Raw genomic sequence first — 57,671 nt, 5'->3', positions numbered from 1 at the left:
AGAATAATTTCCCCGGATAACAATGATTCTGTTTATGGACGCTGAACCACTCCTTTATCAGATTGCACTCACCCTGATTCCGGGCATAGGTGATGTCAATGCACGCAAGCTGGTTTCCTACACCGGCAGCCCCGAAGCGGTTTTCAAAGAAAGCCGTCTGGCTTTGCGGAAGATTCCGGGGATAGGCGAAGCTACAGTGGATGTGATTTTCAGCCATCGCGATGTATTGAGAAGAGCTAGCGAAGAGGTAGAATTTGTGCAGAAATACAGCATCCGCACGAGCTTTTTTACTGAGAAGGGTTACCCTGAGCGCCTGAAGCATTGTGCCGACAGCCCGGTGCTGGTCTATTCGCTTGGAAATGCTGACCTGAATGCACCCAGAATTTTGAGTGTGGTGGGGACCCGGCGCGCCACGGAATACGGGCGCGAAATGTGCCGCAGACTCATTGCCGGACTGAAGGAACTGGATGTATTGGTCGTCAGCGGTCTGGCATACGGGATTGATACCTGCGCCCATAAATCGGCCCTGGATGAAGGGTTAAGGACAGTCGGCGTGCTTGCCCACGGATTCGACAGGATTTATCCTTCGCAGAATAATATCCTGGCCCAGCGTATGCAGGAGCATGGCGGGCTGATTACAGAGTTTCTGAGTGGAACCAATCCCGACAGGGAGAATTTTCCCAGGCGCAACCGGGTGATTGCCGGATTGGCTGATGCCACCATTGTGATTGAGGCTGGCGGAAAGGGAGGAGCACTGATCACGGCGGATATAGCGAATTCATACAACCGTGATGTGTTTGCGGTTCCCGGAAGAATAGGTGACCCGATGTCGGAAGGCTGTAACAACCTGATCAAGACTAACCGCGCTGCCCTGCTGCAATCGGCCGCTGATGTCATGTACATCATGGGGTGGGACAAACCGGTGGATAAGCCTCCGGCTGCACAACGCAAACTGTTTGTTCAGCTAAAGCCCGACGAAGAGGCGGTAGTGGCAATACTGCAGGAAAAGGGAGAATGCAGCCTCGACAGGATATGTATCAACTCGGGAATGCAAACCAGCAAGGTAGCCGCTGCATTGCTTAACCTCGAATTTGAGGGAATCGTGAAAAGCCTTCCGGGAAAGATTTATCGTTTACTTTGAATCCGGTTTGACGTATCTGCTGCGTTGGATCAGGATGAATGCGATCAGCAGCGTTCCGGCCGCAAAGGCAGTAAAGAAAAGAATATCATTGCTCAGCAGGGTGAAGCGGAATATTCCGTGAAAGAAAGTTGCTGCCCCGAGGCCTGTCATGGAATCGATAAAACGGTTTTTGCGCATTTTGCCCATTCCGGTGAAAAATCCCAGAATCACGGCAAAAAGAGCGTTCATTGGCCCTATGGTGATCAGGTAAAGCCAGTCTCCCTCGGCGTGATTGCCAAAAAATGAATAATAAACTGCAAAGACAGTGGTCAATCCCAGGGCAACAGCCATGGCATAAACAATTCCATCCGCCGCACCTCCGAATATCTTCCTGCGTGTAATGTCATAATGCAGGGGCAGGAATTTCGATAACTCATGGGCAAAGCCAATGAAAACAAAAGAGTATATAATCATCCTGCGTAAACTCATGGCGCCGTCTATCCTGAGATAATGTGCGGCCTGATCCAGCGCAACCAGCGGTAAAGCCATGACAAGTCCGTATAACAATGCCCTGAAAAGCAATCCGAATTCTCCTTTGGGATACCTGTATTTAAGGTATAAATACAGACAGACAAACAATAATGGCGAAATCAGCAAAGTAAAGTATCTTTCCATAATTTCAGGATTTGGTCAAAAAAGTTTATTTGAAAGGACTTTGGATTGAATTGCTCTGGGAAATGGCTGGCAGATAGAATCGTTGAAAAATAAGGGTTAGCGGCAGGGAGTAGGTTCAGAACATTCCCGAATAGAGACAAATATATAAAGAAATTTAGCTTCCTGCAATGTTTATGCTTTATTTTGCAGTAAAATCTTTAAGAAACAGTTGAAATTAAAGGCTTACCGCAGGCGATCAATGAAACGCGGAATTATGGGCAGGCCGGAGTTGAAAAGAGAAAGGCCGGGGTTTCCGAGGGTTTTTGATACAAGGAATTACTGTTTTTTAAAGAATGTGTACTGACTTCATTTGCAGGAGAGGCTGATTTGAGCGCCTGTCAGGTGGCTTTTTTTCCCGGGCGAAATGTAGTTCTGCCAAAGTGATTTCAGGGCGCAAGTTTCAAGGTATAATAATATCTGTTGCTATGGATCTGCATGAAGGCGTTGTGGTTCGTTCAACCGGGAGCTGGTGCACCGTTATGTCGCCCGGTGGCATTGTAACAGAATGCAAGCTGAAGGGAAATTTCAGGATCAGGGGAATTCGTTCAACCAATCCTCTGGCAGTTGGGGATAAAGTGAAGTTTATTCTGCAGCCGGATCAGGAGGTTGGGCTGATACAAAGCATCAGCGACCGACAGAACTTTATAATCCGGAAAGCCACCCGCTTGTCGAAGCAGTCGCACATCATTGCAGCCAATGTTGATCAGGCGGTGGTGATGGTAACCTTATCAAAGCCAAGAACATCTACCGGTTTTATCGACCGCTTTCTGGTTACTGCCGAAGCGTATCACATCCCGGCCGCAATCCTTTTCAATAAATGTGATCTGATAACCGGCCATGAACTGGACCGCCTTGATGAACTGTTTAGCCTCTATTCATCTTTGGGATACAGTTGTATCCGAACATCAGCCCTGACCGGAGCCGGGAAAGCAGAAACAATTGCCCTCCTCAAAGATAAAATCAGCCTGATCAGCGGCCATTCCGGAGTGGGTAAAACAGCGCTGATCAATTCGATTGAACCCGGTCTGATGCGTAAGGTAGGTGAAATCTCCGACTATCATAATAAAGGAAAGCATACCACCACTTTTGCCGAAATGCTGCCCCTGAGTTTTGGCGGCTTTGTTATTGATACGCCCGGAATCAAGGAATTTGGCCTTGTACATTTCGACAGGCAGGAAGTTGCAGAACGTTTCCCTGAAATGCGTAATCTGATGCACCAATGTCAGTTCAACGATTGTACACATCTTCATGAACCGGGCTGTGCCGTAAAGAAAGCACTTGCTGAAGGACGTATTCATCCGGACCGGTACAACAATTATATCAGTATCGTCAATGATGAATATTTTGAAGAGAGTGAGTGGGATTAGTTCCTGGTTACAGAAAAAAATGCATTCTGATTTATGAGAGTAGTTATTCAACGTGTCAGCAGGGTAGTAGTAAGCAGCAACCAATATGGAACCAGCCGGATAGGTGAGGGGTTGCTTGTTTTGCTGGGTATTGAGGAGACTGATAGTGAGTCTGATGTAGCATGGCTGGTCGGGAAAATTTCAAGATTAAGGATTTTCTCCGATGCTGATGGCGTGATGAATCTTTCAGTCATGGATGTCAATGGCAGTATTATGGTTGTCAGCCAGTTTACACTGCATGCAAGCACCAGGAAAGGGAACCGCCCTTCCTACATACGTGCGGCCCGGCCCGAAACGGCCATTCCGATGTATGAGATGTTTGTGGAGCAACTGAAGCAATCCACGGGGCTTGAAGTTCAGACAGGCTGGTTTGGCGCCATGATGCAGATAGAACTGATCAATGATGGCCCGGTTACCATTATCATTGATTCAAAAGACAAAGAATAACCACCTAACACTCCAGATGCAGAGCTGCTATACTTCGGGTCAGAAGCTCATGGTCATGCCGAAACTTGGCATAACAGGTAACTGGTAAACCTTATCTCCTGTAATCCGGTTTACGTAGAAGATATTGTCGCGGTTGTATATGTTGGTAACACTCAGGTTAAATTCCAGCATCCCTTTTTCTCCGATTCTGAACCTGCGCATAAGGCTGAAGTCGAGCCTGTGGTAGTAGGGCAGGCGGGCTTTGTTATATTCGGCGTAAATAATGCCAAGCTGACCGTTTGAGGTCAGGTAATCGGTTCCGGCTCCCTGCTGGAAAGTGAGCTTTTCATAGAATCCCTGAGTCTGTGTAAAGGGGAAGCCTGAACCCAGGTTCCAGCGGGCGTTGAATTCCCAGTTAAGTTCCTTTCCGAAGCGGTATGAACTTACAAGATTCACATTGTGCCTTCTGTCGTAATGGGGAACATAGTTAATCAACCCGTCGAAACGGTTGACGTAAGCCAGCGAATACACGGCCCAGAAGTAGATTTTGCGTGAATCATATTTGACAGATACATCAAAACCATTGGCATCGCCGTTTTCAATGATAAAATCCTTGCGCAGGTATTCCGGTTTAAAACTATTACTGGTGGGATCATTGTAATCCCCGTTGTCTTCAAATACCTTGTTACGGTTGATATTGGTAAGTTGCGAGAAATCCTTGTAGTAGACCTCTAAATTTACACTGACATTCGGCAGGGGATCTATTTCAGCACCAAGGATAATATGCCCTGCTTTCTGCAACTTATGCTTTACCTGTTTCCCATCGAAGGTCTCCTGCAGGTTGTCAGGTCCGGAGAGGAAACCATAGAACAGGTTAACCACGTCCCTGTCGGAGTTGGCACTGATCAGGTTTTGTGAGTATAGGCCGGCGGCCATTTTCATCCTGAAATTATCTGAAAAGTTATATTTCATGGCCAGCCTGGGCTCAGGCGAAAAATTCCCGAGGGATGCATAATACTGAAGCCGGAAGCCCGGTTCGAAAAGCAGTTTTCCGCGGGTCATCTTGTATTTGACAAAACCGGCAATTTCAGTGGTGTTCTCTGTTTGTGAAATCTGCCGGCCAACGGTATTGTAAAAATCGAATTCGGTCTTGAATCCGAGCATTTCCAATCCGTATTTGATTTCATCTTTACCAAGGAAATAAGTAAATCCGAGCCCCAGGTTAAAACCGTTGATTTCGCTTGATCGCGCCGGAAGCGATCCTTCCTCCATGGTAATGTTATAGGATGAATAAGCAAAGTTACCTTCCATCAGTACCGGGTTGTTTCCGGGTATCACCACCCAGTTGGTCCCCCCGCCGGTTGAATTCCATTTATAAGTGGCCAGGTCAGTGTAGTCAACCTTATCGTTGAAGTTAAAGCCGTAGAAATTTACTTTGGATCCGTTTGCAGCATTTACCGATACCTTTCCGTAAACATCGGTGTAGTTGAAAGGAAGTCCGGCAGAGTCAATATAGTTATAGATCAGTTCAGAGGTTTGTTTCAGATATGAGTTTTTTGCCGAGAGCAGGAAGGAGATGCTGCTGGGGCTATCGTCGGTCTGTTTTTTCAATGGCCCTTCGAGCATAAGCTTTGCGCCGAAAGTGCTGGCGCCGGCTTTTCCTGCCAGGTGTTTTTTGTTTCCGTCGCGGGTGGTAAGGTCCATCACCGATGAAATCCGGCCGCCATGCTGGGCGTTGAACCCACCAGTATAAATGTCAGCATTACGGAGAATATCGGTGTCAAAAACCGAAAAAAGTCCTATGGAATGGAAAGGATTGTAGATAATCATTCCGTCGAGCAGCACTTTGTTCTGAATCGGTGAGCCTCCGCGGATATATAACTGACCGCCCTGGTCGCCGGTAAAAATAACACCGGGGAGCACCTGAAGGTACTGTGCCAGGTCAGGTTGACCGCCAATGGTCGGGATACGGCTGATTTGTTTGGGCGTCAGTTTGATCACCGAGGTACGGGTGTCACTCCTGGCTTCTTCCCTGTCTGCGGTTATCTGCACCGCATCCAGGTTAAAGGCCGATTTGGTCAGATACAGTTTCTTCGTCAGTACCGTATTGCCTTTTATCGTCACCTGTTCACGCAGGGTGTCATAACCAAGATAAGTTACCATCAGCGTGTACTGCCCGTCGGGAATTTTAGAAATGGTGAAGTATCCGTTCACATCGGTGGATGAACCGTAAGTGGTTTTGTAAAAATAGACATTCGTGAAAATAACCGGTTCCCCGGTCTCCTGCTCATATACAAATCCGCGAACGGTTCCGTTCTGGGCGAAAACCCCTGATGTGCTGATTGCCAGTAGGATGGCAGTAATAATCGTAATTCTGGAAAAGTTTTGCATATTGGAGTCAGTGAGCTGGGTGAGTCATATCTTGCAGGAAGCCTGCTGTTTGTTATTATTGATTGTGCCGGGTAATGGCCCCCGTTTTGGAGAAACCGGACAAAATTAATTAAATTTTATTTTCTTTTTCAATCTCATTTAAGATAAGTACCCTGTCCGTCTGAAGGGTACCGGGCATATAACAAACGCTTCGTTTCCCGAACCACTGATACCGGTAACGGGCAATATAGCGGTATATGAAATCGCTCCATTGCCGGGGAACTATCCTGAAAAGTGCGAAAACCTTCCAGCCTCCTCCGAGCGTGATGAGGATTTCAATAACTGCCCGTGAAGCTGAAAACACATTACCATCCCTGATAAAAATAATACTTTCTCCTCTCAGGGTTTCCGCCTGCGATGCCGCTGATGGCAAAACGGCCGGCCGGCCCGGATCAGCGATGAAAAATAATTTCCGCTTTCTGTCTGCCCGGAGTAAAAAGTTAGTTGCTCTGCTGCAAAGAATGCAAAATCCATCGAAAATGACCAGGCTCTTTTCAGAAGGAATGACTTTATCAGAAATGCTTTTGTTCATTCGAAAACCTATGAAAGTGTATATTATTTACGAACGTATGTTCATTTATTGTTGCCGGGAAACGTTTTTTAACCTGTATTTTCAAACAAATCAGGGGGCGGTTTGTTAGATTCAGCGGGATTTTGAAAGTTTTCACTACTTTATTATCTTTGCCATCATTGAAAACATTTCATCAATAAACATAAATACCTAATTAAATACGAATAATGGACGAAAATAGGATCACCATTGCCGGCGGCAAGCTGATGGTGCCTGACAGGCCGGTTATCCCTTTTATTGAAGGCGATGGCACCGGCCCGGATATCTGGTCTGCAGCGGTAAGGGTTATGGATGCAGCGGTTGCGAAAGCATACGGCGGAAAAAGAAAGATTGAATGGCTTGAAGTACTGGCGGGTGAAAAGGCGTTCAATCTTACGGGTAACTGGTTGCCCGAAGAAACACTTGAAGCTTTCAGGGATTATAAAGTTGGGATAAAAGGGCCGCTCACCACCCCGGTAGGGGGCGGAATCCGCTCCCTGAATGTGGCATTGCGTCAGCAGCTCGATCTGTATGTTTGTCTGAGACCGGTCAGATGGTTTTCCGGGGTTCCCAGTCCGGTAAAGGATCCCTCAAAAGTTGATATGCATATTTTCAGGGAAAACACCGAAGATATTTATGCCGGGATTGAATTTATGAGCGGTACGCCGGAGGCCCGGAAGATGCGTGATTTTCTCCAGCAGGAAATGGGGGTGAAAAAAATCCGGTTTCCTGAAACCAGCTCCTTCGGGATTAAGCCGGTATCGAAGGAAGGGACAGAGCGCCTGGTCAGGGCAGCCCTTGAATATACCATCAGCCGGGGATTGCCCTCATTAACCCTGGTGCACAAAGGGAACATCATGAAGTTTACCGAAGGCGCCTTCAAGTTATGGGGATATGATCTTGCACGCCGGGAATTCGGAAAGTATACCTTTACCTGGGCGGAGTATGATGAAATTGTTGAAGCATCCGGCAAGGAAGCCGCAGACAAGGCGCAGCAGGATGCAGTATCGGCAGGTAAAATCATTGTTAAGGATGTGATCGCGGATGCTTTTCTGCAGCAGATACTTCTGCGTCCGGCCGAATATTCAGTTATTGCCACCCTGAACCTGAACGGTGATTACATTTCCGACGCCCTGGCTGCCATTGTCGGAGGAATCGGCATTGCCCCCGGAGCAAATATCAATTATGTAACCGGACATGCTATTTTCGAGGCCACCCATGGCACCGCCCCCAAATATGCCGGGCTGGATATGGTGAATCCCGGATCCGTGATTCTTTCGGGCGCCATGATGCTGGAATACATGGGCTGGATTGAAGCAGCCAGACTGATCTATGATGGCATTGAAAAAACAATTCTTCAGGGCAGGGTGACTTATGATTTTCACCGCCTGATGCAGCATGCCACCAAATTAAAGACTTCTGAATTCGGTACGGCCATAACAGAGGCAATCCACAATTCATAAGCAGGAAGAACCAATTAACACAATATCCAAATCATTATGGCAAAGAGACTGAAAGATACACTGTACGAAAAGATCATGGACTGGCGTCCCCGTACTGAGCGACTGATGAAAGAATACGGCAATGTGGTGGTCGATCAGGTTACCATTGGTCAGATCCTTGGCGGGATGAGGGGAATTAAATCCCTGGTCTCAGATATTTCTTACCTCGACCCGCAGGAAGGTATCCGTTACAGAGGATATACACTTCCTGAGGTTTTTGAAAAACTTCCGAAAGCAAAAGGAGGAAATATGCCCCTGGTGGAGGGCCTTTTTTATCTGCTGCTTACCGGCGATATGCCCACAGAAGAACAGGCTGCTGAGGTGGCGGACGAGTTTAACAAACGCAGGATACTTCCCCGGTTCATCTATGAGCTGATCGATGCCATGCCATGCTGCAGCCATCCAATGACTATTTTCTCCACTGCTATCCTTACCCTGCATCGTGAGTCGTTTTTTACCAAGAAATACCATGCCGGGATCAGTAAACTTGATTACTGGGATCCTACCTATGAGGATTCGCTTAACCTGCTTGCCAAGCTGCCGGAGATTGCCACTTATACATATGCGAAACTCTATCGTGACGGTAAAAGAATTCAATCGAATCCCAATCTTGACTTCGGAGGGAATTTTGCCCACATGATGGGTATAGGAAAGCCTTATGATGATGTTTCCAGGATGCACTTTATCGTGCATGCCGATCATGAAGCCGGTAACGTAAGTGCACATACCGGTCATCTGGTTGCCAGTTCGCTTTCGGATGTTTACCTTTCGATTTCTGCAATGGTAAACGGACTGGCAGGTCCGCTGCATGGTCTTGCCAACCAGGAAGTGCTGCGCTGGCTGCAGGATCTGATGGATAAAATGAACGGGGAAGTTCCCACCGAAGATGAACTCAAACAATTTGTCTGGAATACCCTGAATTCAGGGCAGGTTATACCGGGCTTCGGTCATGCCGTGCTGCGTAAAACCGATCCGCGCTATATGCTTCAGCGGGAGTTCAGCCTGAAAAATATGCCTGAAGATCCGCTTTTCAAAGTTGTGGATATGTTATACAATGTGGTGCCGCCCATTCTTCTCGAACAGGGCAAGGCTAAAAACCCATGGCCCAATGTGGATGCACAGTCCGGAGTTATCCAATGGCACTATGGCATCAAGGAGTACGACTTTTATACCGTACTGTTCGGGATAGGCAGGTCGATCGGAATCTGTGCGAATATCATCTGGGACCGAGCCCTGGGGTATCCGCTCGAAAGGCCCAAGTCGCTGACTACAGCCATCCTTGAAGACTTTGCAGCCGGCAAGGATGTGGTGATCGAAGATTAGTTCAGTTCAGCCAGCCCGTTAAAACGAACTTTACCTGTGAAACCTGTATATCAGGTGTGATAATTCATCCGGTGGACTTTTGCAGGTTATCTTATCCGATACCCTTTTATATTGAATATGGTAAATCAGAAGGAAATTGTGCTTCCGGCCTTCCCCCGCGGATTTCACCTTATCACAGAGCTGGTATTGTCCCAGCTGCCTCCTTTGCCGGAGACCGGATTGCTGCATCTCTTTATCAGGCATACATCGGCAGGAATCTGCATCAACGAAAATGCAGATCCCACCGTATTGATTGATTTCGAAACCGTTTTTAACAGAATGGTTCCCGAGGGGCAGCCTTTTTACCGCCATACTATTGAGGGGAATGACGATATGCCCGCACACATCAAATCGGTGCTGGCCGGCGCAGAAGTGAATATTCCTGTAACCAACGGAAAACTGAATCTTGGAACCTGGCAGGGAATTTATCTGTGCGAATTCCGCAACCGTGGCGGGCAGCGCAGACTGATGGCTACGCTGATCAGCTGATCAGCAAATTATTTAAGATTTTCGTAATACCAGTTTATTGCCTGCTTCAGACCTTCCGGGAGGCTGTACTTCGGGTTATACCCGAGCAACTTCCTTGCCTTTTCGATGGAAGCAAGAGAGTGCTGCACATCCCCGGCCCTTGGTGGTCCGTACACCGGTCTGATCTCTCCGGCAGGAAGCCCCAATCCCTGCAACAACATGGTTAACAGGACAAACAATTCGTTCAGCGTGGTGCTTTCGCCGTAGGCTACGTTATATACTGTATTGAGGGCGGCGGGATTGTCGGTGAGGAGCGCCAGCAGATTGATCTGCACTACATTGTCGATATAGGTAAAATCGCGTGACTGACTTCCGTCTCCGTTGATTACCGGGGATTCGCCCCGTACCAGTTGTTTGATGAACTTCGGTATCACCGCAGCATAGGCCCCGTCAGGGTCCTGGCGTTTGCCGAACACGTTGAAATACCTCAGCCCGATGGTCTGCATACCGTAAAGATCAGCAAAAACCCCGGCATAGAGTTCATTCACATACTTGGTAATCGCATAAGGGGAGAGCGGTTTGCCGATTACATCTTCCTTTTTGGGAAGGGCAGGGTGGTCGCCGTAAGTGGAGGAGCTTGCCGCGTAAACGAATCGTTTGACGCCTGCATCGCGCGCAGCGACCAGCATATTCACGAAACCACCGATATTTACATCATTTGAAGTTGCAGGATCCTTGATGGACCTCGGGACGGATCCCAGGGCAGCCTGGTGAAGCACATAGTCTGTCCCTTCACAGGCATTCCGGCAATCATCCGCATTGCGGATATCCCCGGTAATCATCGAAAAATCCGGGTGGGTGAGAAAGTCTTTGATATTCTCCTGCTTCCCGGTACTGAAATTATCAAGGCAAACAACCCGGCTTCCCTTTCCGAGCAATGCCTCAACCAGGTTGGAGCCAATAAAGCCGGCCCCGCCGGTTACCAGTATTTTTGATGATCCCAATTGTTGCATAGCCTGCATCCTGTTTAATCAGTCGGCCTGAAATCTATTCATTTCGTCCACGGGTGAAGAATGACAAAGGTCGGAGAATTTTGTCAAAAACAAAGTATTGTATCAGCACAAAGTCTTCATCATCATTGATCAGGGCATACATGCGGTCGCGGTCGAAGGTGACCGTTGATCCGTCAAATACATCAATTTCAGGCTCGGGGAGCATCCTCGGGTATGTTTTGACATTCTGTCTGGATCCGTCCTTCGCAAACAGTGTGATCACGTGCATGGGAACCGGGCTGGTGATGGAATCCCTGCGTTCCGGTTCCATATCATTGAACAAAGCCTCGTACCGGATATTCCGGAAGGCGTTTACAAAGGCCATCAGCTGAAGGCTATCGTAGGCAGCCAGCGTTTTGTTGTCAGTTAAACGGACCAGTTCCAGTCTGGTATTTTCGCGGTTTACGACTTTATATGATTCTTCAGGATGACTGGGGAATTCAACGAGAATATGGTCTATCTCAGGGAGCTTTTTATTAAATACGGTATGTTCCCTCCAGTCGTTTTCAAGCGTGGAGTATCGGGTGGCGACATACCCGCGCAGGCCGGGCATGTAAATTACCACTGGTGCATCGGCGCCTTCGAGCAGGGCGTATGTGCCGTTGTTGTCCATGGTTGCATCCCCGACATAGTAAGTTTTTGTAAGTTTTTCAACGGGAAACCACCTGTATTTCCCGAGTTTAATACGGTGGGTATTCTGGTAAATTTCAACTTTTACCGATTTGGCTGAAAGAAGGGTCAGGATGTTGTTATGGGCTGCACGGGCTACAGGTTCCCTTACGGTGATGTTCGAAAGGGTAAGCAGGAAAGTGTTGATATTCTCGGGATGAGCGGCATATTTTTCATTCAGCTGCCAGGTACCGTCGGCTTGCCGGGTGAGCAGGATGGAACGGTCTGATTTGTCGGACATAAAAACCTTGGTTATTGCAGCCGTATCGGCAATGGCAAAATCGCTGATCCCGGAGTGCAGGGTTGTGCTGGACCGGTTCATGATAAGGTAGCCTGCCAGGATGGCAAGCAGCAGCGTGATGATCAGTGTGAGCCTGTTTTTTCGCATTTCGGAGTCTGTAAATAAGTTTTTATTTTTCGTGTTTCAGTTCCCGGCTATCCGGAAACGGGTCATTATTCTGTGCCGGTATTATCTTGCGTAGCGGTATTTCCTGATCATGGACTGTATGAATCCGAAGAGGATAACCAGCAGTACCGGACCGGCAGTGTTGATCAGCTGCCACATCAGCAGGTCTTTTCTTGCACGGGTTACATCGAGCGATCTTAGCCTGAGTTCGCGGGAGCGTACCGCCATCAGTCCGGTATCGTCGCAAAGGTAATTCACTGCATTGAGCATCAGCTCCCTGTTCCCGAAGGTCTGACCTGTAAAACGGTCGTAGCCCAGTGGGTAAGGGTTGAAGGTGCCTGCGCTGAACTGAACCTGGTTTTTAATCAGGTCTCCGTCGGCCATCACAATCATCCTGTTCTCAGGGCTCCTGCCGGTAAAACCGATTTCCGGAGCCTGTGCAATTTCAGCAGGAATCCGGTTGTTGTAAAGTGATTCAAATTCTCCTTCGAGCAGCACCGCTACAGCCTGAGGCGGTTGGTTGTAGTCTGCCGGATCGGGCTCCCTTCGAAGGATGTCAAGGCTGATCATGACGGGCGTATTTGCCACACGCGTATACTTTGATGTTTGTAAAAGCACTGTTTTGCTGATCGCCGGATTACCTACGGTATCGATACTGCTGATAAACTCGGTCCGTACCGCATTCAGGTTGTTGACAACCGGGTGTGAGGAGGCAGAGGTGAGCACCGGGAAGTAGTACCATGGGAAGAAGCTGAATTGCGGCTGATTCCCGATCTGACCGGTATAAAGAGGAATCGGCAGTGCATTCAGGTCCATCAGCAGGTTGCTGTTAAGCCTGACTCCATAGCGGAAAAGCATATCGTTCAGGTTAATATCCCGGGTGATGCCCATAGTACGGTCAGCCGATTGAATGCTGTCCATACTGGCAAAAACCGGATCGATCAGCCAAAGCACTTTACCGCCTTTCATAATGTACTGGTCGATGATAAATTTGTCCTTCTCGCTGAAAACTGAATCGGGTTTGGCGATGATAATTGCCTTGTATTTGTTCAATACGGTGTAAGTTCCGTCTTCATTTTCCTTTCTTTCAGTAAGTGCATTCACCCTGCCGTTGATGTTTACACTTTCAACGATATAGTAATCGGAAAGTGCCCGGGAGATATCAGCGATTTCGGCACCTTTGAGTTCGCCATGACCCTGCGTAAAGGCGATTTTTGGTTTCCCCGTATTGCTGAGCTTCCTGATGGCGTTCGAAATATTGTATTCCAGCGCCTGTATTGAATTGTTTATGATTACATCAGGAGGGGCGCCAATTTGCTCTGATATCAGGCTCAGGGGAATTTCGCGGCCTTTATGCGAAACAATGGCTCCAGGAAATATCCGTTGCTGCTGCATGCCCTCTTTTTTCCTGACATTGATGTCGGTTGGCTGAAGGCCCTGTTGTATCAGCCTTTCAAAAACTTCATTCCTGGTTTTGGCATCCGGCGCTTCGGAAGGATTGATGAATTCATACTGAATATTATCATTGAAAGCCCTGAACTCATCCAGCATTTCCCGGGTGGAACGGCTGAGCATTTTGAAGCCGGCCGGGAATTCACCTTCCAGAAATACTTTGAAATAGAAAATATCATCCGTTTCCCTAAGCAACTTTTTGGTGGAAGGGGAGAGGGAATATCTCTTTTCGGTAGTCAGGTCGAAGCGGGTAAAAATGTAAGAACCGATGATGTTAAGCAACAAAATAATCACAAGCCCCAGCACAAGCTGAAGAATGTTGTTTCGGCGGATATCTTTGTTTGTTTGTCTGGCTGAACTCATTTTCTTAACTCCGGTATTAGAATTGAACTGGCTCCGGTTATTCGGCTTCGGTCATTGATTTTTCCTGCTTCTCCCATTTTCTGCTTTCGAGAGATGTTTTTGTCAGCAGTAGAAATATGCCGATGACACTCAGAAAATAGATTACATCGCGGGTATCGACAACGCCACGGCTCATGGAAGCATAGTGCGCTTCAATTCCCAGCGACATTATGAGCAGGTCGGCTTTTCCGAAAAGGGAGAGAGAAGCGACAAACCCGAATCCAATGTAGGCAAAGCCACTGATAATCAGGGCAAGCATAAATGCAACAATCTGGTTGTCGGTGATGGAAGAGACGAAAATGCCGATGGCAACAAATGCTGAAGCCAGAAACAACAGGCCGATATATGAGCCCCACATCCCGCCCATATCCATATTTCCTTTGGGCAGGCCAAGCAGGTAAACTGAAACGGCATAGATAAACGTAGGCAACAGGGAGAAAATCACCAGCGAAACACCTGCCAGGTACTTCGACATAATTATCTGCATATCCGTCAGCGGTTTGGTAAGCAGCATCTCAATGGTGCCCCCTCTCTTTTCATCGGCGAACGACCGCATGGTGATGGCAGGTATCAGGAAAAGGAATACAAACGGGGAAATCATGAAGAGATTATCCAGGCTGGCATAACCGTAATCGATGATGTTGAAACCCATCGGGAAAATCCATAGAAACAACCCGTTAATCAGCAGAAATACCACAATGGCAATATAACCGATCAGTGAATTGAGAAAAGCAAATATCTCTTTCTTGTAAAGTGTATACATATCGTGTCTGAGGGTTCCCGTTAAGAGGGGGCTAAATTACTCAAAATTGCCGTTTTGGGACTTGTTTTTGGATTTTTTGGCAAATCTTCAGCCTCCCGGTTGTCTCATTATGCTTCTTACACAGGATAGTCAGAATGGAAACTCTGTTTATACAAATGATTCCGATATAAGAAGAATGAGTACCTGAAAGGTGGTTTTATGGTCAGCGGGCAAATTCGATCAATACGACATCGTCATTCCTTAATCCGAGCAGACTGGATGCATTCCCTTTATTGATCGCTATTTCCAGGTATCCGGTGGTACTGAACAGCACGGCAATCTCTCCTTCCGGAACATCGCTGTAAGCATTTCTCACGACATTCACCGGATGGGTTTTGCCCTTGATGTTGAGAGAAAATCTACGTCTCATTCCTGTTTCAAGAAATTCCTTTTCTGTAATATTCAGGAATACGTTCTCGTAGTTGTCAATATAGATAACCCGGCCGCTGATGATATTTCCGTTGATCTGAGGTTGCATGGAAATCAGTGCCTTTAATTCATTCCTGACATCTCCCAATTCTTCAACCGGTTTACCGGTAGCCAGATGAACCGCAGCTTTTACAAATCTGTCGCGGGTTGAAAAGATAAAATGACCGGAATCCTGGGGAATGGTCAGTTCAACGATCTTATCAGGCAGCCCGTCAAACATCAGGGTGAAGATGCCGTTGTCGGCGCCGATAAAATAATGATTGCGGTATAGCAGTGCAATGTGCGGTGTAAGTTCCGACTCTTCAGTATTAACGCCCACAATATGCACAGTACCGTCCGGAAAATGCGGAAATGAGTTCCGCAGGATAAAAGAAGCCTGTTTCACATTGAACGGCGGAATCTGGTGCGTTATATCCACAATCCGGGCCTCCGGAAGCTTGCTGAGTATGGCGCCTTTCACCACACCGGCATAGTGGTCCCTCGGGCCCCAGTCGGTAGTTAGTGTAATAATGTTTACCTGTGCCATATTAATTTCATTAACTTCCTGCAGCAACTTAGCTTCCTTAACCCTGAACAACAATCATTTTTATAAAATTCAAATGATTTTTGCACAGGGATGTCTGAGTAAAGGCTTCAACCGCATTTTTTTTCAGCGTAATGAAGAATGCGCTATCCTCCCTCGGGCCGGATTTCTTATAAGAATGAACCATTGCAAAATTACATTATCTCTTTATTAAACCAAGGGGATTGGCCATGAATTCTGAATGCGGGTTTTCACAGGCCCGGGGACCCGGATTTTGGGGTGCTTGCATAACTTTATTTAATTCGTTTTACTATTGTCCGGAAAAACTGTTTATCAAACATAGAGATTCTTCGCTCCACGTTGTTACGCTCAGAAAGACAATGTTTTAGGGTTTTAGAGAGGGGGCTTGGTGGCGGCGAAGCCGCCACCAAGCCCCCTCTCCTTATAAACCTACGTAAGTTAAAGTCATTCTGAGCGTTAGCGAAGAATCTCCCCCTCTCCTTATAAACCTACGTAAGTTAAAGTCATTCTGAGCGTTAGCGAAGAATCTCACAATTTTCTCCGGACAACAATGAATTCTTTTAATAACTTTGTATCAAAACCGGTATGATAAAACACATTGTATTCTTCAGGTTATTGCCCGGATTACGGGAGGCTGGTGCCGCGGATTTGCTGGAGGAGGTCAGCTACCAGCTTGGATTGCTTCCGGCGCTTGTTCCCGGCATTCTGAATTTTGAAATTTGCAGGAATATCGCTGTTGATCCGAAAGCTGCCGATATTGTGCTGGTAAGTGAATTTACCGATACGGATGCCCTGAAAGCTTATCAGATTCACCCGGCTCACCTTGCATTCGTGGAATGGAACCGGAATAAATGTCCCAAAATGGCCGTTGCCGATTATGAATTCTGACAAGTTCCTGAATTTGTCCCTGTTGTGTATCATAATCCGGCAGTTATCTTATTTTTGTATCAGCAATTCTTCCTGATCTCTTTGCAACCATGAAAAAACTACCCCTTATGCTGTTTTTGTTTCCGCTTGCATTTGTCTCGTGCGACCTTGGCGGTGAACATTATTCACGGTATTATGATTATGTTGATATAGATGAGTTGTCAATCCCCGACAGCGCAATGACTGGGGATACGGTGCCGGTTTATGCACGTGCGGGCGCCCCGAATGGCTGCTGGTCTGAACTTGAATTATATTGTTATCCGTATAATGATACGCTTTACCTGGTAAATGCTTCAGGCTTGTACGAATCTTATGACGGTGTTTGTCCGGAAATCTATGTGACAAAAGACAGTACTTTCAGGTTTATTCCAGATACAGCCGGCATTTATATTTTTGCCGCCCAGTCGAGATCGAAGCCGGTTATGTTTGATACACTGGTTGTTATGCCTGAGCGTTGATTACTGATATAAAAGTGAAACCCGCAAACCGGATGATTTTCTTGTGAAGGTTTCTGTTTCAGGCAGGGCTTCGGCCTTGCTTTTCTAAATGTTTAAAAATGTCGGAGCAATACATATGAAAAACCTGACTACACCTTTGCCGGCTTCCGAAAGGATCATCCTTTTGGATATTTTGCGGGGTTTCGCGATCTTCGGCATCCTGATGGTGAATATGAAGATTTTTATCCATCCTGTCAATGTGATGATGTTGAGGCCATCTGTGGATCAGCCGTTGTTTTTGCTTATACCTGACCTGCTTATAAAATTTCTTTTCGAAGGAAAGTTTTATACCCTGTTCTCGCTGCTCTTTGGCTATGGTTTCTGGATCTTCATGAATAAAAAGATGGAGACCGGTTCAATTATACCGGTCTTCAGGAGGAGACTCGCTGTTCTGCTTCTGGTTGGAGTGCTTCATATTGTATTACTGTGGGCCGGAGATATCCTGTTTTTTTATGCCATCTTCGGATTTTTTCTTTTACTTTTCAGGAAGTCTTCCGACAGAAAAGCCGTTATCTGGGGAGCGGCACTGATATTGCTGCCGGCAATCGTTACCGCACTCACCTGGGGAATGATGGCCCTGGGTTCATCGTTTCCTGAAGGGAAAGCGGCTATTGATGCCGCTGCCGCTGAAAGCTCCCGGTCGATAAGTGAGATGATTGAACGTTCACGGCAGGCATATGGTTATGGGAGTTTCAGCGAAATTGTCAATGCAAGGATAAAAGAATGGACTGCCTTGTTGCCAGGGTTGTTGTTTTTTTATCCGGCCGTGCTTGGTACATTCTTGTTCGGAATGCTTGCTGCCCGGAAAAATCTGGCCGTTTCAAATGCTGCAAACACCTCCTTTTTCAGAAGGTGCCTGCCGCTGAGCCTGCCTATCGGGATAGCGGGAGAGGCTGTATATACATACGCTTCCTTACATGCTGACATGGCAATGCCCAACGGGATGAGCGTGCTGGCATCTTTTTCGCACGCCGTCGGGGCACCTGCACTTACCCTCTCCTACATAGGTTTGATCATGGTTCTTTTCGAAAAAGGACGACTCTCCTGGCTGTGGAATGCCCTGGTTCCTGTAGGCAGAATGGCACTTACCAACTACCTGATGCAGTCTTTGATTTGTACCTCGATATTCCTTTCATATGGACTCGGAATGTCCGGGAAACTGAATATCCTTCACGGCATTGCCCTTGTTATGCTAATATATTTCCTGCAGGTCATTTACAGTCGTTACTGGATTTCAGAATTCCGGTTCGGTCCGGCTGAATGGGTCTGGCGAAGGCTCACTTACCTCAGTCCGGTAAGTTTCCGGAAGAAATGCGGATAGTATGTGAATAGTTGTTTTTCATCATGAGCCATCCGCTGAATGATTATCTGGTTTTATTTTTTAAGAAACACTTAAAGCATTGAAAATGAAAACTAATTACCGCTACTACCCTGTTATTTTTTCTCTATTTCTCCTTCTCGGAGGAGGTGTCTGGCTATATTTACAGGCGCCCCGTCAGGAAAAGGAGGGTCATCACATGCTTGCACGCACGGGTTTGAAAAAGGAACCAGGATACCTTCCCAACGATTGGTTGTCAAGGCAGCGGACCTATCCGCAGGGGCGGATAAAAACAGAACATTATCTTAAGGCTGTGAGGGATGCTCATCAGATGCACCGGAGCCTGTCGCGCGGATCTTACAGCTGGGAGCCTGCAGGGCCGACAAACATCGGCGGACGGATCACGGACATAGAAATGCCAGCCGGTTCATTCTCTACAATTTATGTTGGTACAGCTTCCGGTGGAATATTTAAGACAGATAATTCCGGAGCAGACTGGACAAATATTTTCGATCAGGCAGCTACCATCTCCATCGGCGATCTTGCGGTCGGCCGTCAGAATACGGATCTGTTATATGCCGGAACCGGTGAAGCCAACGCCTCAAGCCAGAGTTTCAGGGGAGACGGAATTTATAAATCGACCGACGGCGGTGCCACCTGGACACATACAGGGTTGGATGAATCGGCCTATATCGGGCGTATTGTCATAGACTATCAGAACGAGGAAAGGGTTTTTGCGGCTGCCTGTGGCAATCTTTTTACCCCTGACGGTCATCGCGGAATATACCGTACCATTGATGGAGGCGCCAACTGGGAACAGGTGCTTTTTATCAGTGATTCCACTTCCGGAATTGATCTGGTTCAGCATCCGACAAATCCCGACATTCTTTATGCCGCCATGTGGGAACGTATGCGCGGACTTAATTACCGGCGTTCATTCGGGCCTTCCTCCGGTATCTGGATGACTGTCAACGGGGGCGATACCTGGACGAAACTGCAGGGCGGATTGCCCCAGGGAAATCAGGTAGGGCGGATCGGTCTGGCCATTTCGCCTTCTGATCCGGAAAGGCTGTACGCATTTTTCGACACCAGTTCGGGCGAGGCGGTCTACCGCACTGATAACGGGGGCCAGAACTGGATACGTACCAATGACAATGCCATTCAAGGCATGAACAGTTCTTTCGGATGGTATTTCGGGCAGATCCGGGTGAGCCCGGTGAATCCGGATGTGATTTACCTGCTTGGCGTTGATCTTCATTATTCCACCAACGGAGGCGACAGTTACATCCAGTTGGCGGGGTATTACAATTCTGATGAAATTCATGTTGATCACCACGCCCTTTACATTCATCCATCAACCGGAAGGGTATATGAAGGCAACGACGGGGGATTCTATTTCAGCGATGATATGGGGTTAAACTGGACCTGGATTAACAATCTGCCCATTACCCAGTTCTATGATATCGAGATTGATTATCTGAATCCGGCCCGGCTGATCGGAGGGACGCAGGATAACAACACCATCAGGACTTCCGCGGGAAGCGCGGACGGATGGGATGCCATTCTTGGGGGTGATGGTTTTTATTCGCTGGTCGATTATACCCGTTCAAATATGGTTTATGCTGAATATCAGTGGGGGATGCTGCATAAGTCTGCCAATTTCGGCAATTCAATGTCATACATCGGGGACGCCTGGTCAAACGACAGGGTAAACTGGTCGGCTCCTGTGGTGATGCATCCACAGAATCCGAATATTCTTTATTTCGGTACTTACCGGGTATGGAGAACTTCAAACGGGGGCAATAGCTGGAGTGCGGTAAGTCAGGATCTGACCAAAGGAGATGACGGCAGTACCTATCATACCATCACCACCCTTGCCGTGTCGGGCATTGATCCTGATATCGTGCTTGCAGGTACTGACGACGGCAAGGTACATATCAGTGTGAATGGAGGAGCATTGTGGACAGATATCAGCGCGGGTCTTCCTGACCGCTGGATTACCCGGGTGGCAGCAGATCCTTTCGATGTAAATACCATCTATGCAACCTGTTCGGGTTTCCGTTGGGATGAGCCATTGGCGCACGTTTATCGTTCGACCGACCTTGGTAACTCCTGGGAACCCATCAGCAATAACCTGCCCGAACTTCCGGTGAATGCTTTTGTGGCCGATCCGACCAGGCCCGGCAGGTATTTTGTCGGAACGGATGCCGGAGTGTTTATGAGCAGAGATTACGGACAAAGCTGGGAAAGTATGAACCTGGGATTGGGCAATGTACCCGTAACTACCATGAAAATTCATGATGCCGAAGAGATGCTGGTAATTGGTACTTACGGACTTTCCGCTTACCGGCTCCACCTGGCGGAACTGAGCGTGGATTTGCCACAGTTGCCGGAACCATCATCATCTCTGGCCCTGGTTTCAGTGTATCCTCTGCCATGTAACGCTGAACCGGCAGGCGGCTGCTGGGCAAAGATCAGTTCGCCTGCCGGACAGAATGCTGATATCCGTTTATATGATCTGAAAGGGCGGCTGGTTGCTCCGGTGCAGAACATCAGCCTGAAACCAGGCGTAAATACCATCCCGCTGAATATCCTGACCCACAGTGACCATGCCCCCGGATATTACCTGGTTACGGTTACTTCGGGTAAACAGTCGGTTTCGAAGAAGATCATGATCCTATGATTGTTTGACAAAATCGGGCTGAAGAAATGGCCGTTGTTAAATCATCCGCTCCGGGCCATCAGAGGAACAGCTGTCTGTAACTTCTGGTATTGGGAGAAGAGCATGTCTGACAAAAGTCATGGTGTTAATCAGTTGTTTATCAAATGCAAAATGCTTCCGGAAATCAAAAACCGGAAGCATTTTGTATTTACAGTTTAGTATCTGTGAAAAACAGGTATTTATTAAGGATTTTTGCTTGCGGTACGGGAAGAGAGTTCAAAATCCCGGCTTGATTTCAGCAGATTAAGTGTGTAAAGCGTGAGGTTCTTTATTTCAGCCAGTATATTAAGGTAGAGGATACTGTTCCGGGTCCCGGTTTCCGAGTTCTTGATCCGCTTTACCTGTTTTTTCCGGGTCTCTTCGATAATCCGTTGTATATTTTGCTGTCTGGCAACGATCATGTCAAAATCATCATAATTCTGTTTCTTCAGCATATTCATCACTTCGCCGAAGAGCAGGGATATTTCACCGTTCAGCCTTGACAGTTCTTCTATCTGAACCGGTATCATCGGCCTGTGATTGTTTTCAACATGTTCAAAACTTGGCATCGTGATGAATGAGATGCAATGGTTTATCTCGCGCAGGTAGTCGATGGCCTGTACATAAAAATGCCCTGATTCAACCGAATCTTCGCGCAGGTGTGACAATGTTTTGCTGATCTGGTTTTTAAGCCGTTTTGTAGAAACATTCAGGGCTTCAGAGCCGCTTTTGGCATTTTTCAGAACCTTTCTGTCTTCATCCATCAGGCCTATAAGGGTCTCTTTGAAGATGGCAAGGCTTTGCTCAAGCACCTGCTGTATGGTGAGGGAACATCTTACGATAATGGTTTCTGTGCTGAGTTCATCGGGTAGCGCATCAATGGCTTCGTCGGCTTTACGCTCATTAGTTCTCCTGAGGTGAATGCGGTGGGTGCGGTAAATCAGGAAACCGACCAGGAACAGCAGTATAAAAGTAGCAACCAATCCTCCGTAATACAATATTGAAGCAGCGACAAGGGCAACGGTAAAAGCAGCCAGCGCAGTGAAAAACCATCCGCCGATCACCGAAAGCACGCCCGTTATGCGGTAAACTGCACTTTCACGGCCCCAGGCCCGGTCGGCCAGTGAGGTTCCCATTGCAACCATAAAAGTTACGTAGGTTGTTGACAGCGGAAGTTTAAGTGAAGTTCCCAGTGCAATCAGCATACTTGCCACCACCAGGTTAACACTGGCCCTGAGCATATCGAAGGCTGCGCCTTCGGGCATTTGTGCCACGGTAGTTTCGTCAGGAGGATTAAATCGATTTTCAATCCATAGGTTAACTTTGTCGGGCATAAACCGGCTGATAGCGGAAGATACATTCAAGGCACCCCTGACCAGATTTCTGGAAAGAATGGAGGAATTGAACCTTTCTGCACCTTCGCCCTGACGGCTCAGGTCAACCGATGTTTCAATAACTGAACGGGCTTTTTTTGAAGTCCATAAAGTGATTGCCATCACCATACCGGCAATGAGCAGCATCCAGGTTTCCGTTTTTACATCTTCTGCCAGGCCGGTCATCAGAAATGTATTGGGGTCGGCACCGGGGGCTGCATTGAATAATTGCAGGGCTTTCAGACCTGCAAGCGGAACCCCTATGAAGTTTACCAGGTCATTTCCGGCAAAAGCCATTGCCAGGGCGAATGTGCCGGCCAATACAATGACTTTCAGAACATTCAATCTGAAAAGTAAGATTAAAATCTGCAAAAGCAACGTCCATCCGGCTAAACTGACCAGCAGGATCATGCCTGTATTTGCATTGATGTAATTTAAAGTTTCGGGGGTAATAAATGAAGCTCCTTTCGCACCTTTGATCAGCATAAAATAGGTGATACCTGTGATGGCAAGTCCTCCCCATAAGGCACCGAAATATTTCAGGTTAAACCTCAGGTTGAAGGTAAATATTATCCTGGTGATATATTGCACCAGGGACCCCACGCTGAATGCAATGGCTACGGATACCAATATACCGGTGATAATGGCCAGGGCTTTGGCAGAATTGATGTACTGCCCGATGTCCTGCATCGTCTGTTCCGAACCTGTGATCTTAATAACGGCAACCGCTACAGACGCACCGAGCAATTCGAAGACAATGGATACCGTGGTGGATGTTGGCAAGCCAAAAGTGTTGAACATGTCAAGCAGGATGACATCCGTGATCATGACGGCAAGAAAAATGATGATCACTTCATTAAAGCTGAACTGCCCCGGGAAAAAGAGCCCTTTTCTGGCGATTTCCATCAGTCCGCTCGAAAAGGTCGCTCCGATCAGTACTCCGACACTGGCTACAACCAGCACGGTTTTGAAGGAAGCGGCTTTGGCGCCGACGGCGGAGTTCAGAAAGTTAACAGCATCATTGGCAACACCTACCATCAGGTCGGAAAATGCCAGGAGAAAAAGGACTGCGACGAAGATCAGATAAATACCTTCCATTCAGGGATATGATTATATGTGCGCAAAATTAAGGAGGCTGGCCTGAATTACCCTGATTCCAATGTTAAGTTAATGTTAATTCGGCCGGCTTATTTAATATTACTTGCAATGGCCTGATTGATATTGATGATGTGGTCGGCAAGCTTTTCGCACTGATTCAGAAGCTCTGCATAATAGGCTGCATTTTTGTAGGTGTGCTCCCCTTCATCGATCCTTTGCCTGTTTAAATCGATAAGCTTGTCGCGCAATTCATTGATCAGCAATTCTTTTTCGGTAGCTTTGGCCAGAATGCCCGGCCTGTAATCCCGTGAAAGGTTTTCATTCATTGTGTCGAGCGCCTGTTTAACCAGTTCAAAGAGGGCAAACAGATCATCACGCATTTCCTGGGTGAACCATGCTTTTGCTTCATTTTTCTTCCTGATGGTCCGTTCCATCTGCATACACTGGTCAGCAATGCTTTCCATGTCATCCGTGATCTTCAGCATTGCCCTTATTTTTCTTGAATTGGCTTCGGTAAGGTCGTTTTCGGCTATGCGTGTGATATAGTCAGTGATTTCACGTTCCAGAATATCCGACTGCTCCTCGCATTTATAGATTTTTTTCTGGATTTTTTCATATTTGCCTTCCCTTTTTTCTGTCAGGTATTCAGGTATAAGACTGAACATATAGGCGACATGTCTGCCGAAGCTGTATATCTCTTCACGCGCCTGCAGAATATCCACCTCGATCATTGCCATGAACCTGGACTTAAAATAACGGAGCCGGTAGCTTTTCTTTTCGCCGGGTTTGTATGGGATAATGATTTCGAGAAATTTCCTGAACACAGGGATAAAACCTGTGAAAATGATTGTATTGATAAGATTAAAACCGGTGTGAAAAACCGATAGCCCGAGCGGATTGATAGCCTCAGCGGGAATGGGTGAGTGCCCGGTAATATAATCTGCTGCATTATAAGACAGCTGAACAAAAAAGCTGAAAAATGCAAAAGCCCATATGAGACCGGTTAAGTTGAAAAGTGTATGTCCCAGTGCCAGGCGTTTGGCAGCGCGGTTGGCCATTAGTGCAGCAATGTTCGCTGTGATGGTGGTGCCGAGGTTTTCACCGAGTACCATGGCCGCGGCTGCACTGTAATCAATATAACCGGCGTTACACAGTACGAAAGTGAGCGCTATGGTTGCACTTGAAGATTGGATTAACAGGGTGATCAGCAAACCGGCCCCGGCAAACAGCAAATGCCTGAAGAATCCGTTGCCGGATATGGAAGCAATTGCTTCGATCAACGGCGAATGTTCGTCGATACCGGGCATGGCATCTTTCATAAACTGAAGCCCCAGAAACAGGATGGCAAAACCCAGTATAAACTCCCCGAAAGAGCGGGTACGGACTCCCGGGAAGAAAAGCAGGGGGAGGCTCAAACCCAGGACCGGCAGCAGTATGGAAGTAAATTCAAATTTGAAGCCAAAAATGGTAATCAGCCAGGCAGTAACGGTGGTACCGATGTTCGCTCCCAACATAATTCCCAACGCCTGGGTAAGCGAGAAAAGTCCTGCGTTCACAAAGCTTACAAGCATTACGGTAACGGCAGATGAAGACTGTATAATGCCTGTAACCAGCAGACCGGCGACGATCGCTTTTACCCTGTTGGATGCAATGTTGGTGAATATATTCCTCAGCCGCCTGCCTGAAATCCGTTGAAGGCTTTCGCTCATCATTTTCATACCGAAAAGGAAAAGTGTAAGGGCTCCAAGAATGGTCAGCATATCCAGTAACAGGTTAGCATTGCTCATATAAATCTCCTCCGGGCGGTTAAATATTTTATTAAATGCAAATTTAATCAGATTACCTGACCTTTGGTTTTCATTGTATACGATTTATTCTGATCAGCCCCCATTATATAACTGTTTAAAGGTAGTTATTTTGATAAATAGCTGTCAATTAGAAATATACGTTGACCATTGATCTTCTGGATTCTGAAATTCCATTGTTGATTTGCAGTCATGGAATCTGGAATTGCTGATTATAAATGACCAGGGCTGCATAGTTCCGGCAGCGGATAAGCTGATCATATCGTTATGCTCATGCAGATAAATGTCCTGATATAAAAATTTGTGCTACTGCAGGTATATTATAGTCCCAGAGCATCTTCCGGATTATCATGGACAATGGTTTACCTGCTATTAATTACCTTTGCAGCATGTTGACATCTTTTATAGAACGCCTTGGCATTCAGGAGCTGAATGAACTGCAGCTGAAGTCTCTTGAATTTATCAGGCCGGGTACCGACCTGATACTCATCTCCAAAACCGGTTCAGGCAAAACCCTGGCATTTCTTCTTCCCATACTCCGCATGCTTGTTCCGGAGCTTTCCGGACCTCAGGCCATGATTATAACCCCTTCGCGTGAACTGGCCCTTCAGATTGAAAGTGTTTTCCGGAAGATGCAGACCGGTCATAGAATTTCAGCCCTTTACGGTGGACATGCGGTCAGGACTGAGCGAAATAACCTGATTGAGCCTGCTGCCTTGTTGGTTGGCACTCCCGGTCGTATTGCCGACCATTTGAGAAGGGAACATTTCGACCCTGCAGGCATAAAAAGCCTTGTTCTTGATGAATTTGATAAATCCCTGGAACTTGGGTTCGAAAAAGAAATGACTTTTATCATTGCAAAGCTGGCCGGTTTACAAACCAGAATACTGACTTCTGCAACAAGGATGGAGGATATTCCCGCATTCACCGGGGTCACAAATCCGGTCTCACTTGATTTTACCATTGCTGATGATCATATCAACCTGGCTGTGAACATAGTGAGAGCAGAAGGAAACGATAAGCTGGAAGCTTTATTCCGGCTTATCTGCCATCTGGGTAATGACCCCGCGCTGATATTCTGCAATCACCGCGAAGCTGTTGAGCGAATCAGCACCTTACTCAGGATGCGGGGTGTGGTTCACGGCATTTATCATGGCGGTATGGAGCAGGATGCCCGTGAGCTGGCCCTGATCCGTTTCCGTAACGGGACACATCATACCTTGATTACCACCGATCTGGCTGCGCGCGGTCTTGACATCCCGGAGATCAGACATGTAATACATTACCAACAGCCCGCCAATGAAACTGTCTGGGTACATCGTAACGGCCGGACTGCCCGCATGCACGCTTCGGGAGATGCCTGGATGGTGCTTGCAGCTGAAGAGAATGCACCGGTTTTTGTGACCGGAGCCTCCGGGCCGGTATTGCTGCCGGAAGAAACTGATTTGCCGGGTTTTCCGGAATACGAGACGCTGTATTTCAGCCTCGGGAAGAAAGATAAGATCAGTCGGGGCGATATTGCCGGTTTCCTGATGCATCAGGGCGGATTAAATGCGGATGATCTTGGTCAGATAAGTATTGCTGACCATGCGTCCTATGCAGCTGTAAAGCGACCGTTGTGCAGAAAACTTCTTGCTGATCTGAAAGGCAGACCTTTGAAAAGGAGACAAATAAAAATAGAAATCGCAAGATAAAAGGCCAGCTGTTTAGTCCGGAATCCGGTAAACCATGGCATTCACATGCATGCCGGCACCGACTGAGGCAAATACAAAATGGTCTCCCGGAATTAAGCGGTGATTATCCACTTTCTTGTTCACAATCAGATCGTACAGAATAGGCAGGGTTGCAACGGAATTGTTACCAAGCCAGGAGATGGTCATCGGCATCGAAAATTCAGGACGTTCTGAGATGCCGTAAAGTTCATAAAGCCGGTTTACAATGGCATCGTCCATCTTTTCATTGGCTTGATGAATCAGTATCCGCTCAATATGGGTTATTGGCAAACCGCTTTTATCTATGGCCATTTTTATGGCAGCGGGCACTGTCTTCAATGCATATTCATAGAGCTTACGGCCATTCATTTTCAGGTAAACATTGCTCTTGTCTTCCGTATTGTAAGAGCCGGCCATGCGCAACAGATAAGCGTGCTCCAGGGCGTCGGTCCTTGAAACATGTGACAGGATGCCAACCGGTGTTTTACTTTCAACTGCACTCAGCACAACAGCACCGGCTCCATCGGAATAAATCATGCTGTCACGGTCGTGGGGGTCGCTGATGCGGGAAAGCGTTTCAGAACCAATAACAAGGATATGTTTGGCATCTCCCGATTTTATAAAGTAATTTGCCTGAATCAGGGCCTGAAGCCATCCCGGGCAGCCAAAAGGCAGGTCATAGGCAACGGTAAACGGGTTTTCGATGGCCAGTTTGTGCTTTACCCTTGAAGCAAGGGCCGGCACAAAATCAGAGTGGGTTTCCCCGAACTTCACATCACCGAAATTATGGGCTACAATGATGTAATCAAGCGTCTCTTTGTCAATTCCCGCTGATGCAATTGCCTTTTCCGCTGCAAAGAATGCAATATCGGAGCAGACAAGATTTTCTTCTACATATCGCCGTTCATCAATCCCGGTGATCTGTTGGAATTTTGAAATGATTTCTTCATTGGGCCGGTTGATCGGCTGACCGTTTGATTCGAGAAATTCGCTTTTCAGGAATTCCGAATTGGGTATTTGCCGGGTAGGCAGATAGCTGCCTGAACCGGTGATTACAGCGTAAATATTGTTTGACATTTTTTCTGGTGCTAGTTAAAAAATAAGGTTTACCTGCTGATGATACGCGCCGGTAAACCAAAGATAATCCCTGACGGGATATAAAGTCTAACAGTGAAAATTCATATTGCAAAGATAGTTGCAAAATTAACAGTATCATCGAAGTTTCTGAAAAGATTGATTTACGGTTAACCACAGGCAGAATTTCAACAGGCTGGTACAAGCATTCAGCCTGTGAAGCCAATAATCAGGATTGAAAACAGCTCGTAATAATCGACCGGGATTTTCAGTTTAATTGCGGCAATTCAGCTACTTGTGCTGCCATCCTTTAAATTGATGGCCATTTTAAGAATGGTATCAAAGTCTGCAACCGGGTTATTGAACGTTTGGAAATAGAGCGATCTTGCATGTTCAATCATCAGATGGGTCTCAGGAATACGCAGGTATTCCGGGTTCAGGTCGTTTTCACCGAGCCTTATGCGGTCCAGGGCATCCGCATCCTTCAGCAGTGCCACTGTCAGCCAGTCGGGGTCGTTTTTGCCGAGCTCCTTGCCGAGTGAATGATAGGTCACGGCTTTTCCTATGACCATGATGTCGGCAGCCGATGCGCCGTTTTCAGCAAACAGGCCGATGTACTCCGGCAGTTTATAATTAGCGGCATCTGAGCCATGTTGCGTACAATAACCGTCATGTTTACGGGCCATATCATGGATGTATGCCGCGAAAAATGCATTTCTGGCTTCTGACAGGGCTCCGGTCTGCATCCCCAAAAGTATCACATGGCTCATCACCCTGTATGTATGCATGATTCCATGCAGATTGCTGGCATGGTCAAATTGCCCCTCTTTAAGGTTAAACTGCCGGAATGATATGTTGAAGCTAGTTTTCAGTGTTTTAGATTTTCATTGCTGAGCCGCTATGTTCCTGCTCCAAGAGTAGGAACATAGCCAATCGTATTAGTTTTAAAAGATTGATCAGGAAACAGGGGTAATCTGAAATATAGACTGCAGAATGGGTTTAAGCCCGGCAAAGAAAAACTCCACTGCAATTACCATCATAATCAGCCCCATCAGCTTCATGGTGATTTTATTTCCGGTTTCGCCCAGCAACTTTCCGATTTTCCCGGCGCCCAGCAATACAACGTAAGTCAGGCCAAGGGTGAAGATAATGGTCAGGATAAGAATAAACTTGAGGGACAGGTGGGCGCTGTCTTCCATCAGAACAATAGCGTTCGTAATTGCCCCGGGCCCCGCAATGATGGGAATTCCCAACGGTGTAACTGAGATGTCATCCACATATTTTTTAACCATTTCCTCATCCATTTTTATCTTGCTGATTCTGGCCTGTAACAGGTCAAAGCCCATGATAAAAAAGATGATCCCGCCGACAACCCTGAACCCGTCAACCGATATGCCAAAAAACCTGAACATCAGTTGGCCGCTGAAAGCAAAAAGCAGCAAGGTGATAAATGCAGTGAATACCGCTTTGAGGGCAGTTTTTCTTCTTTGCTTATCCGTCAGGTCGGCAGTCATGGTCATAAATACCGGCATCACACCCAGCGGATTGATGATGGCGAAGAAGGAGGTGAAGTAAAGGACTGCGATGGTAAAGAGTTCGTGGTTCATGGTGTTGGAAAATTGAATAAGCCGCCGCACCTGAACAGGTGCAGCGGCTTATTGTTTTTCTCAGGCGTTGATTTTCTGATTGACAATCTCCAGGATCTGTTCTTCCATCAGCTTTGCATTGCGTTCAATTTCAGTGCCTTCTGCAATCACGGAAGCGACAAATGCTTTATCATTCAGTCCGGCAGCATTGATTTTAACATTAAGAAATGCGCCCATAACTGCCGAACGGGCTGCCAGTGCGCCAACTCCGGCATCGGATACTGAATTCGGATTCCCGGTTTCGGCCATGGCTTTGAGGATTTCCATGGTTTCAAAGGATTTCTTCATCACCCTGAAAGGGATTTCAATGGCATAACGGGTCGCCTCCTGAATGGCTTCAGTCCGGGCCGATTTTTCCTGTTCGCTTCCTTTGGGAAGTCCGAAGGCGTCCATAATCCTGTTAAAGGCATTGGTATCCTCATCAACAAGCCTGATCAGTTCATCTTTGAGCGCCTGTCCTTTTTCGGCCCAGTCTGAAAATTCCTCCCAGCGATCGTCCCAGCCTGGTTTGTGCGAGGAGAGGTTGGCGACCATGGTCCCGAGTGAAACGCCCAGGGCACCCATGTATGCAGAGATTGATCCTCCGCCGGGGGCGGGTGATTCGGAAGCGGTTTCATCGGCAAAAGCCGAGCAGGTCATATCCATCAGCAATCTGCCGGACTTTTCCTGAAGTACGTACTCTATGATCTTTTCTTCCGGATTGAACTGTTTGAGATCATCAAGGCCCATGGATTTTACGGCAATTTTGATCAACTCGGCCTCTGAAACGCCAACCGAGCGGTTTTGTTTTTTGAGGAAGTACTTGCCGGCATCGGTGAATACTTTGAGCGGCGCCAACCCGACAATTTCAGATCCTGTGACGCGCATTCCGCGTTCCTGCGCTTTTTTACAGGCTTCTTCAAAAGCAACATGCACCGGGGTAATGCTGATGTTGGTGAGGTTGATCGAAACCTGGGCGATACCATATTCTTCGATATACCAGCCTATGGCTTTGCAGGCCTTGAGCGAGCCCGGGATATTAACCGGGTTGCCTTTCTCATCCTTGACAATTTTTCCGGTCACCGGGTTCCCTTCGCGCATGGGGCGTCCTTTTTCACGGATATCGAAAGCCACGGCATTGGCACGCCTTGTTGAGGTGGTATTCAGGTTTACATTGTAGGCCACCAGGAAATCGCGCGCTCCAACGGCGATGGCGCCGGTTTTGGGCAGGAACTGTGCCGGGCCGAAGTCTGGCTTTGATGATGGGTCACTGAGCTTTTGAGAAAGCCCTTCATATTCGCCTGAACGGCAATAGGCAAGGTTGCGTCGTTCGGGAATTCTTGCAGCTTCTTCATAGCAATATACAGGAATCCCAAGTTCTTTACCGATGCGTTCGCCCAGTCTGTGTGCATATTTTACCGTTTCTTCCATCGTGATATTGGCAATGGGCACCAGCGGACACACGTCGGTGGCTCCGAACCTCGGATGAGCACCCGAGTGTTTGCTCATATCAATCACTTCCATTGCTTTCTTAACAGCCCTGAATGCAGCTTCAATCACCTGCTCCGGCTCTCCGGCTATGGTGACTACCGTTCGGTTGGTAGCCGCGCCGGGATCAACATCCAGTAACCTGACGCCTTCCACGGTTTTGATCTGATCGGTGATTTGCTGTATCACAGCCATGTCGCGCCCCTCGCTGAAATTCGGAACGCATTCAATAATCTGTTTCATTGAGTTGATTTTTAGCTATTGGTTATTTTTTACTTTCCGGTAAAGAAATGCATTTATGCTGCCGGATGACCGGATTCAGCGATTGCCCCCGGCCTGACGCAGGCAGGAGGCTTAAAAATTGATGATTTCCCCGTTCAGCACCGTGGTTTCTGCCTTGTTGCTGCCGTAAGCATAGGGCATAAATTCAATGGTCGGTATGGGTTTGGTGATGAAAAAATTAGCCTTTTTGCCCCTGGCAATGCTGCCGTACTGGTCGCTGATACCCATGGCATAAGCGCCGTTGATGGTGCAGGCATTGAATGATTCTTCGGGAGTCATCCGGAACATGATGCAGCCCATGGAAAGAATCAGCTGCATATTGCCGGAAGGGGAGGAGCCGGGATTGAAATCACTCGCCAGTGCAATGGGAAGCCCGGCTTCAATCATTTTTCGGGCCGGAGCATGTACCATATTTAAAAAGAAAGCAGCGCCCGGAAGCAGGGTGGGCATGGTTTCTGAATCCATCAGTGCGGAAATCTCCTCATCACCGGTATATTCAAGGTGATCCACAGAAAGCGCATCGTATTTTACGCCTACCTGTATGCCACCCGAATAATCAAGCTCATTGGCATGGATTTTCGGCCGCAGGCCGTATTTGATGCCGGCCATCAGAATGCGTTCAGTCTCATCGGGGGTGAAAAATCCCCTGTCGCAGAATACATCTATGTAATCAGCAAGATTGGCCGCAGAAACCTGTGGAATCATTTCGTTGATGATCAGATCGACATATTCGCCCTGTTTGCCTTTATATTCTGCAGGTACTGCATGAGCCCCGAGGAAGGTTGATTTGATGGTGAGCGGGCTGAGCATTCTCAGGCGTTGAATTACCCGCAGCATTTTAAGTTCGTCGGCGGTGTTCAGCCCGTATCCGCTCTTGATTTCCACGGCGCCGGTTCCGTATGAAATAATTTCATTCAGTCGTTCAAGCGCCTGTTCCGTCAACTCTTCTTCCGATGCTTCGTGCAGCCGTTTGGCAGAATTGAGTATTCCGCCGCCCCTTTTGGCAATTTCTTCATAAGAAAGGCCTCTGATCTTATCCACATATTCAATTTCCCGGCTGCCGGCATAGACCAGGTGGGTGTGCGAATCGCAGAACGAAGGAAATACCATCCGGCCTCTGGCATCAATAATCCTTACCCCTGGCTCTTCGTACAATATTTGATCGAGTTGGCTCATCTGCCCGAAATCCCTGATAATGCTTCCTTCGGTCAGAAGCCAGGCATCCTCAAGCTTTTCGAAAGTGGACATTTCTTTCCCGGCTTTGAAAAGCACTTCGCCGTTGTCAATCCCCGCCAGGGATTTGATATTGATAATCAGTAATTTATTCGTCTCCGGCATGATTAATTCCCTTTCTTGACTTAATTCTGGATCTCGTGCAAAGGTATAAATTTAGGTTGATTGCAACCGCCACAACAGGCAGCCTCCGTTTTTTATGGTAATGGCCTTCTTTTGAGTTATACAAAGCTGAGCATCCGCATTATTTTCGCAGAATTCTGTCATCTGAACGGAGTTTTTTTCTATTTTTGGCCAACTGATCTGAACCGGGTGTGGCTTAGGACAATAACCTTAAATACCGGTATGCCATACCGAAACAAAACCTGTAGCTTAATGGTTTAATGCAGGGATAATTCAGTGCGGCCACCAGGCCTTTTAAATCCTGAAATTCCAAAATGCAATCAATAACCCATTTTCTGTTTATGAAAACAAAACCCTACACTGCCTCTTTTGCCGCTAAAAGCGTGCGGATGCTTTTTGTTCTGGTACTTTTTGCCGGAATGAATCTTTTTGGTCAAACCTTCGATAAGAATTACCAGGACGGAAGGATTTATTTCAAATTCAAAGATGATATTAACCTGAATATCGCAGTCAGAAGTGACAATTCTGTTGATTTCAATCAGATACCTTTTGTTGCTGCGCTGCAGTCACAATACAGGTTAAAGGAAATGACCCGCCCATTTTACCTGAATAATGATCATAAACTGCTCAGAACTTTCATGCTGGAAATTGAAGACTTCGATAAGGTCAATGAAGTGATTCAAAAGCTTGGAATAGAGCAGGCCCTTGAATACGTCGAGAAAGTACCAATGGATTATATTCATTATGTGCCCAATGATTCGCTCTATAATCTCTTCAACGGTCCCAACAACTGGAACTGGCACCTGGATGTGATTCAGGCTGAAAAGGCCTGGGACATTTCCAAAGGTTCATCCGATATCAAAGTTGCCATTGTCGACAATGCCGTTTGGGTTGATCATCCGGACCTTGCAGATAAAATTGTCCTCCAGCGTGACACATATTACAATACCAATAATGCCAATCCGCCTGCTTCAGGTGATCCGTTTGACTGGTCGCACGGAACACACTGTGCCGGTCTTACTGCAGCAATTTCTGACAATGGCATAGGTGTAGCTTCCATCGGTTACAATGTCAGCATCATTGCAGTAAAAGCAGCCAACAATACCAACGCCAACGGAATATATGGTTATCCGGGTATACAGTGGGCTGCCAACAACGGGGCCGATGTAATCAGCATGTCGTGGGGAGGGCCCGGCTATTCAGCCACCAATCAGAACCTGATCAATTCCATTTACAATATGGGTATTGTATTGCTGGCTTCAGCCGGAAACGATAATGTTTCAACTGCGCACTACCCTTCAGGATACAACAATGTGATCTCCATAGCTTCGACCAACAGCGATGATGAGAAGACGGATTTTTCAAATTACGGAACCACCGTTGACTTGTGTGCTCCGGGAGGATATGCCAGCCCGGGGCCCAGCGGATTGCTCAGTACAACATACAACACTGGTACTTATGGCAACTATGACCTGATGGCCGGAACATCCATGTCAACTCCCGTTGCAGCCGGGCTTGCAGGACTGATTCTTTCAATCAATCCCGCATTGACTCCGGCTCAGGTTGAAACCATCATGAAAAATACATCCGATGACGTTTATGCCGTCAATCCTGATTATACCGGTCAGTTAGGTACTGGCAGGATTAATGCCTTCCGCGCTGCGGCCAGCACACCTTATGAACCTACGGCAAATTTCAGCACTCCGGTAACTACCATTCTACCCGGCGGAGGTATTGATTTCACAGATCTTTCTACCGGAGTGCCCTCCACCTGGCAATGGACCTTCCAGGGTGGAACTCCTTCTTCCTCAACGGAACAACATCCTTCAAATATCAAGTTCAATTCTCCCGGTGTATACGACGTAACCCTTACAGTCACCAATGCCTTTGGCACAAACACGCTGCTGCTTGAAGATTATATAACTGCCACCAATACCCCTTCTCCTTATGTATTTATCGGTATTTCCGATTCTATGCCCTGTATTTTTGAAGAAATAACCCTGAGCGACAGTTCATTGTACAACCCGAATTCCTGGGAATGGACAATTACTCCGGAAACATACGAATTTGTGAATGGGACAAGCAGTGCTTCGCAAAATCCTCAGCTTAGTTTCTCGATGCCGGGCGCCTACTCAGTCAGCTTAACTGCTGCCAACCTGCATGGCTCTGCTTCGATGAATTATGAAAACCTGATATTTGTCAACGGTGCCATCCCGACATTCAGTGTTGATATGGAAGATGGAACCCCGGGAGTATTTATGGTTTGGGATACCATTAAGTCCCAGTCAAAAATCGATGTACGGTCTGCCAACCAGAGTAATTTTGGTATCCACTTCCACGGTGATCCGGTTCCGACCGGATGGTCGGGAAGCCCCACATCCGGAACGGCAACGCAGGCCTGGGAGAGCAATCTTGCTTTCCATGGTAAAGCTTATATCTGTGGTGTGGATGCTACAGGCATGGAAAATGTGGCCCTGCAGCTCGATCTTCGGCAGACCTATAGCCTGGGCCCGAAATTCTCCTGGTTCAGGGTTGTAGTAAACGGTGAACAGTTAGCAGATCTGGATGGCAATACGGATTTTAATCCCACAACGGCAGCCGCCGATGAGTGGAGAACCCTGATTTTTGATTTGTCAGCCTATGCAGGTCAGGTATTCGACATTGTATTGCAGAGCGCTACCCGTTTCTCGGATAAAACCCAGGGAGAAGGTGATAATGTATTTATTGACAATATCAGCATCACCAATACCACCCCGGTTAAACCTGACAGCCGGCCATCGTCTTCACTCAGGGTGTACCCCAATCCCTCCGACGGATTATTTACACTGAGTTCTTCGAAACTCACCGGTGCCGAAGTCAGCATCAGGGTGACATCACTGCTTGGTAATGTAGTTTATACTGAAAATATCAGTGGCAGCAATGCTGGTTTACTGAGAACCATCGACCTCTCACACCTGCCGGCCGGAATTTATCTGGTTAGCCTCTCCGACGGACTTCAGCAACTTAACCAGCGCATCATCATCCGATAAGGTTATTTAGATTCATTCTAAATGCTCCTGTATTAAATTAATGCAGGGGCATTTTTTATACTTTTGGCGGCATTCAAATTAATATTTTACTGACGATGAAGTCTAAATTACTGTTTCTCTTTTTGTTACTGACCGTTACATTGAGCCGGACAATGGCTGATGTGGTCACCCCGCAGACCGCAGCCCTGGTTGCCCGGAATTTCTGTTATGAGCAGCTTGTGCAGGATGGCATAAGCATTAACCTGAATGAGATTGAGCTGATTCCGGTTACAACCCGTGAAGTGAACGGTTTGCCCGTTTATTATGTGTTTAATCTGAGCACCGGTGGTTTTATCATTATATCAGGAGAAGATGCTTATACTCCGGTGATAGGTTACAATGATCAGGGTGCATTTCCCGCCGGGGAACTGGCTCCGCACTACAGCAGTTTCCTGGCTGAATTTGATGATCAGATCAGCTTTATCAGGAGTAACGGGGTTTTTCAAAACAACGATATTAAATCATCCTGGGAATATTATCAGTCCATGATAAATACCAGGTATATCCCCGGGGGCAACAGGGATATGGAACCCTTGCTGCCGATGACCTGGAATCAGGATTTTCCATACAATGCCTATTGTCCTGTGGATGCAGGCGGCTCAGGCGGACATGTTTATGCCGGTTGCGTGGCTACCGCCATGTCGATGATCATGGCCTATTATCGTTATCCCGAGCACGGTACGGGAAGCTATTCCTATAATTATGGCTCTTACGGAAACATAAGCGCTAACTTCGGACAGACCTATTACGACTGGGATGCCATGCTGAACTCCATTACCTCGGGAAGTGGCAGGGCCATCAATGCAATTGCAGAGCTTCAGTTCCACTGCGGTGTAAGCGTAAGGATGATGTATGGTCCTGACGGGTCGGGTGCCTATAGCGAGGATGTACCTTACGCCATCCGTTCTTATTTCGGGTACTCTTCCACAGCCCAGCACGTAAGAAAAAGTAATTATGCCGCCTCGGCATGGGAAAACATGATTGTTACCAGCATCGATGAACTGAAACCGCTTTATTATTCGGGACAGAGTTCTGAAGGAGGGCATGCTTTCGTACTGGACGGCTATCAGACAACCGGAACGGGCAAGCTATATCACTTTAATTTCGGATGGAGCGGCAGCGGCAACGGTTTCTATACCCTTACCGATGTAGGTGGATATAGTGGCGCTCAGGCCATGGTCAGGAATTTTTTCCCAAATCCGGCCAATTATCCGTATAACTGTGATAACCATGTGATTACATCCCCGATGGGGATATTCGAAGACCGAAGCGGCCCCCTTGCAGATTACCAGTCAAATCAGGCCTGCTCCTGGTTAATCGCACCGGAAGATTCTGTGACTTCTGTTACACTGAACTTTACAAAATTTGAACTTGCTGAAGGTGACGTTGTAAATATCTATGATGGTGACAATGCCGGAGCCACGTTGCTGGCATCTTACGACCGGAATGCTGCAATTTCGAGCCTTACTTCATCAGGGAACAGGCTGTTTGTCGAATTTCTGACTGACGGAAACAATACAGCTCCGGGATTCACCGCTGAGTTTTCTTCAGTTTATCCTTCATTCTGCGGAGGAACGATCACCTTGTCGGAACCCTTCGGATCCTTTAGCGATGGAAGCGGTGACCACCGTTACAACCACAATTCCATGTGCAAATGGAAAATTGATCCGGGTCCTTTTGCCGACCAGCTTACCCTGGCATTTACTGCCTTCGATCTGGAAAATGACAAGGACTTTCTGAAAGTATATGCAATCCCGACCAATCAGTTGCTGGCGAACTACACCGGTTCTGTGGTACCTGAACCGCTTGTTTCACCCACAGGCAAAATGCTGCTGCTTTTTACCTCTAACGGATTTAATAACAATCAGGGCTTTGAAGCTGAGTATTACATCGCCAATGTGGGAACTGCTCAGAACGATGTTGTTTCTGAACTGTCCATCTATCCCAATCCGGCTAAAGGTTATGCCGAAATCCGTTTTAATATCCCCGAAACACTGGAAACCGGTTTTATTATAACCGATCTTACAGGCAGGGTAGTTTACCGCGAAGATGATAAACTGATGGCTGGATTCGTTCATAAGGTGCTACAGCTGAACCATTTGAATTCGGGAGTATACATGCTGACCTTGCAGAATAAAGCAGGCCGCATCACCCGGAAACTGATTCTCGAATAGGTAGATCTGACTTACTCAAACTATAAAAAGGAAGTTTTACAATTGTAAAACTTCCTTTTTTCATCTACTGCACTGCTTTTTAATTAATTTTGGGAACTCAACAAAACATACATGAAAAGGAGATTTACTTTACTATTAAGCCTGGTATTGATTTTTACAATTTCTTTCGCAGGAAATGTTGATGAAAACAAAGCACGCCGGGTGGCGACGGCTTTTCTGCACAGCAGAATGCCTTCCGCACAGGCGGTTGCACCGGAATCGCTGCATGCTTTGCCGGCCATCAGGGTGGGCAATGAGCGCACAGTTATGTATGCCTTCAACTTCGAAAGTGGGGGGTATGTGCTGGTTTCAGCCACAGATGCTGCGATTCCCGTCCTGGGCTATTCGTTTGATGGCATATTCACTTTTGAAAATCAGCCTCCTTCTTTGTCGGCCTGGCTGACGGGTTATGAACTGCAGCTCAGCGACATCATGGACCGCAATTTAACTGCTACGCCTGATATCAGTGCATCATGGGAATCCCTGTTAAACTATAATCCCGGCGAAGTTTTGCAACGCGACCTGAGGTCGGTGGAGCCATTGCTGCCCTCAACCTGGGACCAGGGTTCGAGATACAACGCCTTGTGTCCTGAGGATGATGCAGGGCCGGGCGGTCATGTTTATGCCGGTTGTGTGGCTACTGCCATGTCGCAGGTAATTTATTACTGGCGTTATCCGCTTCAGGGGACCGGCTCACATGGTTATTATTCCGATTACGGTTATTTGTTTGTTGATTTCAGTCAGGCCGGTTATGACTACGATCAGATGCGCAACGAAATAGGTCCCGAATCGAATTATGAAATGGCTGAGATTCAGTATCACTGCGGCGTTGCGGTGGATATGATGTATGCGCCGGATGGCTCGGGTGCTTACAGTTTTGATGCCGCCAGCGCTCTCAGGGAACACTTTGGCTATTCAAACCAATTGTCGCTTCAGCAAAAGGATAATTATTCCCAAACCGGGTGGGCTGAACTGTTGATGCAGAACCTTGACAACGGCTGGCCATTGTATTACAATGGTTTCGGATCAGGAGGACATGCATTTAATGTTGATGGCTATCAGGGAACCGACTATTTCCATTTCAACTGGGGATGGAGCGGTTCGTACAATGGATATTTTTACTTAAACAACCTGAATCCGGGTGGCAATAATTTTACTTACGGGCAGGGCGCGATTGTAAACTTCTATCCCGAAAGCAATTATCCTTACTATTGTAACGGTGTCAAGACCCTGAACCGGCACAATGGAACCATTGAAGACGGCAGCGGACCGGTGGATAATTACACCGCCGGGTTGAACTGCGGCTGGTTGATTGCTCCGATGGATTCCGTGACCAACCTGACACTGACCTTCGAAAAATTCAACCTTACCGATGGGCTGGATGTGCTGAATATTTATGACGGACCCGATGCTTCTTATCCACTGCTGGCCAGCCTTACCGGTGCCGCTTTACCCCAGGCCATCACGGCAACAGGAGATAAACTTTTTATTGAGTTCCTGACGGAAGGTGATGAAGGAAGCGGTTTCAGGCTTTCCTACAACAGTGAACGGGCAGTTTTCTGCTCCGGAACGACCATCTTCAGCGATCTTTCAGGGGTGATTACCGATGGCAGCGGAACCCGCGATTACAACAACAACAGTGTCTGTAAATTCAGGGTGGAGCCCGAAAATGCAAATTCGATCACTTTTACTTTCAATGCCCTTGACACTGAACCGGATCATGATCAGGTGAAGATATACAATCTGGCATCACAATCGCTGGTTGCCAGTTTCTCGGGTAGTGAGATCCCTGAATCGGTGACTATTCCTTCCGGGAAAGCTATGATACTTTTCAATACCAACAACGATGTAACAGCCGGCGGATGGGAGCTATCCTATATCAGTGATGCAACCACTGTTGGTATGGCAACTGCAGTTAGTTCCGGCGGACTGGGTGTGCAGGTTTATCCGGTGCCGGCCAGCGACTGGCTGCGGGTTGAATTGAGCAGCAGATTGCCTGCCGATGTGCTTGTTTCCCTGGTTGACCTTTCGGGACGGGTGGTTGTCAATAATATCCGGGCTGGCTTTGCCGGACAGGAAACCGTGCTGATCCCGGTCAGAGATTTGGCGGAAGGGATTTACTATCTGAAATACGCTGCGGAAAACAGTGTTGGAACCCACAAGGTGCTGATCAGCCGTTAACGGGCTGTTGCGGAATTTCTTCTTCAGGCGGGGCTGTGGGCTTCGCCTGATTTTTTTGCGGTTGCGGCATTTCACGCTCATATGCGCGGATAATGCGCGTAACCAGTTTATGCCTTACCACGTCGCTTTCGTCGAGCATGATAAAATCAATCCCCGGAATGTCTTTCAATATGCGGGATGCCTGCAGCAGGCCCGATTGCTGTTGTCTTGGCAGGTCTATCTGGGTAATATCGCCGGTAATAAAGAATTTAGCAGCCCTGCCCATACGGGTAAGGAACATTTTGAGCTGGCTGTTGGTGGCATTCTGGGCTTCATCCAGGATGGCAAACACATTGTCGAGCGTGCGGCCGCGCATAAAAGCCAAGGGAGCGATCTCTATGGTTCCGTCTTCAATGTAGGTCAGTAGTTTCTGAGGCGGAAGCATATCGCGCAGGGCGTCGTAAAGCGGCTGCATATAAGGGTCTAGCTTTTCTTTCATGTCGCCCGGCAGAAACCCCAGATTTTCGCCTGCTTCAACGGCCGGACGGGTAAGGATAATCCGCTTTACCTCTTTGTTCTTCAGTGCGCGCACGGCCAGCGCCACGGCGGTATATGTTTTGCCGGTTCCGGCGGGGCCGATGGCAAACACCATGTCGTTTTGCCCCACGCTCTCCACAATTTTCATCTGGTTGGGCGTCCGTGCCTTGATGATCATACCGTTGCGGCCATGCACCAGCACATCCGGAGAGCCGGGGCGGGTCATGCTTTCGGTGTTGCCTGTTTCTGAAAGTTGCTTCAGTTCATTTTCCGAAATCGTTCCGAACCGTTCGAAATGCAGGTTCAGCGCGGTGAAAAAATCTTCAAAAGCCACCAGCTCTCCCGGATCCCCGATGACTTTCAGAAATTCACCCCGGGCAATCAACTTCAGTTTCGGGAACAATTCCCTGATGATATTAAGGTTGCGGTCGCCCACACCGTAAAATTCAAGCGGGCTGTGAGATTCTATGCTGAAGACTTTTTCGCTCATAGGATAGCTGAAGAATGGATATTTTTTAATAAAAGCAATGAATTGTCAAAAGTAGATAAAATAATAAAGACAGATGCATGTCAGTAATTGAGGGAATAATAACCGATTATTTCTGTGTAAAGGTAACACTTGTCAATTTTGGGGCGGAGAAGCGACTGTGTGGTTTTGGTTTCACGGTTCCCGGATGCTCCCGGCTTCGCGGTTCCCGGATGGTCTCGTACCGATAGCGATCGGTACGAGACCACCACACCATCCAGGCTTCGCCAGAAAATAATTTGTTTTGAATTTTATTACTGGTGGTCGAGCGGTACCGATAGCGATCGGTACGAGACCACCATACTTACGAGCGAAGCCAAGATTACCATACCTACAAGCGGCACCAATAACCATCGTTACGAGACCACCATACCTCAGGGCAAAACCGATCGCCATCGGTACATGAAAATCCGGTAAATCTGTGGGGGTGTATGCTACCTGTTGTTTTGAAAGATACCTTTTGTTATGCCAACGTGAAATTGCAGGATCAGGAATCGGTTATTCGACCCCTTCGGGGCCGGCATAATTTTTAGAATCATGTTTTCTATAAACATGTGACTCCTCCGGAGTTATCGTAATAGTTGGGTAAGAAAATCATGACCCCGGCGGGGTCCTATGATTATAGCCAGGCCAATCCCAAACGATTATCCGACCCAGTCGAGGTCGGATATTTATTGAGATTCAGAATCGTATATATTTTAGGACCCACCCTGAAATGTTTGCTTGAAAATGCTCTTTATAATTATGCCTGATAATCTATCCTGACTGCGGCTTATACAAATATCTATGAATTCCTTCGGTCTGGGTAAAATTCTCATGCGTCTGGAGCTAATTGCAGATGTTAAAAATCACTACTTTTGAACCATGGAACACCGCACCGAAACCGATTTTCTGGGCAGCCGCCGGATCCCGGCCGAAGCACTCTATGGCATCAACGCCCTCCGCGCGCGTGAAAACTTTCCCGATACCACGATTTTTTATGAAGAGTGGTACCGGGCCATGGGTTTGGTAAAGCAAGCCTGCTACCTGACGGCATCTTCCTATTATAAAGCGCTGGAGCAGAAACTAGGTTCAGCCATGCCTGCGATCCGCAGGGTGCCTGCGCCAGTGCTTGAAGCGATAACTGAAGCCGCCCGGGAGGTTTCTGCCGGACAGCATGTCGCTCATTTCATCGTGCCTGCCGTCAGCGGTGGCGCGGGTACCAGCATCAACATGAATGTAAATGAGATCATTGCCAATGTGGCCCTGCTGAAACTGGGTTTCAATCCGGGAAACTACAGCGAGGTGGATCCGACCGAGCATGCCAATATCTTTCAGAGTACAAACGATGTGGTGCCAACAGCGCTGAAAGTGGCCGTAATGCTGCTGCTGAACGATCTTGAAAAGTCCGTTAACCGGCTGAGAGGCGGTTTTGAGGCGCTCGAAGGCCGCTACCGCGATAATCTGCGCATTGGTTACACCCAGATGCAGGAGGCGGTGCCTTCTTCATACGGTAAACTGTTTTCAAATTACAGCGATGCGCTTTCGCGCGACTGGTGGCGCGTTTCAAAGTGCTTCGAGCGCATCAAGGTGGTGAACCTGGGCGGAAGTGCCATCGGTACTTCTGTGGCGGTGCCGCGCTTTTTCGTTATGGAGGTGACGAAGCAGTTGCAGCATCTTACTGGACTTCCCGTTACCCGGGGCGAAAACCTCAGCGATACCACAAGCAACCTGGACGCTTTTGTTGAAGTGCACGCCATTATGAAGGCCCTGGCGGTAAATCTTGAAAAGATTGTGAACGACATCCGCCTGCTGGCCTCCGATATTGCCGGCGCCCGGCTGAAGTTGCCGCAACTGCAGGCAGGCAGCTCCATCATGCCGGGTAAGGTGAATCCGGTGATTCCCGAATTTGTCATCAGCGCAGCACACCAGGTGTATGCCAATGATGCGCTGATCGCCGGGTTGTGTGCGCAGGGCTGCCTCGACCTTAACGCATATCTTCCCCTGATCGGACATGCCCTGCTGGGCAGCCTGAAATTACTGGTGGCTTCCTGTAATACCATGCTGACAAATATGATCAGCGGGCTGGAAGTGGATACCACCGCCAGCCTGGACCAGTTGCTGCGCAGTCCGGCCATCGCCACGGCCCTCACACCTTACATCGGTTACCACAAGGCGACCGAAGTCGCGCTGCTGATGAAACCCGGACATAAAAGCATTTTGGAAATCAACAGCGAAATGAAACTCTTACCTGCTGAAAAACTGGAAGAGATTTTAAAACCTTCCAATCTATTAAAAGCCGGATACACCATCAATGATCTAACTTAACCGGTGATTATGGCTGCATCTGGCTTACAAACAGTACATTCCTTGATAATAAATCCATGAATCTTTTCATCACAAAAGCATAATAACACCAGAATCCATTAAATATTTTTGGAATCATTTACCCGCGCAAGCGAAAATGAATCTTTGAACCGATCCCGATCCCGATAGCTATCGGGACTATCGGGAGAGTTCAGCGAAGCTAATCTTTGAATTTTTGAATCTTTGAATCTTTGAATTTTGAATCCTTATGTCCAAAGGAAAAGATACCAAACCCCATATCGGCATTTTTGGCCGTCGCAACAACGGAAAAAGTTCGCTGATCAATGCCCTGGCGGGGCAGGAGTTGGCCATTGTCTCGGATGTGGCCGGAACAACTACCGATCCTGTAAAGAAATCTATGGAAATTCCCGGGATAGGTCCGGTAATTCTGATTGATACCGCCGGGATTGACGATACCGGAGAACTGGGACTGAAGCGGGTGGAAAAATCCCGCGAAATGCTGAAAGTCATTGATTTTGCCATTCTGGTGATCACCGGAAATGAGTTTTCGCAGGAGGAGGAGAAACTGATTGCTGAATTTGAGGAAAAAGCTGTTCCTTTTCTGGTGCTGCACAATAAGAGTGATCTTCAACCCCTTAGTGCAGGCCTGAAGCAGGACCTGGAAACCAGATACACCGTTCCGGTGCTGGAATTCAGCGCGATCAGCAGGCATGGGGTCGATGGCCTGGTTGCGGCCATGCAGCGGCTGATCCCCGAATCGGCTTATACCGCGCCATCTATGCTGGGCGATCTGATTTCATACGGTGATGTGGTGTTACTGATAACCCCTATTGATATTGAAGCTCCGGAAGGTAGGATGATCCTGCCACAGGTGCAGGCCATCCGTGATATTCTGGATCACGACGGCATTGCCGTGGTTTGCAAGGAAAGGGAAGTTGACGGCTTTATCAGACGGATGAATCCCAAACCGGCGCTGGTGGTCACCGACAGTCAGGTTTTTCTGAAAGCGGATGCTGCAGTACCACCTGAAATACCGCTGACCAGTTTCAGCATTCTACTGGCCAGGCAGCGGGGCGATTTCAGGAATTACCTGAAGGGAACGCCCAAACTTTCGGAACTGAAGGATGGGGACCGCATCCTGATCCTCGAGTCGTGTACCCACCATGTATCCTGCGATGACATCGGCCGCGTTAAAATCCCTCGCTGGCTGGGCAATTTCACCGGTAAGAAACTTGAATACGAGGTAGTGGCAGGACTGTCGAAGCTCCCGCGCGATATCCGCGATTATGCCATGGTGATTCAGTGCGGAGGCTGTGTGATCACCCGCAAACAAATTATCAACAGGCTGAAACCCGCCGTGGATGCCGGTATCCCGGTGACCAACTACGGTATGGCCATTGCCTGGATACACGGAATTTATAAAAGGGCCGTTGCTCCATTTTCTGCAGGAGATCACGGTGAGAATGATTATCTTTAACCGGAAAATTTAACGGACTGATTGGCTGCAGGCTTTTGTACGACTGCGGGAAGGATCGTAACCTAAAAAACTAAAAATGAATATTGTTGTCACAGGCGCTTCATCCGGTGTCGGGCGCGAAACGGCAAAAATTCTGGCCGGAATTCCAGGAAACAGACTGATTGTGATTGCACGCAACGGTATGAAGATACAGGCATTGTCGGGCGAGTGCAACATCAAACGGCAGGAAACGGTGGTTCAGCCTCTGCAGTTCGATCTGGCTACCGGTGATATGGAATCGCTGGCTCATCAGATCAACCGCCAGCTTGGCAAAATCGATATCCTGATCAACAATGCAGGCGCCATGCTGAATAAGCCCCTGGGTAAGATTACTGCGCCTGAGATAGATGAGGTATTCAGTGTGAACGTGAAAGCGCCGATGTTGCTGATACAGGCATTGCTCCCCTTAATGAAACCGGGTTCGCACATCGTGAATATCGGGAGCATGGGAGGCGTGCAGGGAAGCGTGAAGTTTCCCGGGTTGTCAGCATACAGCGCCAGCAAAGGCGCTTTGGCTGTGCTCACAGAATGTCTGGCCGAAGAGCTGAAGGACAAGCAGATCGCCGTCAATTGCCTTGCTTTCGGCGCAGTTCAGACCGAAATGCTCGCAAAGGCATTTCCCGGTTACGAAGCACCGGTTTCAGCCGGAAAAATGGCGGAATTTGTTGCCGATTTCGCTATAAACGGCAATCGCTATTTCAACGGAAAGATTTTGCCGGTATCTTTGTCCACTCCCTGAAAAGAAAAAAATGTCATCCTCAACCGATTGTATTGCAAAAACAGGCGTTGTTCAAAGCATTGATGGACAGAAAGTTTTCGTAAAGGTGATCAGCGTGAGCGCCTGTGCTTCCTGCCATGCAAAAGGCGCCTGCACAGCCTCCGATACCAGTGAACGCATCATTGAAGCCGAGCTTGAGCCCGGCACCAGCCTCAAACCCGGACAGATTGTGTCGGTTCAAGCCGATGTGAAAGCCGGTAATGCAGCGCTTTTCTATGGCTATATTCTGCCCTTTCTGCTGGTTTTTGTGGTGCTTATCATCGCGGTATTGCTGACTTCAGAAGTAGTGGCCGGATTGGTCTCCCTGGGGGTGTTGTTACCCTATTATGCCGTCCTGTATCTGCTCAGAGACCGGATGGGAAAGCGGTTCAAATTCAGCATCCAGGCGTGATGATTGAAACTGTCAGGTTTCCTGTTTTTTGTTGTCTTTAAATGGTATATGAAGAACCCCTGGCTGCAGATTCCTTTTCAGGATTATGAAAATCATATGCGCGAAGTCGGGCAGACGCAGATGCTCAGCCGTTTGTTTGGCGATTGCCTTAAGCGCTATACGCCCGGCAGTATCGCCCTGATCGGGTGTGCAACGGGAAATGGCCTTGAAGAAGTTGATCCTGCTATTACAAGGGTTATCCATGCCGTGGATATCAATCCCGCTTACCTGGAACAACTTAACCAGCGTTTTGGACAGACTATACCGGGGATGAACATCCAATGCCTGGACCTGGAAGTTGATCCCCTCTCTTTCAGTAATGTTGACCTGATTTTTTGCGGTCTGGTGCTTGAATACGTGAAGCCGGATGTGCTGATACCTGAATTGCTGGACGCATTATCCCCGGATGGTGCATTGGTGATTGTTATACAGCAAACCCGGAATACCGCTTTTGTAACCAAAACACAATATAGATCCCTTGATTTGCTTTCATCTTTTGCTGGAACGGTTTCGGGAGCCGGACTTTATGAACTGCTCAGTAATTTGGGTGTTAAAATTGAGATGCAATATGATGTGCCCCTGAATGATAATAAGTCATTCAGGGTGTTTCACTGCAGCAAAAACCGGATTTCCTCCTGATTCTCAGCTACCCGGTTATCAGTTTTTCCAGACTGTTTTATGAATACTGCTGATGCTGAATTGGATTTGTAATGGATTGAATATCAGCTATTATTTGTGATATACCTGTACAAGTCAATGTAAGAACCGGGTTTTGTTCACAACCTGATGTAATTTATAGTAATTCTAAACAAAATCGGATATACTTGTAAATCAGTTTATAAGAATATGTCTGTTTAGTCAGGTTAAATTTTATATATAGGTAATGAATTGATAATCAAATAAATGGAATGTATTTAATTTTATAGATTTGCTGTAGTCTGTTTTTTTTTTGTTGCTACATTTGTCACGTTCTGCCTTAGCGGGTAAATGAACACGGAATAATTTGCACCTAAAAGAGCTGACAGTGAACGAAACCGTATTATTTGCCGTACTTTCACTGAGCGCCATCGGAGTTGCCTCTGCGGTAATTCTTTATTTTGTCGCTCAGAAATTCAAAGTTATTGAGGATCCCCGGATAGATGTTGTCAACGAAATTCTGCCAGGTGCCAATTGCGGAGGCTGTGGTCTGGCCGGTTGCCGTGCATTTGCGGAAGAACTGGTAAAAACAGGGGATTTATCGAAGCTGAACTGTCCGGTTGGCGGCAGCGATACCATGAAACAAATAGCGTCGGTGCTCGGGCTTGAGGCTGAAGAGAAAGAACCGATGATTGCCGTGGTACGTTGTAACGGAAGCCGGATTAACGCCCCTCAGAAGGTAATCTTCGACGGCGCTGAATCCTGTGCTTTTGCCCATGCACTATCGGCAGGCGAAAGCGGTTGTCCGAATGGTTGTCTCGGCCTGGGCGATTGTGTGGTATCCTGTAAATTCGATGCGATTTATATCAGCCCTGAAACCGGGCTTCCTGTGGTTAGTGATGAGAAATGTGTGGCCTGCGGCGCCTGTGTTACGGCTTGTCCTCGCAAAATCATTGAACTCAGGAAAAAAGGAAAAAAAGACAGGAGGATTTTTGTTTCCTGTGTGAATACTGAAAAAGGCGGACCGGCGAAGAAAAACTGCAGTGTTGCCTGTATCGGCTGCGGCAAATGTGTAAAGGAGTGTCCATATGATGCCATTACGATGCAGAATAATCTGGCTTACATTGATTACGATAAATGCAGGCTTTGCCGCAAGTGCGCTCCCGTGTGTCCTACCGGGGCCATTCTTGAGACCAACTTCCCGTTGCGGAAAGAAAAGCCCGGTGAACCCGGAACGGAAAAGGTTGCCGAACCTGTTACAGCCGGCTAGCCATTCTACAGTCGTTAACAAGTTATAAACCAATACGCGGAGGAGATAATTTGAAAACTTTTAAACTTGGCGGAGTTCACCCGGAAGAAAATAAAATTTCTGCGGCTGAAGCCATTGAAGTTCTCCCTTTGCCGGCAAAAGTCTGTATCCCTGTTTCCCAAAGCCTCGGAGCCCCCTCGAAAGTGGTGGTGGAAAAAGGCGCCGTAGTGAGGACAGGACAAATCATTGCCAAAGGGGAATCCTTTATATCATCCAATGTTCATTCATCCGTTTCCGGAAAAGTCACCAAAATAGACGATGTAATTGATACTTCGGGATATAAACGTCAGGCTGTTTACATTGACGTGGAAGGGGATGAATGGGAGGAAGGAATTGACCGTTCACCTGAAATTATCCATGATATACTCCCTGACCGGGATACAATCATCCGTAAGATTAACGAGATGGGTGTGGTTGGCCTTGGCGGTGCAACTTTTCCGTCGCATGTCAAGCTGATGGTCCCGGATGGAAAAAAGGCCGAGTACCTGCTGATCAACGGGGTGGAGTGTGAACCTTACCTCACTTCGGATCACCGGCTGATGCTTGAGCGGGGGGAAGAAATGATCATCGGCGTTAAAATTCTGATGAAAGCCCTTGGCGTGAACAAGGCTTTTATAGGAATAGAGAAAAACAAGCAGGATGCCATCGTGCACCTGAGCGTGATCTGCTCGAAGCATCCTGGAATTGAGGTTGTTCCCCTGAAGGTAAAATATCCGCAGGGCGGAGAAAAGCAGTTGATCAAAGCCGTTCTTAACCGTGAAGTTCCTTCGGGAAAACTTCCGATCGAAGTGGGTTGCGTGGTGAATAACGTAGGCACTGCACTGGCTGTTTATGAAGCGGTTCAGAAAAACAAGCCGCTGATCGACCGGGTGGTAACCGTTACCGGGAAGTCTGTTGCAAAACCGTCGAATTTGCTTGTCCGCATTGGTACGCCGGTAAGCGCACTGGTGGAATTTGCCGGTGGTTTGCCCGAAGATGCGGGAAAAGTGATCAGTGGCGGCCCAATGATGGGGAAAGCCCTGACATCACTTGATGTTCCGGTGGTAAAAGGCACATCCGGCATTCTGATCATGAAGGGTGCCGAATCGAAACGGGCGGCTGCCCTCAACTGTATCCGCTGTGGCCGCTGTATCACGGCCTGTCCGATGGGGCTTGAGCCTGTATTGCTGGCTCAGCTGTCGGAAAACCAGTTGTTCGAACGCGCAGAAAAGGAAAGAATCATGGACTGCATTGAATGTGGTTCATGCCATTATACCTGCCCGGCCGGCCGGCCATTGCTCGACTACCTAAGGCTGGGTAAAAATAAAACCGGAATACTCATCAGAAATCGGGGGAAGAAATAATATGAACTTACTCACAGTTTCGGGATCACCCCATGTTCACACACAGCAAAGTGTAAAATCCATTATGTATGGTGTGGTGATTGCCCTGATCCCAGCCATTTTCGTTTCACTCTATTTCTTCGGACTGGATGCTGCGCGGGTCATTTTCATCTCGGTGGCCGCCTGCCTTTTCTTTGAATGGGTCATTCAGAAGTACCTGATAAAGGGCCCTGTTACCATCAATGATGGCAGTGCCCTGGTAACGGGTGTGTTGCTTGCTTTTAACGTGCCATCCAATCTTCCCTGGTGGATACTGGTCATTGGTGCACTGGTTTCGATAGGCATTGGTAAGATGTCATTCGGGGGGCTTGGAAAAAATCCATTTAATCCGGCATTGGTGGGTCGTGTATTTCTGCTGATTTCATTCCCGGTACAGATGACCTCATGGCCATTGCCAAAGGGGCTTTTTGGCTCAGGATTAACAGATGCCATTACAGGCCCGACAACGCTGGGAGTGCTCAAGGAAGGCCTGAATGCGGGAAAAACTGTTCAGGAAATCATGGCATCCCCTGACTTCCCTGGTTATATCAATGATCTGTTGGGAGCCCAGGGCGGCTCACTTGGTGAAATTTCCGCCATTGCCCTGCTTCTGGGAGCCGTATATATGCTTTCGCGCAAAATCATTACCTGGCACATTCCAACTGCTTATATCGGTTCAGCAGTCATTTTTTCCGGCATTTTCTGGCTGATTGACCCTTCGCACTACATTGACCCGGCTATGCACCTGCTGGCCGGAGGTATGATACTCGGCGTTTTCTACATGGCCACCGATATGGTCTCTTCGCCCATGACACCGCGCGGGCAGATCGTTTTTGGCATCGGTGCCGGATTGCTTACTATAATGATCAGGGTATGGGGCGCATATCCCGAGGGTGTTTCTTTTGCCATTCTGATTATGAATGCTTTTACACCGTTGATCAACAATGCATTTAAACCCAAAAGGTTCGGGGAGGTAGTGAAAAATGGCTAAACTGGAATCAACTTTTAAAAATATGGTGCTTGTGCTGCTGGGCATCTCCCTGGTAGCTTCGTTTGCACTGGGTGCGGTTTATAATCTGACCAAAGATCCTATCGCCAAAGCGCAGCAACTGAAAAAGGAAGCAGCCATCAAACAGGTAGTGCCTGAATTTGAGCAGCTTGAGCCGGTAACTGTTACCCCTGCAGATGGCGGTGATCCTGTGGTGATCAATAAAGCCATTTCGGGTGGCGAGGTTGTGGGATATGCAGTTGAAACATACAGCGATAAAGGTTTTGGAGGAAAAGTGCAATTAATGATAGGGTTTCTTCCCGATGGCACCATCTTCAATACTGCCGTGCTGAAACATACTGAAACCCCCGGACTGGGCGACAAAATGGATGCCTCGAAATCGTCATTCCCCGAACAGTTTAAAAATCAGAATCCTGAATCATTTACACTGAAAGTAAAAAAAGACGGCGGACAGGTGGATGCCATCACGGCGGCAACCATCAGCTCCCGGGCTTTTTGCGACGGCGTTCAGCGGGCTTATGATGCAGTTAAAACGGAAGGAGGAGAGAAATGAACCAGATGCAGAATTTTTCCAAAGGATTTATAAAGAACAACCCGGTTCTGGTGCTGCTGCTCGGAATGTGTCCGACTCTGGGGGTTACCACTTCGGCCATTAATGGCCTGGGTATGGGTCTGGCCACCACTTTTGTTCTTGTGATGGCCAACGTGGTGATTTCGCTGATGAAAAACATCATTCCCGACAAGGTGCGTATCCCTTCGTTTATTGTGGTTATTGCATCCTTTGTTACCATCGTTGACCTGGTGATGGCCGGATATGTACCTGCCTTGCACGAGCAACTCGGACTTTTTATTCCCCTGATCGTGGTGAACTGTATCGTGCTGGGACGGGCTGAGGCTTTTGCTTCCAAAAACGATGTATTTTCTTCCATGATCGACGGGCTCGGTATGGGTCTGGGCTTTGCCTTCGCCCTGACATTGCTGGGTGGCATCCGCGAAATCCTGGGTAGTGGAGCCCTGTTCGGGATTAAATTTATCCAGGGCGATACTATTCTGGTGTTTGTGCTCGCACCGGGTGCTTTTATCGCACTTGGTTACCTGATCGCACTGATAAATAAATTGAATAAGGCGTAGTTAACGGGTTTTATACAAAAGAAAGAGATTATGGAATACATCATCATCATCATTTCGGCAATCTTTGTCAACAACATCGTTTTTGCGCAGTTTTTGGGAATATGTCCGTTTCTGGGCGTTTCCAACAAGCTCTCAACCTCACTCGGGATGGGGGGGGCGGTGGTGTTTGTAATGACACTTGCCACCCTGGTTACCTACCTGGTCTATCAGTTTGTTCTGGTCCCGCTGGGGTTGGGATTTCTTCAGACCATCAGCTATATTCTGATTATTGCTGCTCTCGTGCAGATGGTTGAGATCATTCTTAAAAAGGTCAGTCCTGCCCTCTATCAGGCGCTGGGAATTTATCTCCCGCTGATCACCACTAATTGTGCCGTATTGGGTGTTGCCATTCTGGTTATTCAGAAGAACCTTAACCTGCTTGAGAGCGTAGTGTTCACTGTGGCCACTTCAATTGGCTTTACCCTTGCGCTGGTAATTTTTGCCGGTATCCGTGAGCATATGGAACTTATGGGTGTTCCCAAAGGAATGCGCGGGGTGCCCATTGCCCTGGTAGTTGCCGGGCTGCTCTCCCTGGCATTTATGGGTTTTGCCGGTCTTGTATAACCAATAAGAAGAATATATCATTGCAAAAGCCCGGATTTGCCGGGTTTTTTCATATTTGCCCGGGTAGGTGTATTAATTACACTATCCTGAGTGTTATTGATTATCTTTGCAAGGCGACCTGAGGTGAAATCCAAATCCGGGTTGAAGCATTAAGAGTTTAAGTTGCTGTAATTAAAATTGTTACTTTAGAAAGTTGTAATATGATCAGGTTCTTGTTTTTGTTTGTTTTTTCACTGGTATCATCCGGAATTACTGCCCAGGGTTTTCTTCATACTTCAGGAAAGTATATCTATAACGGGGCAGGAGAGGAGGTGATACTCCGCGGCATCGGCACCGGTAACTGGCTGTTGATGGAGGGTTATATGATGAAATCGGCCGAGGTAGCCGGCACACATACCGGATTCAGGAATAAACTGACGCAAACCATTGGTGCTGAACTAACTGAAGAATTCTATGAAACCTGGCTCGACAATCATTTTACCCGTGCCGATGTGGACAGCATGAAAGCCTGGGGTTTCAACAGTGTAAGGGTAGCCATGCATTACAAATGGTTCACCCTGCCTATAGAGGATGAGCCGGTAGCCGGACAGGACACCTGGTTTGAAGAAGGTTTTGTGCGGATCGACAGCCTGTTAGACTGGTGCGGCGACAATCAGATGTACCTGATCCTCGATCTGCACGGGGCACCCGGCGGGCAGGGCAAAGATGCCAATATCTCGGATTACGATCCTGCTAAGCCTTCGCTATGGGAAAGTGCCGAAAACAGAAGGAAAACCGTGGCTTTGTGGGCCAGGCTGGCCGAACGTTATGCCCAGGAACCCTGGATAGGCGGCTATGACCTGATCAATGAACCCAACTGGGAACTGCCCGGCGGAACACTGCTCAGACAGCTTTACGGTGAAATTACCAATGCCATCCGGGCGGTGGATCAGAACCACATGATCATCATAGAAGGCAACTGGTTCGCCAATGATTATACAGGGCTCACGCCTCCGTGGGATAATAATATGGTCTACAGTTTTCATAAATACTGGACTTACAATACCCAGAATGATATCAGCTGGATCATTAACCTCAGGAATACCTGGAATGTGCCAACCTGGCTGGGTGAATCAGGCGAAAACTCCAACAGCTGGTTCACTGGTCTTATTGCCCTTTGCGAGCAAAACAGGATCGGATGGTCGTGGTGGCCGGTGAAAAAGGCCGGGATCAACAATGTGCTTCAGGTACCGGAGAGCCAGAATTATAACAACCTGATCAGCTACTGGAGGTTCGGTACCCCTGTGCTCACGGCTGAGCAGGCTTTTGAGGCCGTGATGGAATGGGCAGACAATCACCGGATTGAAAATTGTATGGTAAAAAGGGATGTGATTGACGCTATGATCCGGCAACCATATACAAACGAAACACTGCCTTTCAGGGTGTATAAACCCGGCGAACCGGTTCACGCCGTTAATTATGATCTTGGCCGGAGTTCCTTTGCTTATAAGGATGCCGATTCAGCCAATTACCATCTGAATACAGGCAGTTATACCAACTGGAACCAGGGCTGGGTTTACCGCAATGACGGGGTGGACATTGACGAATGCAGTGATCTATTTGCAGGCGGAAATGGTTTCAATATCCGGTGGACCGAAACAGGGGAGTGGCTGCAATATACTTTAGATGCGGATAGTGCTGCCGCCTACAGACTGACGATCCGTTCGGCTTCCAACAGCGCCCAGACAGGGATTATAAGATTTACCATCAACGGAACAGATCTTATCAGCCCGCTTACCCTGCCCAACACAGGTTCAATTAACACATGGACATCCAATGTGGTGAATGACGTAATCATCCCGGAAGGAACCCACAAAATCAGGCTTTATTTCGAAAGGGGAGGCTCAAACATCAACCTGTTTATATTTGATAATCCGGTGCCGGTCAGCGCGGTACCCTTCAAATATATTTATGCCGAAACCACTGAATCCGGTCAGGAAATAATCATCACGCTCAACAAGGAAATCACTGAAATGAGTGCTGTTCCGGATGATTTTACCTTAAAAATATCAGATCAACAGACGGGAATATCTTCAGTCACGGTTGTTCCCGGTCAGCCGGCAAGGCTGGTGCTGGTGCCTGAAACTCCTGTGGAATATGGACAGCAGGTTAAGATAAGCTATACCGGAAGCGGAATCATGAATGGAATACAACCGTTGGAGCACTTTTCTGACATGAACGTTAAAAATAACCTTCCCCGGCGTTATCTGTTGCCGGCGCGCATAGAAGCGGAGGATTTTTATTTTAATAACGGATTTCAGCTTGAGAATTGTACCGATGCCGGTGGTGGTTACAATGTGGGATTCGCCAATAACGGGGACTATCTTGATTATCTGATTAAGGTGCCGGAAGCCGGTGAATATCAGATGCTGTTCCGGATTGCTTCCCAGTATTCCAATGGAATCATCAGCATCCGGGCTTCATCCGGAGGGAGTTTCCAGACTTATGGCTCTATGAACGTTTCAGCGACCGGCGGCTGGCAGAACTGGGAAAATCAAAACGTTTCCGTAAACCTGCCTGCCGGAAACCTCAGGCTCAGGCTATATTCATTTGCGGGAGAGTATAACATCAACTGGTTCAACATTGCCAAACCTGCCGGAACCGGTGAAATAGACATGAAAAACCGTCTGATTGTTTATCCGAATCCCGGGAACGGAATATTCAAAATTGATTTAGCTGACTTCGCTATGAACGAAGTTCTCCTGCAGGTAACGGATATGGCAGGTCAGGAGGTATACCATAGCGCCCTTGAAGGTGGCCTGCAAAGGATGGATCTGGATTTAAGCCATCTTCCCTCCGGAATGTATATCATCCGTATGCTCAGTACCACAAAAACCGGAACAGCCAGGGTTGTCCTGATGAATGACCGTATTTAACCTTTCCTTCGCTATATAGCCTTTAAATACCACTTATGCATAAGCAGGGCAATAATTGCCTGTGATACCTTCCTGAAGTTTGTAGCCCGGACTGATCATTACTAAGCCCGCCAGGGCTGAACTTTTGAATCTATATGGGCAATCCCCGTTAAATGTTTGTTCAGTACAATTCTTATTGTGCTGATTACAAACACTTAATCGTTTAAGCATTGCGAAATACTTTGTCCGGGTAAAAATCATATTGCCGGTTGTGGCGGATCAATCGGCAGATGATCCAGCAATTTTAATCTCTTCGAAATTTGTAAATGTTGATAAAATGATGTATATTACACCTTTATTCTCAGCTCTCCCTTTTACCCGGGATTCCGCCAGATTGCTACCCGCCTTCCATACTTCCGGTTTATGAATTTTTTCTTTAAGAGATAGCTCTTGCTGATTTTATTCACTTAAAGCACTAACATAAATCCTTATTCCAATGAAAAAGCTGATATTATTTCTTCTGCTGGTACCGGGAATAAGTCTCTATTCCCAGGTAGCCATCAACACCGATGGCGCAAATCCCGACGCTTCAGCCATGCTGGATGTTAAATCAACAAGCAGCGGTTTGCTGATTCCGCGCATGACATTTACCCAGCGAAATGCCATTGCCTCCCCGGCTACCGGTTTGCTGGTTTATCAGACGAACAGTTTACCGGGTTTTTATTACAATGCCGGTACCCCGGCAAGTCCCGCGTGGGTCTATGTAGGGTCAGGTTTCGGCTGGTCGATCACCGGGAATGCGGGAACATCCTCACCATCTAACTTTATCGGCACAACCGACGATATGCCGCTCAACTTTCGCATTAATAGCGCATTTGCCGGAAGGATAGAAAGAGCACAGCATAATCTCTCGCTGGGTTATCTGGCACTTGCGCTGAACACAACCGGAATGAACTCCACCGCGCTGGGTTATTCGGCCCTTTATAACAATAAAGCCAACAGCCGGAGTACTGCTTTGGGCTATTATGCCATGTTTTATGCCGATGACCGGACCACCGGCAGAGAAACTTTCAATACAGCCATTGGCTGTGAAGCATTGAGAGGCAGCGCAACCCCGGCTGAGAATACCGGACGCTACAATACTGCCGTTGGCGATAAAGCGTTGTTTTCGAATACCATAGGCGAAGGTAACATTGGTATTGGATATGTGCCGTTATATAGCAATACCTCTGGCTGTACGAATACCGCAATTGGCTATGGAACAATGTATTCCAACATCTCAGGCCATAATAACACAGCCATTGGTTACAATGCTATGTATAGCAATACTTCTGGTTACTCAAATACAGCCATCGGCATAAGGGCGCTGCGCCAGAACACTGTGAGAAATAATCTTGTAGCGGTCGGGGATTCGGCATTGTATAATAATGGAACCAATGCAACTGTCACTGTTCACGGTACCAGAAATACGGCGGTCGGGTCGAAAGCAATGTTTAGCAACACTACCGGATTTCAGAATACAGCTGCCGGTTATCAGTCATTATACACGAACACTACCGGAATGTCGAATACAGCTATGGGCTTTCAGGCATTGTTTTCAAATACAAGCGCCGAAGGCAATACGGCTGTAGGTTACTGGTCGCTATACAATAACATTGCAGGGACAGCAAATACAGCAGTTGGTTACCGGACATTGTATTCAAACACAACAGGATATTATAATGTGGCAGTCGGAAACAGGGCACTGACTGCCAATAGTAAAGGAATTTACAATGTTGCAGTGGGCACTTTTGCGCTCAATTATTCCGATAGTGCTGATTATAATACGGCTGTCGGTTGTTATGCAGGTTATGATAATGTTTCAGGAGACTACAACGCTGCGTTCGGGTATTATTCGCTGCCCAACAATATTACAGGCAATTCTAATGTTGCAGTGGGCGTTAGAAGTTTATACAGCAACACGAGCGGCTGTTCTAACGTTGCTATCGGGGCCAGGGCCCTGTACTACAGTTCCGGTCGCAGCAACCTGGTTGCGATCGGTGATTCGGCGCTTTACCGGAATGAAACCGATGCGACCCTTACGTATCATGCTACCCACAACACGGCCGTAGGTTCAAAAACCCTTCAGGAAAACACCTATGGCTATTACAATACAGCCATCGGAAGCCAGTCGATGAGAAATAACACCTATGGTCATCACAAT

Annotated in this window: 43 protein-coding genes (1 of these 43 cut by a window edge); 27 read left to right on the top strand and 16 right to left on the bottom strand. The window is 47.6% G+C overall.

The window, feature by feature from the left end:
• Nucleotides 1-34 precede the first annotated feature (34 nt).
• A complete protein-coding gene (dprA, locus tag TBC1_RS16740) occupies nt 35-1,141 on the top strand; it encodes a DNA-processing protein DprA (RefSeq protein WP_062045682.1) in 1,107 nt (368 codons plus the stop codon).
• Here the strand turns inward: dprA and TBC1_RS16735 are convergent.
• On the bottom strand, nt 1,133-1,795 hold the full coding sequence (locus TBC1_RS16735; protein ID WP_062045299.1) for a PrsW family glutamic-type intramembrane protease: 663 nt from the start codon (nt 1,793-1,795) through the stop codon (nt 1,133-1,135). The two genes, dprA and TBC1_RS16735, sit on opposite strands and share 9 nt — an antisense overlap.
• 464 nt (nt 1,796-2,259) lie before the next feature.
• Here TBC1_RS16735 and rsgA point away from each other — a divergent pair, with 464 nt between their 5' ends.
• Nucleotides 2,260-3,201: a ribosome small subunit-dependent GTPase A gene (gene rsgA, locus TBC1_RS16730; RefSeq protein WP_062045297.1), complete on the top strand. Its 942-nt coding sequence runs from the start codon at nt 2,260-2,262 to the stop codon at nt 3,199-3,201.
• Nucleotides 3,202-3,234: 33 nt separating this feature from the next.
• Complete coding sequence (gene dtd, locus TBC1_RS16725; RefSeq protein ID WP_062045295.1) at nt 3,235-3,687, top strand: D-aminoacyl-tRNA deacylase; 453 nt, start codon at nt 3,235-3,237, stop codon at nt 3,685-3,687.
• Nucleotides 3,688-3,726: 39 nt separating this feature from the next.
• On the opposite strand, the gene TBC1_RS16720 is transcribed toward dtd, so the two are convergent.
• Complete coding sequence (locus TBC1_RS16720) at nt 3,727-6,057, bottom strand: TonB-dependent receptor (protein ID WP_062045293.1); 2,331 nt, start codon at nt 6,055-6,057, stop codon at nt 3,727-3,729.
• A gap of 109 nt (nt 6,058-6,166) precedes the next feature.
• Nucleotides 6,167-6,628, bottom strand: coding sequence for a thiol-disulfide oxidoreductase DCC family protein (locus tag TBC1_RS16715; RefSeq protein WP_062045291.1), 462 nt, complete (start codon nt 6,626-6,628; stop codon nt 6,167-6,169).
• Nucleotides 6,629-6,834: 206 nt separating this feature from the next.
• Here TBC1_RS16715 and icd point away from each other — a divergent pair, with 206 nt between their 5' ends.
• The 3 genes from icd (at nt 6,835) to TBC1_RS16700 (ending at nt 9,999) form a co-directional block, all read left to right on the top strand.
• Nucleotides 6,835-8,109: an NADP-dependent isocitrate dehydrogenase gene (gene icd / locus TBC1_RS16710; protein ID WP_062045289.1), complete on the top strand. Its 1,275-nt coding sequence runs from the start codon at nt 6,835-6,837 to the stop codon at nt 8,107-8,109.
• A 36-nt stretch (nt 8,110-8,145) separates the two neighbouring features.
• A complete protein-coding gene (locus tag TBC1_RS16705; protein WP_062045288.1) occupies nt 8,146-9,471 on the top strand; it encodes a citrate (Si)-synthase in 1,326 nt (441 codons plus the stop codon).
• Nucleotides 9,472-9,588: 117 nt separating this feature from the next.
• Nucleotides 9,589-9,999: a secondary thiamine-phosphate synthase enzyme YjbQ gene (locus TBC1_RS16700; RefSeq protein WP_062045286.1), complete on the top strand. Its 411-nt coding sequence runs from the start codon at nt 9,589-9,591 to the stop codon at nt 9,997-9,999.
• Nucleotides 10,000-10,007: 8 nt separating this feature from the next.
• Here the strand turns inward: TBC1_RS16700 and TBC1_RS16695 are convergent, their stop codons facing one another.
• From TBC1_RS16695 to TBC1_RS16675, 5 genes are all read right to left on the bottom strand, one after another.
• The gene (locus TBC1_RS16695) at nt 10,008-11,000 is read right to left on the bottom strand and encodes an SDR family oxidoreductase (RefSeq protein WP_137305836.1); all 993 of its coding nucleotides are present in this window, start codon (nt 10,998-11,000) and stop codon (nt 10,008-10,010) included.
• Between the two features lie 25 nt (nt 11,001-11,025).
• Nucleotides 11,026-12,087, bottom strand: a complete 1,062-nt coding sequence (locus TBC1_RS16690; RefSeq protein WP_062045282.1) for a DUF4340 domain-containing protein — start codon at nt 12,085-12,087, stop codon at nt 11,026-11,028.
• An 81-nt stretch (nt 12,088-12,168) separates the two neighbouring features.
• The gene (gldG, locus tag TBC1_RS16685; protein ID WP_062045280.1) at nt 12,169-13,920 is read right to left on the bottom strand and encodes a gliding motility-associated ABC transporter substrate-binding protein GldG; all 1,752 of its coding nucleotides are present in this window, start codon (nt 13,918-13,920) and stop codon (nt 12,169-12,171) included.
• 37 nt (nt 13,921-13,957) lie between these two features.
• Nucleotides 13,958-14,722, bottom strand: coding sequence for a gliding motility-associated ABC transporter permease subunit GldF (gene gldF / locus TBC1_RS16680; protein WP_062045279.1), 765 nt, complete (start codon nt 14,720-14,722; stop codon nt 13,958-13,960).
• Nucleotides 14,723-14,924: 202 nt separating this feature from the next.
• Nucleotides 14,925-15,716, bottom strand: coding sequence for an SAM hydrolase/SAM-dependent halogenase family protein (locus TBC1_RS16675; RefSeq protein WP_137305834.1), 792 nt, complete (start codon nt 15,714-15,716; stop codon nt 14,925-14,927).
• Nucleotides 15,717-16,319: 603 nt separating this feature from the next.
• On the opposite strand from TBC1_RS16675, the gene TBC1_RS16670 reads away from it, so the two are divergent.
• From TBC1_RS16670 to TBC1_RS16655, 4 genes are all read left to right on the top strand, one after another.
• On the top strand, nt 16,320-16,622 hold the full coding sequence (locus tag TBC1_RS16670; RefSeq protein ID WP_062045275.1) for a Dabb family protein: 303 nt from the start codon (nt 16,320-16,322) through the stop codon (nt 16,620-16,622).
• Nucleotides 16,623-16,711: 89 nt separating this feature from the next.
• The gene (locus TBC1_RS16665; RefSeq protein ID WP_137305832.1) at nt 16,712-17,119 is read left to right on the top strand and encodes a hypothetical protein; all 408 of its coding nucleotides are present in this window, start codon (nt 16,712-16,714) and stop codon (nt 17,117-17,119) included.
• Between the two features lie 115 nt (nt 17,120-17,234).
• Nucleotides 17,235-18,479, top strand: a complete 1,245-nt coding sequence (locus tag TBC1_RS16660; protein WP_062045271.1) for a DUF418 domain-containing protein — start codon at nt 17,235-17,237, stop codon at nt 18,477-18,479.
• A gap of 85 nt (nt 18,480-18,564) precedes the next feature.
• Nucleotides 18,565-21,159 carry a VPS10 domain-containing protein gene (locus TBC1_RS16655; RefSeq protein ID WP_082189681.1) on the top strand — a complete coding sequence of 865 codons (2,595 nt, stop codon included), beginning with the start codon at nt 18,565-18,567 and terminating at the stop codon, nt 21,157-21,159.
• A 221-nt stretch (nt 21,160-21,380) separates the two neighbouring features.
• Here the strand turns inward: TBC1_RS16655 and TBC1_RS16645 are convergent, their stop codons facing one another.
• Together TBC1_RS16645 and TBC1_RS16640 are read right to left on the bottom strand one after the other, a co-directional pair.
• The gene (locus tag TBC1_RS16645) at nt 21,381-23,648 is read right to left on the bottom strand and encodes an inorganic phosphate transporter (RefSeq protein WP_062045265.1); all 2,268 of its coding nucleotides are present in this window, start codon (nt 23,646-23,648) and stop codon (nt 21,381-21,383) included.
• An 89-nt stretch (nt 23,649-23,737) separates the two neighbouring features.
• Nucleotides 23,738-25,435, bottom strand: a complete 1,698-nt coding sequence (locus tag TBC1_RS16640; RefSeq protein WP_062045263.1) for a Na/Pi cotransporter family protein — start codon at nt 25,433-25,435, stop codon at nt 23,738-23,740.
• A gap of 407 nt (nt 25,436-25,842) precedes the next feature.
• On the opposite strand from TBC1_RS16640, the gene TBC1_RS16635 reads away from it, so the two are divergent.
• A complete protein-coding gene (locus TBC1_RS16635; protein WP_062045261.1) occupies nt 25,843-27,147 on the top strand; it encodes a DEAD/DEAH box helicase in 1,305 nt (434 codons plus the stop codon).
• A gap of 12 nt (nt 27,148-27,159) precedes the next feature.
• Here the strand turns inward: TBC1_RS16635 and TBC1_RS16630 are convergent, their stop codons facing one another.
• The 5 genes from TBC1_RS16630 to hutI form a co-directional block, all read right to left on the bottom strand.
• Nucleotides 27,160-28,242, bottom strand: a complete 1,083-nt coding sequence (locus TBC1_RS16630) for a 3-oxoacyl-ACP synthase III family protein (protein WP_062045259.1) — start codon at nt 28,240-28,242, stop codon at nt 27,160-27,162.
• A 284-nt stretch (nt 28,243-28,526) separates the two neighbouring features.
• A complete protein-coding gene (locus TBC1_RS16625; protein ID WP_062045257.1) occupies nt 28,527-29,027 on the bottom strand; it encodes a hypothetical protein in 501 nt (166 codons plus the stop codon).
• 168 nt (nt 29,028-29,195) lie between these two features.
• Entirely contained in the window at nt 29,196-29,846 is a 651-nt protein-coding gene (locus TBC1_RS16620; protein WP_062045255.1) for a MarC family protein, read from the bottom strand.
• 60 nt (nt 29,847-29,906) lie between these two features.
• Complete coding sequence (gene ftcD / locus TBC1_RS16615) at nt 29,907-31,595, bottom strand: glutamate formimidoyltransferase (protein ID WP_062045253.1); 1,689 nt, start codon at nt 31,593-31,595, stop codon at nt 29,907-29,909.
• Between the two features lie 111 nt (nt 31,596-31,706).
• A complete protein-coding gene (gene hutI / locus TBC1_RS16610; RefSeq protein ID WP_062045251.1) occupies nt 31,707-32,972 on the bottom strand; it encodes an imidazolonepropionase in 1,266 nt (421 codons plus the stop codon).
• A gap of 359 nt (nt 32,973-33,331) precedes the next feature.
• On the opposite strand from hutI, the gene TBC1_RS16605 reads away from it, so the two are divergent.
• The 3 genes from TBC1_RS16605 to TBC1_RS16595 all read left to right on the top strand — a co-directional run bounded on the left by TBC1_RS16605 (nt 33,332) and on the right by TBC1_RS16595 (nt 40,452).
• Nucleotides 33,332-36,019, top strand: a complete 2,688-nt coding sequence (locus TBC1_RS16605; RefSeq protein ID WP_172668928.1) for a S8 family serine peptidase — start codon at nt 33,332-33,334, stop codon at nt 36,017-36,019.
• A 95-nt stretch (nt 36,020-36,114) separates the two neighbouring features.
• Nucleotides 36,115-38,232 (top strand): C10 family peptidase, encoded by a 2,118-nt coding sequence (locus TBC1_RS16600; protein ID WP_062045247.1) that lies wholly within the window; start codon nt 36,115-36,117, stop codon nt 38,230-38,232.
• 111 nt (nt 38,233-38,343) lie between these two features.
• The gene (locus tag TBC1_RS16595; RefSeq protein ID WP_082189679.1) at nt 38,344-40,452 is read left to right on the top strand and encodes a C10 family peptidase; all 2,109 of its coding nucleotides are present in this window, start codon (nt 38,344-38,346) and stop codon (nt 40,450-40,452) included.
• Here TBC1_RS16595 and TBC1_RS16590 read toward each other — a convergent pair.
• The gene (locus tag TBC1_RS16590; protein WP_062045243.1) at nt 40,442-41,458 is read right to left on the bottom strand and encodes a PhoH family protein; all 1,017 of its coding nucleotides are present in this window, start codon (nt 41,456-41,458) and stop codon (nt 40,442-40,444) included. The two genes, TBC1_RS16595 and TBC1_RS16590, sit on opposite strands and share 11 nt — an antisense overlap.
• Nucleotides 41,459-42,358: 900 nt before the next feature.
• Between TBC1_RS16590 and TBC1_RS16580 the strand changes: the two genes are divergently transcribed.
• The 13 genes from TBC1_RS16580 to TBC1_RS16520 all read left to right on the top strand — a co-directional run.
• A complete protein-coding gene (locus TBC1_RS16580; protein ID WP_062045239.1) occupies nt 42,359-43,801 on the top strand; it encodes a lyase family protein in 1,443 nt (480 codons plus the stop codon).
• A 247-nt stretch (nt 43,802-44,048) separates the two neighbouring features.
• A complete protein-coding gene (hydF, locus tag TBC1_RS16575) occupies nt 44,049-45,278 on the top strand; it encodes a [FeFe] hydrogenase H-cluster maturation GTPase HydF (RefSeq protein ID WP_062045237.1) in 1,230 nt (409 codons plus the stop codon).
• 76 nt (nt 45,279-45,354) lie between these two features.
• On the top strand, nt 45,355-46,056 hold the full coding sequence (locus tag TBC1_RS16570) for an SDR family NAD(P)-dependent oxidoreductase (protein WP_062045235.1): 702 nt from the start codon (nt 45,355-45,357) through the stop codon (nt 46,054-46,056).
• 10 nt (nt 46,057-46,066) lie between these two features.
• A complete protein-coding gene (locus TBC1_RS16565; protein ID WP_062045233.1) occupies nt 46,067-46,486 on the top strand; it encodes a SoxR reducing system RseC family protein in 420 nt (139 codons plus the stop codon).
• Nucleotides 46,487-46,534: 48 nt separating this feature from the next.
• The gene (locus TBC1_RS16560; RefSeq protein WP_137305830.1) at nt 46,535-47,164 is read left to right on the top strand and encodes a class I SAM-dependent methyltransferase; all 630 of its coding nucleotides are present in this window, start codon (nt 46,535-46,537) and stop codon (nt 47,162-47,164) included.
• Between the two features lie 385 nt (nt 47,165-47,549).
• The gene (locus tag TBC1_RS16555; protein ID WP_062045680.1) at nt 47,550-48,431 is read left to right on the top strand and encodes an RnfABCDGE type electron transport complex subunit B; all 882 of its coding nucleotides are present in this window, start codon (nt 47,550-47,552) and stop codon (nt 48,429-48,431) included.
• A gap of 50 nt (nt 48,432-48,481) precedes the next feature.
• Nucleotides 48,482-49,813 carry an electron transport complex subunit RsxC gene (rsxC, locus tag TBC1_RS16550; RefSeq protein ID WP_062045229.1) on the top strand — a complete coding sequence of 444 codons (1,332 nt, stop codon included), beginning with the start codon at nt 48,482-48,484 and terminating at the stop codon, nt 49,811-49,813.
• Between the two features lies 1 nt (nt 49,814).
• The gene (locus tag TBC1_RS16545) at nt 49,815-50,822 is read left to right on the top strand and encodes an RnfABCDGE type electron transport complex subunit D (protein ID WP_062045227.1); all 1,008 of its coding nucleotides are present in this window, start codon (nt 49,815-49,817) and stop codon (nt 50,820-50,822) included.
• The gene (locus tag TBC1_RS16540; RefSeq protein ID WP_062045225.1) at nt 50,815-51,393 is read left to right on the top strand and encodes an RnfABCDGE type electron transport complex subunit G; all 579 of its coding nucleotides are present in this window, start codon (nt 50,815-50,817) and stop codon (nt 51,391-51,393) included. The genes TBC1_RS16545 and TBC1_RS16540 overlap by 8 nt, the downstream gene beginning before the upstream one ends.
• Nucleotides 51,390-51,971, top strand: a complete 582-nt coding sequence (locus TBC1_RS16535; protein WP_062045223.1) for an RnfABCDGE type electron transport complex subunit E — start codon at nt 51,390-51,392, stop codon at nt 51,969-51,971. The genes TBC1_RS16540 and TBC1_RS16535 overlap by 4 nt, the downstream gene beginning before the upstream one ends.
• Before the next feature lie 30 nt (nt 51,972-52,001).
• The gene (gene rsxA, locus TBC1_RS16530; RefSeq protein ID WP_062045221.1) at nt 52,002-52,574 is read left to right on the top strand and encodes an electron transport complex subunit RsxA; all 573 of its coding nucleotides are present in this window, start codon (nt 52,002-52,004) and stop codon (nt 52,572-52,574) included.
• A gap of 200 nt (nt 52,575-52,774) precedes the next feature.
• Nucleotides 52,775-55,489, top strand: coding sequence for a carbohydrate-binding protein (locus TBC1_RS16525; RefSeq protein ID WP_062045219.1), 2,715 nt, complete (start codon nt 52,775-52,777; stop codon nt 55,487-55,489).
• Nucleotides 55,490-55,964: 475 nt separating this feature from the next.
• On the top strand, nt 55,965-57,671 hold the 5' portion of the coding sequence (locus tag TBC1_RS16520) for a tail fiber domain-containing protein (protein ID WP_062045217.1). Its footprint extends 891 nt past the window's final position; 1,707 of the gene's 2,598 nt are visible here — the first part of the coding sequence; its start codon is at nt 55,965-55,967; its stop codon lies beyond the right edge, outside the window.

It is taken from the genome of Lentimicrobium saccharophilum, from assembly GCF_001192835.1.
GTDB lineage: Bacteria > Bacteroidota > Bacteroidia > Bacteroidales > Lentimicrobiaceae > Lentimicrobium > Lentimicrobium saccharophilum.
This window is presented reverse-complemented; position numbering and strand designations above follow the sequence as displayed.

Excerpts from the sequence above, each read along its gene's own strand:
- dprA (WP_062045682.1), top strand. The coding sequence starts at position 35 with ATGGACGCTGAACCACTCCTTTATCAGATTGCACTCACCCTGATTCCG.
- TBC1_RS16735 (WP_062045299.1), bottom strand. The coding sequence starts at position 1,795 with ATGGAAAGATACTTTACTTTGCTGATTTCGCCATTATTGTTTGTCTGT.
- rsgA (WP_062045297.1), top strand. The coding sequence starts at position 2,260 with ATGGATCTGCATGAAGGCGTTGTGGTTCGTTCAACCGGGAGCTGGTGC.
- dtd (WP_062045295.1), top strand. The coding sequence starts at position 3,235 with ATGAGAGTAGTTATTCAACGTGTCAGCAGGGTAGTAGTAAGCAGCAAC.
- TBC1_RS16720 (WP_062045293.1), bottom strand. The coding sequence starts at position 6,057 with ATGCAAAACTTTTCCAGAATTACGATTATTACTGCCATCCTACTGGCA.
- TBC1_RS16715 (WP_062045291.1), bottom strand. The coding sequence starts at position 6,628 with ATGAACAAAAGCATTTCTGATAAAGTCATTCCTTCTGAAAAGAGCCTG.
- icd (WP_062045289.1), top strand. The coding sequence starts at position 6,835 with ATGGACGAAAATAGGATCACCATTGCCGGCGGCAAGCTGATGGTGCCT.
- TBC1_RS16705 (WP_062045288.1), top strand. The coding sequence starts at position 8,146 with ATGGCAAAGAGACTGAAAGATACACTGTACGAAAAGATCATGGACTGG.
- TBC1_RS16700 (WP_062045286.1), top strand. The coding sequence starts at position 9,589 with ATGGTAAATCAGAAGGAAATTGTGCTTCCGGCCTTCCCCCGCGGATTT.
- TBC1_RS16695 (WP_137305836.1), bottom strand. The coding sequence starts at position 11,000 with ATGCAGGCTATGCAACAATTGGGATCATCAAAAATACTGGTAACCGGC.
- TBC1_RS16690 (WP_062045282.1), bottom strand. The coding sequence starts at position 12,087 with ATGCGAAAAAACAGGCTCACACTGATCATCACGCTGCTGCTTGCCATC.
- gldG (WP_062045280.1), bottom strand. The coding sequence starts at position 13,920 with ATGAGTTCAGCCAGACAAACAAACAAAGATATCCGCCGAAACAACATT.
- gldF (WP_062045279.1), bottom strand. The coding sequence starts at position 14,722 with ATGTATACACTTTACAAGAAAGAGATATTTGCTTTTCTCAATTCACTG.
- TBC1_RS16675 (WP_137305834.1), bottom strand. The coding sequence starts at position 15,716 with ATGGCACAGGTAAACATTATTACACTAACTACCGACTGGGGCCCGAGG.
- TBC1_RS16670 (WP_062045275.1), top strand. The coding sequence starts at position 16,320 with ATGATAAAACACATTGTATTCTTCAGGTTATTGCCCGGATTACGGGAG.
- TBC1_RS16665 (WP_137305832.1), top strand. The coding sequence starts at position 16,712 with ATGAAAAAACTACCCCTTATGCTGTTTTTGTTTCCGCTTGCATTTGTC.
- TBC1_RS16660 (WP_062045271.1), top strand. The coding sequence starts at position 17,235 with ATGAAAAACCTGACTACACCTTTGCCGGCTTCCGAAAGGATCATCCTT.
- TBC1_RS16655 (WP_082189681.1), top strand. The coding sequence starts at position 18,565 with ATGAAAACTAATTACCGCTACTACCCTGTTATTTTTTCTCTATTTCTC.
- TBC1_RS16645 (WP_062045265.1), bottom strand. The coding sequence starts at position 23,648 with ATGGAAGGTATTTATCTGATCTTCGTCGCAGTCCTTTTTCTCCTGGCA.
- TBC1_RS16640 (WP_062045263.1), bottom strand. The coding sequence starts at position 25,435 with ATGAGCAATGCTAACCTGTTACTGGATATGCTGACCATTCTTGGAGCC.
- TBC1_RS16635 (WP_062045261.1), top strand. The coding sequence starts at position 25,843 with ATGTTGACATCTTTTATAGAACGCCTTGGCATTCAGGAGCTGAATGAA.
- TBC1_RS16630 (WP_062045259.1), bottom strand. The coding sequence starts at position 28,242 with ATGTCAAACAATATTTACGCTGTAATCACCGGTTCAGGCAGCTATCTG.
- TBC1_RS16625 (WP_062045257.1), bottom strand. The coding sequence starts at position 29,027 with ATGCATACATACAGGGTGATGAGCCATGTGATACTTTTGGGGATGCAG.
- TBC1_RS16620 (WP_062045255.1), bottom strand. The coding sequence starts at position 29,846 with ATGAACCACGAACTCTTTACCATCGCAGTCCTTTACTTCACCTCCTTC.
- ftcD (WP_062045253.1), bottom strand. The coding sequence starts at position 31,595 with ATGAAACAGATTATTGAATGCGTTCCGAATTTCAGCGAGGGGCGCGAC.
- hutI (WP_062045251.1), bottom strand. The coding sequence starts at position 32,972 with ATGCCGGAGACGAATAAATTACTGATTATCAATATCAAATCCCTGGCG.
- TBC1_RS16605 (WP_172668928.1), top strand. The coding sequence starts at position 33,332 with ATGAAAACAAAACCCTACACTGCCTCTTTTGCCGCTAAAAGCGTGCGG.
- TBC1_RS16600 (WP_062045247.1), top strand. The coding sequence starts at position 36,115 with ATGAAGTCTAAATTACTGTTTCTCTTTTTGTTACTGACCGTTACATTG.
- TBC1_RS16595 (WP_082189679.1), top strand. The coding sequence starts at position 38,344 with ATGAAAAGGAGATTTACTTTACTATTAAGCCTGGTATTGATTTTTACA.
- TBC1_RS16590 (WP_062045243.1), bottom strand. The coding sequence starts at position 41,458 with ATGAGCGAAAAAGTCTTCAGCATAGAATCTCACAGCCCGCTTGAATTT.
- TBC1_RS16580 (WP_062045239.1), top strand. The coding sequence starts at position 42,359 with ATGGAACACCGCACCGAAACCGATTTTCTGGGCAGCCGCCGGATCCCG.
- hydF (WP_062045237.1), top strand. The coding sequence starts at position 44,049 with ATGTCCAAAGGAAAAGATACCAAACCCCATATCGGCATTTTTGGCCGT.
- TBC1_RS16570 (WP_062045235.1), top strand. The coding sequence starts at position 45,355 with ATGAATATTGTTGTCACAGGCGCTTCATCCGGTGTCGGGCGCGAAACG.
- TBC1_RS16565 (WP_062045233.1), top strand. The coding sequence starts at position 46,067 with ATGTCATCCTCAACCGATTGTATTGCAAAAACAGGCGTTGTTCAAAGC.
- TBC1_RS16560 (WP_137305830.1), top strand. The coding sequence starts at position 46,535 with ATGAAGAACCCCTGGCTGCAGATTCCTTTTCAGGATTATGAAAATCAT.
- TBC1_RS16545 (WP_062045227.1), top strand. The coding sequence starts at position 49,815 with ATGAACTTACTCACAGTTTCGGGATCACCCCATGTTCACACACAGCAA.
- TBC1_RS16540 (WP_062045225.1), top strand. The coding sequence starts at position 50,815 with ATGGCTAAACTGGAATCAACTTTTAAAAATATGGTGCTTGTGCTGCTG.
- TBC1_RS16535 (WP_062045223.1), top strand. The coding sequence starts at position 51,390 with ATGAACCAGATGCAGAATTTTTCCAAAGGATTTATAAAGAACAACCCG.
- rsxA (WP_062045221.1), top strand. The coding sequence starts at position 52,002 with ATGGAATACATCATCATCATCATTTCGGCAATCTTTGTCAACAACATC.
- TBC1_RS16525 (WP_062045219.1), top strand. The coding sequence starts at position 52,775 with ATGATCAGGTTCTTGTTTTTGTTTGTTTTTTCACTGGTATCATCCGGA.